At 49.1% G+C, this 57671-nt stretch carries 58 protein-coding genes, 2 tRNA genes and 1 pseudogene (2 of these 61 running past the window's edge); 28 read left to right on the top strand and 33 right to left on the bottom strand.

Annotated elements, in window-relative coordinates:
• The 5 genes from SK38_RS06910 to SK38_RS06890 form a co-directional block, all read left to right on the top strand.
• Nucleotides 1–1491: the 3' portion of a TonB-dependent receptor gene (locus tag SK38_RS06910; RefSeq protein ID WP_048235460.1), read on the top strand. It extends 642 nt beyond the left edge of the window; 1491 of the gene's 2133 nt are visible here — the last part of the coding sequence; its start codon lies off the left edge, out of view; its stop codon occupies nucleotides 1489–1491.
• Between the two features lie 9 nt (nucleotides 1492–1500).
• The gene (locus SK38_RS06905; RefSeq protein ID WP_048235459.1) at nucleotides 1501–2511 is read left to right on the top strand and encodes an ABC transporter substrate-binding protein; all 1011 of its coding nucleotides are present in this window, start codon (nucleotides 1501–1503) and stop codon (nucleotides 2509–2511) included.
• Nucleotides 2512–2668: 157 nt separating this feature from the next.
• Nucleotides 2669–3724 carry an ABC transporter substrate-binding protein gene (locus SK38_RS06900; protein WP_048235458.1) on the top strand — a complete coding sequence of 352 codons (1056 nt, stop codon included), beginning with the start codon at nucleotides 2669–2671 and terminating at the stop codon, nucleotides 3722–3724.
• Nucleotides 3711–4715: a FecCD family ABC transporter permease gene (locus SK38_RS06895; protein ID WP_003832715.1), complete on the top strand. Its 1005-nt coding sequence runs from the start codon at nucleotides 3711–3713 to the stop codon at nucleotides 4713–4715. Before SK38_RS06900 ends, SK38_RS06895 begins: the two co-directional genes overlap by 14 nt.
• Complete coding sequence (locus SK38_RS06890; RefSeq protein WP_048235457.1) at nucleotides 4712–5464, top strand: ABC transporter ATP-binding protein; 753 nt, start codon at nucleotides 4712–4714, stop codon at nucleotides 5462–5464. Before SK38_RS06895 ends, SK38_RS06890 begins: the two co-directional genes overlap by 4 nt.
• Here SK38_RS06890 and SK38_RS06885 read toward each other — a convergent pair.
• The 7 genes from SK38_RS06885 to SK38_RS25325 all read right to left on the bottom strand — a co-directional run bounded on the left by SK38_RS06885 (nucleotide 5451) and on the right by SK38_RS25325 (nucleotide 8592).
• Nucleotides 5451–6173: a substrate-binding domain-containing protein gene (locus tag SK38_RS06885; protein WP_048235456.1), complete on the bottom strand. Its 723-nt coding sequence runs from the start codon at nucleotides 6171–6173 to the stop codon at nucleotides 5451–5453. The genes SK38_RS06890 and SK38_RS06885 overlap by 14 nt on opposite strands.
• A gap of 186 nt (nucleotides 6174–6359) precedes the next feature.
• A tRNA-Val gene (locus SK38_RS06880) sits at nucleotides 6360–6436 on the bottom strand.
• Between the two features lie 4 nt (nucleotides 6437–6440).
• Nucleotides 6441–6517: transfer RNA gene (locus SK38_RS06875), tRNA-Val, on the bottom strand.
• Between the two features lie 199 nt (nucleotides 6518–6716).
• The gene (locus tag SK38_RS06870; RefSeq protein ID WP_008784641.1) at nucleotides 6717–7199 is read right to left on the bottom strand and encodes a glutathione peroxidase; all 483 of its coding nucleotides are present in this window, start codon (nucleotides 7197–7199) and stop codon (nucleotides 6717–6719) included.
• A gap of 168 nt (nucleotides 7200–7367) precedes the next feature.
• A complete protein-coding gene (locus SK38_RS06865; protein WP_048235455.1) occupies nucleotides 7368–7916 on the bottom strand; it encodes a GNAT family N-acetyltransferase in 549 nt (182 codons plus the stop codon).
• A 32-nt stretch (nucleotides 7917–7948) separates the two neighbouring features.
• A complete protein-coding gene (locus SK38_RS23735; protein WP_063941528.1) occupies nucleotides 7949–8281 on the bottom strand; it encodes an EmrE family multidrug efflux SMR transporter in 333 nt (110 codons plus the stop codon).
• Between the two features lie 161 nt (nucleotides 8282–8442).
• Complete coding sequence (locus SK38_RS25325; RefSeq protein WP_213020202.1) at nucleotides 8443–8592, bottom strand: GNAT family N-acetyltransferase; 150 nt, start codon at nucleotides 8590–8592, stop codon at nucleotides 8443–8445.
• Nucleotides 8593–8838: 246 nt separating this feature from the next.
• On the opposite strand from SK38_RS25325, the gene SK38_RS06860 reads away from it, so the two are divergent.
• The 4 genes from SK38_RS06860 (at nucleotide 8839) to SK38_RS06845 (ending at nucleotide 13177) form a co-directional block, all read left to right on the top strand.
• A complete protein-coding gene (locus SK38_RS06860; protein ID WP_032943278.1) occupies nucleotides 8839–9429 on the top strand; it encodes a GNAT family N-acetyltransferase in 591 nt (196 codons plus the stop codon).
• Between the two features lie 310 nt (nucleotides 9430–9739).
• Nucleotides 9740–10012 (top strand): hypothetical protein, encoded by a 273-nt coding sequence (locus tag SK38_RS06855; protein ID WP_048235454.1) that lies wholly within the window; start codon nucleotides 9740–9742, stop codon nucleotides 10010–10012.
• Nucleotides 10013–10016: 4 nt separating this feature from the next.
• Nucleotides 10017–12233 carry a hypothetical protein gene (locus tag SK38_RS06850; protein WP_048235453.1) on the top strand — a complete coding sequence of 739 codons (2217 nt, stop codon included), beginning with the start codon at nucleotides 10017–10019 and terminating at the stop codon, nucleotides 12231–12233.
• Nucleotides 12227–13177 carry a hypothetical protein gene (locus tag SK38_RS06845; protein ID WP_048235452.1) on the top strand — a complete coding sequence of 317 codons (951 nt, stop codon included), beginning with the start codon at nucleotides 12227–12229 and terminating at the stop codon, nucleotides 13175–13177. Before SK38_RS06850 ends, SK38_RS06845 begins: the two co-directional genes overlap by 7 nt.
• A gap of 543 nt (nucleotides 13178–13720) precedes the next feature.
• Here SK38_RS06845 and SK38_RS06840 read toward each other — a convergent pair.
• Nucleotides 13721–14635: a LysR family transcriptional regulator gene (locus tag SK38_RS06840; RefSeq protein WP_048235451.1), complete on the bottom strand. Its 915-nt coding sequence runs from the start codon at nucleotides 14633–14635 to the stop codon at nucleotides 13721–13723.
• A gap of 114 nt (nucleotides 14636–14749) precedes the next feature.
• Between SK38_RS06840 and SK38_RS06835 the strand changes: the two genes are divergently transcribed.
• The 4 genes from SK38_RS06835 (at nucleotide 14750) to SK38_RS06820 (ending at nucleotide 20323) form a co-directional block, all read left to right on the top strand.
• Nucleotides 14750–15892, top strand: coding sequence for a M20 family metallopeptidase (locus SK38_RS06835; RefSeq protein ID WP_048235450.1), 1143 nt, complete (start codon nucleotides 14750–14752; stop codon nucleotides 15890–15892).
• Nucleotides 15893–16006: 114 nt separating this feature from the next.
• Nucleotides 16007–17389 carry a C4-dicarboxylate transporter DcuC gene (dcuC, locus tag SK38_RS06830; RefSeq protein WP_032943282.1) on the top strand — a complete coding sequence of 461 codons (1383 nt, stop codon included), beginning with the start codon at nucleotides 16007–16009 and terminating at the stop codon, nucleotides 17387–17389.
• A gap of 40 nt (nucleotides 17390–17429) precedes the next feature.
• Entirely contained in the window at nucleotides 17430–19124 is a 1695-nt protein-coding gene (locus SK38_RS06825; RefSeq protein WP_048235449.1) for an NAD-dependent malic enzyme, read from the top strand.
• Between the two features lie 155 nt (nucleotides 19125–19279).
• Nucleotides 19280–20323, top strand: a complete 1044-nt coding sequence (locus tag SK38_RS06820) for a ParB/Srx family N-terminal domain-containing protein (RefSeq protein WP_048235448.1) — start codon at nucleotides 19280–19282, stop codon at nucleotides 20321–20323.
• Nucleotides 20324–20432: 109 nt separating this feature from the next.
• On the opposite strand, the gene trpS is transcribed toward SK38_RS06820, so the two are convergent.
• The 4 genes from trpS to SK38_RS06800 all read right to left on the bottom strand — a co-directional run bounded on the left by trpS (nucleotide 20433) and on the right by SK38_RS06800 (nucleotide 25331).
• On the bottom strand, nucleotides 20433–21437 hold the full coding sequence (gene trpS / locus SK38_RS06815; RefSeq protein WP_048235447.1) for a tryptophan--tRNA ligase: 1005 nt from the start codon (nucleotides 21435–21437) through the stop codon (nucleotides 20433–20435).
• Between the two features lie 215 nt (nucleotides 21438–21652).
• A complete protein-coding gene (locus SK38_RS06810) occupies nucleotides 21653–23437 on the bottom strand; it encodes a diguanylate cyclase (protein ID WP_048235446.1) in 1785 nt (594 codons plus the stop codon).
• A 119-nt stretch (nucleotides 23438–23556) separates the two neighbouring features.
• Entirely contained in the window at nucleotides 23557–24666 is a 1110-nt protein-coding gene (locus tag SK38_RS06805; protein ID WP_003832733.1) for an AI-2E family transporter, read from the bottom strand.
• A gap of 299 nt (nucleotides 24667–24965) precedes the next feature.
• Complete coding sequence (locus SK38_RS06800) at nucleotides 24966–25331, bottom strand: VOC family protein (RefSeq protein WP_008784652.1); 366 nt, start codon at nucleotides 25329–25331, stop codon at nucleotides 24966–24968.
• 320 nt (nucleotides 25332–25651) lie between these two features.
• Between SK38_RS06800 and SK38_RS06795 the strand changes: the two genes are divergently transcribed.
• Nucleotides 25652–26611 (top strand): YbgA family protein, encoded by a 960-nt coding sequence (locus tag SK38_RS06795; RefSeq protein ID WP_008784653.1) that lies wholly within the window; start codon nucleotides 25652–25654, stop codon nucleotides 26609–26611.
• 12 nt (nucleotides 26612–26623) lie between these two features.
• On the opposite strand, the gene SK38_RS06790 is transcribed toward SK38_RS06795, so the two are convergent.
• From SK38_RS06790 to SK38_RS06760, 7 genes are all read right to left on the bottom strand, one after another.
• The gene (locus tag SK38_RS06790; protein ID WP_048235445.1) at nucleotides 26624–28552 is read right to left on the bottom strand and encodes a putative bifunctional diguanylate cyclase/phosphodiesterase; all 1929 of its coding nucleotides are present in this window, start codon (nucleotides 28550–28552) and stop codon (nucleotides 26624–26626) included.
• Between the two features lie 17 nt (nucleotides 28553–28569).
• Nucleotides 28570–29064, bottom strand: a complete 495-nt coding sequence (locus SK38_RS06785) for a putative pterin-binding protein (protein WP_003832739.1) — start codon at nucleotides 29062–29064, stop codon at nucleotides 28570–28572.
• Nucleotides 29065–29474: 410 nt separating this feature from the next.
• Nucleotides 29475–30116, bottom strand: a complete 642-nt coding sequence (locus SK38_RS06780) for a helix-turn-helix transcriptional regulator (protein ID WP_048235444.1) — start codon at nucleotides 30114–30116, stop codon at nucleotides 29475–29477.
• Between the two features lie 127 nt (nucleotides 30117–30243).
• On the bottom strand, nucleotides 30244–31212 hold the full coding sequence (locus SK38_RS06775) for a threo-3-hydroxy-L-aspartate ammonia-lyase (RefSeq protein WP_048235443.1): 969 nt from the start codon (nucleotides 31210–31212) through the stop codon (nucleotides 30244–30246).
• A 27-nt stretch (nucleotides 31213–31239) separates the two neighbouring features.
• Nucleotides 31240–31635 carry a RidA family protein gene (locus SK38_RS06770; protein ID WP_003832744.1) on the bottom strand — a complete coding sequence of 132 codons (396 nt, stop codon included), beginning with the start codon at nucleotides 31633–31635 and terminating at the stop codon, nucleotides 31240–31242.
• A 245-nt stretch (nucleotides 31636–31880) separates the two neighbouring features.
• Nucleotides 31881–32189: a monooxygenase gene (locus SK38_RS06765; protein ID WP_048235442.1), complete on the bottom strand. Its 309-nt coding sequence runs from the start codon at nucleotides 32187–32189 to the stop codon at nucleotides 31881–31883.
• 36 nt (nucleotides 32190–32225) lie between these two features.
• Nucleotides 32226–33017, bottom strand: a complete 792-nt coding sequence (locus tag SK38_RS06760) for a PhzF family phenazine biosynthesis protein (protein ID WP_048235441.1) — start codon at nucleotides 33015–33017, stop codon at nucleotides 32226–32228.
• A gap of 129 nt (nucleotides 33018–33146) precedes the next feature.
• On the opposite strand from SK38_RS06760, the gene SK38_RS06755 reads away from it, so the two are divergent.
• Nucleotides 33147–33845 (top strand): RluA family pseudouridine synthase, encoded by a 699-nt coding sequence (locus SK38_RS06755; protein WP_048235440.1) that lies wholly within the window; start codon nucleotides 33147–33149, stop codon nucleotides 33843–33845.
• Nucleotides 33846–33882: 37 nt separating this feature from the next.
• Here the strand turns inward: SK38_RS06755 and mdtK are convergent, their stop codons facing one another.
• Complete coding sequence (gene mdtK, locus SK38_RS06750; RefSeq protein WP_008784661.1) at nucleotides 33883–35256, bottom strand: multidrug efflux MATE transporter MdtK; 1374 nt, start codon at nucleotides 35254–35256, stop codon at nucleotides 33883–33885.
• 217 nt (nucleotides 35257–35473) lie between these two features.
• Here mdtK and SK38_RS06745 point away from each other — a divergent pair, with 217 nt between their 5' ends.
• On the top strand, nucleotides 35474–36121 hold the full coding sequence (locus SK38_RS06745) for a riboflavin synthase (protein WP_003832752.1): 648 nt from the start codon (nucleotides 35474–35476) through the stop codon (nucleotides 36119–36121).
• A 41-nt stretch (nucleotides 36122–36162) separates the two neighbouring features.
• Here the strand turns inward: SK38_RS06745 and cfa are convergent, their stop codons facing one another.
• On the bottom strand, nucleotides 36163–37311 hold the full coding sequence (gene cfa / locus SK38_RS06740; RefSeq protein ID WP_048214272.1) for a cyclopropane fatty acyl phospholipid synthase: 1149 nt from the start codon (nucleotides 37309–37311) through the stop codon (nucleotides 36163–36165).
• 290 nt (nucleotides 37312–37601) lie between these two features.
• Nucleotides 37602–38807: a purine nucleoside transporter PunC gene (gene punC, locus SK38_RS06735; RefSeq protein ID WP_032943314.1), complete on the bottom strand. Its 1206-nt coding sequence runs from the start codon at nucleotides 38805–38807 to the stop codon at nucleotides 37602–37604.
• Between the two features lie 112 nt (nucleotides 38808–38919).
• On the opposite strand from punC, the gene punR reads away from it, so the two are divergent.
• On the top strand, nucleotides 38920–39852 hold the full coding sequence (punR, locus tag SK38_RS06730; RefSeq protein ID WP_032943315.1) for a DNA-binding transcriptional activator PunR: 933 nt from the start codon (nucleotides 38920–38922) through the stop codon (nucleotides 39850–39852).
• Here the strand turns inward: punR and purR are convergent.
• Nucleotides 39849–40874 carry an HTH-type transcriptional repressor PurR gene (gene purR / locus SK38_RS06725; RefSeq protein WP_003832757.1) on the bottom strand — a complete coding sequence of 342 codons (1026 nt, stop codon included), beginning with the start codon at nucleotides 40872–40874 and terminating at the stop codon, nucleotides 39849–39851. The two genes, punR and purR, sit on opposite strands and share 4 nt — an antisense overlap.
• 297 nt (nucleotides 40875–41171) lie before the next feature.
• On the opposite strand from purR, the gene cydH reads away from it, so the two are divergent.
• Nucleotides 41172–41261, top strand: a complete 90-nt coding sequence (cydH, locus tag SK38_RS24910; protein ID WP_003029209.1) for a cytochrome bd-I accessory subunit CydH — start codon at nucleotides 41172–41174, stop codon at nucleotides 41259–41261.
• 174 nt (nucleotides 41262–41435) lie between these two features.
• Nucleotides 41436–42605, top strand: a complete 1170-nt coding sequence (locus SK38_RS06720) for an MFS transporter (protein ID WP_032943316.1) — start codon at nucleotides 41436–41438, stop codon at nucleotides 42603–42605.
• A gap of 39 nt (nucleotides 42606–42644) precedes the next feature.
• Here SK38_RS06720 and sodB read toward each other — a convergent pair whose 3' ends face one another.
• Together sodB and SK38_RS06710 are read right to left on the bottom strand one after the other, a co-directional pair.
• Nucleotides 42645–43226, bottom strand: a complete 582-nt coding sequence (gene sodB / locus SK38_RS06715; RefSeq protein WP_003029205.1) for a superoxide dismutase [Fe] — start codon at nucleotides 43224–43226, stop codon at nucleotides 42645–42647.
• 127 nt (nucleotides 43227–43353) lie between these two features.
• Nucleotides 43354–44184 carry a C40 family peptidase gene (locus SK38_RS06710; protein ID WP_048235439.1) on the bottom strand — a complete coding sequence of 277 codons (831 nt, stop codon included), beginning with the start codon at nucleotides 44182–44184 and terminating at the stop codon, nucleotides 43354–43356.
• Nucleotides 44185–44518: 334 nt separating this feature from the next.
• On the opposite strand from SK38_RS06710, the gene grxD reads away from it, so the two are divergent.
• Nucleotides 44519–44866 carry a monothiol glutaredoxin 4 gene (gene grxD / locus SK38_RS06705; protein ID WP_003832760.1) on the top strand — a complete coding sequence of 116 codons (348 nt, stop codon included), beginning with the start codon at nucleotides 44519–44521 and terminating at the stop codon, nucleotides 44864–44866.
• 53 nt (nucleotides 44867–44919) lie between these two features.
• Here the strand turns inward: grxD and rnt are convergent, their stop codons facing one another.
• The 4 genes from rnt to SK38_RS06685 form a co-directional block, all read right to left on the bottom strand.
• Nucleotides 44920–45567 carry a ribonuclease T gene (gene rnt, locus SK38_RS06700; RefSeq protein WP_003029200.1) on the bottom strand — a complete coding sequence of 216 codons (648 nt, stop codon included), beginning with the start codon at nucleotides 45565–45567 and terminating at the stop codon, nucleotides 44920–44922.
• A 95-nt stretch (nucleotides 45568–45662) separates the two neighbouring features.
• Entirely contained in the window at nucleotides 45663–46070 is a 408-nt protein-coding gene (gene gloA, locus SK38_RS06695; RefSeq protein ID WP_003832762.1) for a lactoylglutathione lyase, read from the bottom strand.
• A 97-nt stretch (nucleotides 46071–46167) separates the two neighbouring features.
• Entirely contained in the window at nucleotides 46168–47265 is a 1098-nt protein-coding gene (locus tag SK38_RS06690; protein WP_032943320.1) for an alkene reductase, read from the bottom strand.
• Nucleotides 47266–47319: 54 nt separating this feature from the next.
• On the bottom strand, nucleotides 47320–47919 hold the full coding sequence (locus tag SK38_RS06685) for a TetR/AcrR family transcriptional regulator (RefSeq protein ID WP_003832766.1): 600 nt from the start codon (nucleotides 47917–47919) through the stop codon (nucleotides 47320–47322).
• A 101-nt stretch (nucleotides 47920–48020) separates the two neighbouring features.
• On the opposite strand from SK38_RS06685, the gene SK38_RS06680 reads away from it, so the two are divergent.
• From SK38_RS06680 to sodC, 3 genes are all read left to right on the top strand, one after another.
• On the top strand, nucleotides 48021–48260 hold the full coding sequence (locus SK38_RS06680; RefSeq protein WP_003832768.1) for a DUF1289 domain-containing protein: 240 nt from the start codon (nucleotides 48021–48023) through the stop codon (nucleotides 48258–48260).
• 49 nt (nucleotides 48261–48309) lie between these two features.
• The gene (locus tag SK38_RS06675; protein ID WP_048214269.1) at nucleotides 48310–49206 is read left to right on the top strand and encodes an aldo/keto reductase; all 897 of its coding nucleotides are present in this window, start codon (nucleotides 48310–48312) and stop codon (nucleotides 49204–49206) included.
• Between the two features lie 81 nt (nucleotides 49207–49287).
• Entirely contained in the window at nucleotides 49288–49812 is a 525-nt protein-coding gene (sodC, locus tag SK38_RS06670; protein WP_048235438.1) for a superoxide dismutase [Cu-Zn] SodC, read from the top strand.
• On the opposite strand, the pseudogene SK38_RS06665 reads toward sodC, so the two are convergent.
• From SK38_RS06665 to SK38_RS06655, 3 genes and pseudogenes are all read right to left on the bottom strand, one after another.
• Nucleotides 49788–51828: pseudogene (locus SK38_RS06665) on the bottom strand (FUSC family protein). The gene sodC and the pseudogene SK38_RS06665 overlap by 25 nt on opposite strands.
• On the bottom strand, nucleotides 51825–52688 hold the full coding sequence (locus tag SK38_RS06660; protein ID WP_032943329.1) for an efflux RND transporter periplasmic adaptor subunit: 864 nt from the start codon (nucleotides 52686–52688) through the stop codon (nucleotides 51825–51827). Before SK38_RS06660 ends, SK38_RS06665 begins: the two are co-directional and overlap by 4 nt.
• A 2-nt stretch (nucleotides 52689–52690) precedes the next feature.
• Nucleotides 52691–52927, bottom strand: coding sequence for a DUF1656 domain-containing protein (locus SK38_RS06655; RefSeq protein ID WP_003029180.1), 237 nt, complete (start codon nucleotides 52925–52927; stop codon nucleotides 52691–52693).
• A gap of 192 nt (nucleotides 52928–53119) precedes the next feature.
• Here SK38_RS06655 and slyA point away from each other — a divergent pair, with 192 nt between their 5' ends.
• Entirely contained in the window at nucleotides 53120–53560 is a 441-nt protein-coding gene (slyA, locus tag SK38_RS06650) for a transcriptional regulator SlyA (protein WP_008784672.1), read from the top strand.
• Nucleotides 53561–53606: 46 nt separating this feature from the next.
• Here the strand turns inward: slyA and slyB are convergent, their stop codons facing one another.
• Complete coding sequence (slyB, locus tag SK38_RS06645; RefSeq protein ID WP_003029175.1) at nucleotides 53607–54074, bottom strand: outer membrane lipoprotein SlyB; 468 nt, start codon at nucleotides 54072–54074, stop codon at nucleotides 53607–53609.
• Nucleotides 54075–54348: 274 nt separating this feature from the next.
• On the opposite strand from slyB, the gene anmK reads away from it, so the two are divergent.
• The 4 genes from anmK to tyrS all read left to right on the top strand — a co-directional run.
• Nucleotides 54349–55470 carry an anhydro-N-acetylmuramic acid kinase gene (anmK, locus tag SK38_RS06640; protein ID WP_032943330.1) on the top strand — a complete coding sequence of 374 codons (1122 nt, stop codon included), beginning with the start codon at nucleotides 54349–54351 and terminating at the stop codon, nucleotides 55468–55470.
• An 87-nt stretch (nucleotides 55471–55557) separates the two neighbouring features.
• Entirely contained in the window at nucleotides 55558–55887 is a 330-nt protein-coding gene (gene mliC, locus SK38_RS06635; protein ID WP_003029170.1) for a C-type lysozyme inhibitor, read from the top strand.
• 59 nt (nucleotides 55888–55946) lie between these two features.
• Nucleotides 55947–56603 (top strand): pyridoxamine 5'-phosphate oxidase, encoded by a 657-nt coding sequence (gene pdxH / locus SK38_RS06630; RefSeq protein ID WP_003029169.1) that lies wholly within the window; start codon nucleotides 55947–55949, stop codon nucleotides 56601–56603.
• 126 nt (nucleotides 56604–56729) lie between these two features.
• Nucleotides 56730–57671 carry the 5' portion of a tyrosine--tRNA ligase gene (tyrS, locus tag SK38_RS06625; protein WP_020996426.1) on the top strand. 333 nt of this gene lie beyond the right edge of the window, so only the first 942 of its 1275 coding nucleotides appear in the window; the start codon lies at nucleotides 56730–56732; its stop codon lies off the right edge, out of view.

The raw sequence follows: 57671 nt of genomic DNA, 5'->3' as shown, positions 1-57671 counted from the left end.
ACCACCGATAGCCATGTCCGTCGACAGTACGCTGGCTTGGGGCTGGACTTTCAACTGACAGATCAAACGGTGCTGGAGAGTAATTTCAGCTATTACCATTATTACGAAAAAGGCATGCCTGGTAGCTTTGCCCTGGCGAAAGGCGTTCACTTTCCCGCGGCATTTGATCCTACGGACAGTAAATATGGTCAATCTTATGCGGGTCATGATGACGAAACGACTACCGTCGATATGCATATTAAGCATGATTTTGACGGCAACTGGATGCTGGATCTGGGGGCGCTGCACCAGGTTGCAGACCGCGAGTCGACGGCCGTGACCAACACCCTGACGGATAACCGGGGCGATTACACCACTACAACCTCTAATTCGGCGGCCAGTCGGTTTACCATCAACAGTTATTTAGCGAACCTGACCGGTAGCATTGATACCGGCTGGCTGACGCAGGATATTGCTACCGGAATGCGTGGATTTGTGTGGAAAAACTATAATCCAAGAAACGGCGGCACTTTCACTCTGGGGCATTCTTCCCTCGATCAACATCCCGACTATCCACGACCACCGTATCCAGATTTTACCGATCGCTATCATTCAGCGACCACCACTCAACATGCATTTTTGCTCAGCGATACGCTGCATTTTTCCCCGCAGTGGAGTTTGCTGCTTTCCGGCAGCGAGAACCTGTTTACCGTCAGTAACTACAACAAAGCTGGACATGAAAGCAGCCATCAGCAGGACAATGGCATGAGCGGTTCTACCAGCCTGATGTATAAACCGGTGGAGAACGTCACGCTGTATACCACCTGGGCGGACAGTTTGCAGCAGGGCGATACCGCGCCCGCCGGGGCGCGCAATGCCGGGCAGGTGTTAGATCCCTACCGTAGCCATCAACTGGAGGTGGGCGCAAAATATGCGCCAGTAAAAGATCTGCTGCTTACCGCTGCGCTTTTTGAAGCCAAACGCCCCTTTGCCTATACCAACGACAATGGCGATTTTGCTCAGGATGGTACGCAGAAAAACCGTGGGCTGGAACTGATGGCTGATGGGCATATCACCCGTAATTTGCGCGTGTTAGGCGGCGGAGCCTGGCTTGATCCAACGCTTCATAATACCGCGGCCAGCAATGCGGATGGTAAGCAAGTTGTTGGTTTGCCGCGCTTCGCCTCGAATATCCTCGCAATCTACACCATCGAACGGGTTCCGGGACTGGATATCGACACGAACGTGCATTACGTCGGACGTCGGGCTACCGATAATGCCAACGACAGCTGGGTCGGGAGTTACACCACGGTGGACATCGGTACGCGTTATGCCACCAGACTGTGGAACACACCAACCACTTTCCGGTTTGATATCACCAATCTCACCGACCGTCACTATTGGACCAATATTGTTCCGGGCGCATTGACTGGTTACACGGGCGCAGGGGCTGCCAGCGCTCAACTTGGCGCACCGCGCCAGGCTCAGTTTTCTGTTCAGGTTGATTTTTAGGGGTTGCTTATGAAAACGTGCCACACATGGCTGCTTTGTGTGTGGCTGGCGTTTCCTGCCCTGGCAACACGCCAGGTTGTGGATGATGCTGGTCACACAGTTACCGTTCCCGCGCATGTTGAACGTATCGCGGATGGCTGGTTTGCCCATCATTCGGTGCTGATGACGCTGGGTGCTGGTCGTAACATTGTTGCGACGGTCAACCATGAGGAAAACCAGCCATGGATGTTCAAAATCAATCCTTCTCTGAGACAAGCCTTACATATACGAGGAACATCATTTAATAGTGAGGATTTGTTGGCCCGGCACGTCGACGTGGTGTTTGTGGCAAAAGGAAAAGGGGATGCTCAAAGCTACAGTCAGGCGGGTATTCCGGCCCTTGAAATGGCATTTACTGACTATGCTTCGATGGAAAAATCGGTCACTACGACCGCAGAGGTTCTGGGTACCGAGCAGGCTCGCGTCCGTGCAACGGCTTACAATCAGTATCTCAACCGTGTACTCGCGGATGTGCAGGCTAAAACTGCGGAGCTGGCGGAAAATCAGCGCCCTCGGGTACTTCATATTCAATCGCTAAATCCGCTTAAAGTCGACGGCAGGAACACGTTGATCGATACCTGGATTACGCTGGCGGGTGGACGGAATGCGGCAGGTGAAGTTGACGGCAACATGAAAGAGGTGTCGCCCGAGAGGGTGCTCTACTGGCAACCGCAGGTCATTATTCTCGGTGCGGGGTGTGGTGATATCGCCAGTTCGCCATACGCAGCGTTGTTCAAAGAACTTAACGCAGTGAAACAGGGTAACGTCTGGCGCAATCCGGCGGGTGTGTTCCCCTGGGATCGCTACGGCACTGAAAGCGCGTTGCAGCTACAGTGGGCTGCATCGAAACTGCATCCGGCATTGTTTAGCGGCCTGGATATGGTCAGCGTAACGCGAGATTTTTATCGCCAGTTCTTCGATTATTCGCTCACTCAGGAGCAGGCGATGCGAGTTTTAAACGCGTTACCCCCACAGGAGTAGCGCTCACGTATAAAGACAGGCGTGATAAGGATTGCACGCCATTTTTACCCCTCTGAAATGTGGGGTTTGGTGCGCTCATGATGAAAATGGTTTGCCAGGCCTCTCGTTATATAATTTAATGCATATCGTTTTTACTCCTCTATTCAGATGGTATCCCATGTTAACTTTCCGCTCTTTTGTGCTGGTTTGCGCCAGCATGTTGTTTGCGTTTTCTGCTCAGGCCGACCGAACGATCACCGATCAGCTTGGTCGACAGGTCACGATTCCTGACCACGTGGACAAAGTGGTCGTGCTGCAACACCAGACGTTGAATATTCTGGTCCAGCTCAATGCCCAGCAGGACATTGTTGGTGTGATGTCGAGCTGGAAAAAGCAGCTCGGGCCTGAATTTGCGCGCTTTATGCCGACGATTACTACATTGCCGACGCCAGGCGATCTCACCAGCGTGAACATCGAAAGCTTGTTGGCGATTCATCCGCAGGTGGTTTTTGTCGCCAACTATGCGCCCGCGGAGATGATCCAGCAGATTCAGAACGCCGGTATTCCGGTCGTGGCTATCTCATTACGCAAGGATGCCACCGGGCAACAGAATAAAATGAACCCGACCATGGCCGATGAAGAGCAGGTCTACAACGAAGGGTTGAAGCAGGGTATTCGCCTGATTGCGGACGTGGTTGGGCGCAAACCGCAGGCCGAAACGTTAATCGACTACGTTTTTACCGCGCGGGCAAAATTCAATGCGCCGGTTGCAAAAATCCCGGATGCGCAAAAAGTCCGTATTTATATGGCTAACCCCGACCTGATGACTTACGGCTCCGGGAAGTACACGGGACTGATGATGCAGCACGCGGGGGGATTAAATGTGGCGGCTGCCAGTGTGAAAGGTGCCCGTCAGGTTGCGCTGGAGCAGGTATTAGCGTGGAACCCGCAGGTGATTTTTGTCCAGGATCGCTATCCGCAGGTGGTAACTGAGATCCAAAACGATCCGAACTGGCAGGGGATTGATGCGGTGAAAAATCATCGCGTCTGGTTGATGCCTGAATATGCCAAAGCCTGGGGCTATCCGATGCCGGAAGCGTTGGCGATCGGTGAACTTTGGATGGCCAAAAAACTGTATCCGGATGCCTATAAAAACGTGGACGTTGATGCGCAGGCCCAGGACTACTATCAACGTTTTTATCGTGTGAACTGGCAGTCTGATGCAGCTAAGTAACCGTATTTTGCCCCAGCAACCGCTCTTAATCGTTGTGGTCCTGTTGCTGGGCGTCAGTTCGCTATGCCTCGGACAGTATCCGCTGTCGTTAAGCGAGGTGTTTTACCACCTGACGCACTATAGCGACGCTGAGGGAATAGGCAGCCAGGTTATCTGGACGGTCAGGCTACCGCGTATTCTGATGGCACTGCTGGCGGGGGGCGCGCTTGGGTTATGCGGCGCGACGCTGCAAGGGGTATTTCATAACCCTCTGGTCGACCCGCATATTATCGGCGTGACGTCGGGGGCGGCCTTTGGTGGAACACTGGCCATCCTGCTCGGACTTTCGCCCTGGCTGATGATGGGATCAACGTTTTTCTTTGGTCTGACAGCGTTGATCCTGGTGTATGCCATTGCTGCGTTACAGGGGCTGGAGAATACGCTGGTATTGATCCTGTCGGGTATCATTTTGAGCGGTTTTTTTGCCGCGCTGGTGAGCCTGATCCAGTATCAGGCTGATACCGAAGAGACGTTACCTAATATTGTGTTCTGGCTACTGGGCAGCTTCGCGACGGCCAACTGGCATAAAGTGCTGCTGTTGGCGGTCCCGGTCGGTATCGCCGCGACGGTTTTGTACCAGCTACGCTGGCGGATAAACCTGTTATCGCTCAATGACAAAGATGCCAGAGCACTGGGTGTGGCGGTGGTTCCTCTGCGACGCAGCGTTTTGGTGTGCTGCGCATTTTTGGTCGCTGCTCAGGTGGCGGTCAGCGGCAGTATTGCCTGGGTTGGATTAGTGATTCCGCATCTGGCGCGTTTGCTGGTGGGGGTTGATCATCGTCGTTTACTACCGTGCGCCTTCTGGTTGGGGGGCGGATTTATGATTGTGGTGGACGATATTGCTCGCACCCTGATGCACGCGGAGATACCGTTGGGGATTATTACCGCATTGTTCGGCGCGCCGTTGTTTGCTTTCTTACTCATTCGTACCAGTCGTCGGGAGAAATCATGATACCTGCCGCACTGCGTGTACATCAGCTTACTTATGGGTATCGCGCGCCACTATTTGAGCCGCTAACGTTCTGTTGCCAGAAAGGTGAGATCTGGGCCGTGCTGGGACGCAACGGCCTGGGTAAAAGTACACTGCTCGATACGCTAACCGGCACGCTGCCTGCTTTAGGCGGGAATATTGAAAATAACGGTGGGATAGGGATTGTGGCACAGCATAGCCATCTGCCGTTTCCGTACACGGTCAGCGACGTGGTGCTGATGGGGCGAGCACAGCACGTGAAGTTGTTTGCGCAACCCAGTCCGCAGGATCAAAAAAGAGCAATGCAGGCGCTAGAGCAGTTGAATATCGCGCATCTCGCCTCCAGCTCATTTGGCTCTCTTTCCGGCGGGCAGCAACAGTTGGTGATGATTGCCCGGGCTTTGGTGACGGAGTGTCAAACGCTGTTACTGGATGAACCGTGTTCCGCGCTGGATCTCGCCAATCAGCAGGTGGTGCTGCAGCTCATCAGCGATCTGGCCCATCAACAGGGATGCAGTATTCTCTTTTCGACTCACGATCCGCTTCATGCGTTACAGGTTGCTTCCCATACTTTGCTGCTACTCCCTGAAGGAAAATGGCGGGCAGGGCCCACGAACAGTATTGTGACGGAGGAGAATTTATTCCTGGCCTATGGCTTAACGCTGAGAAAACTCAACGTGGAGAACTACCAGACGCCGTTTATCGCACCGTTGTTTTCTATTCGTCGTTAAGCGGTATGAATCCTGCGGCGCTAAGAAATTCCTGCCCGCCGCGGGAGAGTATGAAATCAACCAGCGCCATGACTTCATTGGATGCATCAAGCACCGCCAGTTGGTATTCGCAGCGAATATTGTGCTCATCGGGAATAGCCACGTAATGTACGTCGGGCATCGCGCGCAGCGCGTGTGCGTAATGCGCGTAACCGATAAACAGATCGGCCAGTCCCTGGCGCAAGATCCAGGCGCTCGCCAGTTCCCCTTGTGGGATTTTTACCGTATCACGACCACCCACCAGCGGGATTGCGCGCGTCCGAAGCTGCTGCCCGAGCCCTGGTTCCAGTACATCCATATTGTCGAAAAATGCCCAGGTATAGTCTCCGGAAGGGTCGCAGCCGGGCGTTGATGTACCAGGTCGCAGCGTTGGGTCGCGGAGTAAATCCAGCCAGACACCGGTTCGGTTGCTGACAAGGCTCAGTTTGTTCCAGCAAAAAGTGTGCGTAGAGACGGCTATATTACGTGCTAACAGGTTTTGCGGATGTTCCCGGTTGGCCGAGGCAAAGAGCGCACACGGTTCTCCCGCTTCAATACGCTCACGCAATAAACCGGCCGGACCATATTCAACATTAACGTCTATTCCACTCATGCGCGTGAACTGGCTTATCAGTGGCGTAAATGCAGGGCGCAAACTGCCTGCGGCTAACAGGAATATGGAAGAGGGCATGGTATCCGATCTCTGGCGAATGACATTATGCGAAGAAGGTGAATGATACGCGTTGAGCATGGAATTTAGAATGATTTAGCGCAGTGCTATTGAATCATCAAAGGAAATGATAAAACTGACGGATACAAACTGAAGATAAAAAAATAGTTTTGAAGTGAAATAGCACCAAATCAAAGGGATATGATTTGGTGCGTCCGAGTGGACTCGAACCACCGACCCCCACCATGTCAAGGTGGTGCTCTAACCAACTGAGCTACGGACGCAAAATGGTGCGTTCAATTGGACTCGAACCAACGACCCCCACCATGTCAAGGTGGTGCTCTAACCAACTGAGCTATGAACGCAACGTTGTAGGTGACAACGGGGACGAATATTAGCGGCACAGACCGAATGAGGCAAGAGGGAAATAGCATTTTTCTTCCTGATCTCACGCGATTGCAGAGTAATTAAGCAAGTTGATTATATTTTGTTGATTTTGCAGCGTGTTTTTTATTCAGACAGCGAACTGGGGCATACCAGGGACGGTTTGAATTACAGAGGCGCTCAGACTTTAAGCAATGTAAGGATGGTGGTTTCTATTTTCTCTGGGGTAGTGAAGGGGGCAAATCGCTTAAGCGGCTTGCCGTCACGCCCGATCAGGAACTTAGTAAAATTCCACTTGATCCGCCCACCCAGCACGCCGGGTAATTCGTCTTTCAGGTAACGAAATACCGGGTGCGTAGCGGCACCGTTGACTTCCACTTTCTCAAACATCGGGAAGCTCACACCGTAGTTGATGTGACAGGTTTGCGCGATTTCGTCGGCTCCACCGGGCTCCTGGTTACCGAACTGGTTGCAGGGAAAACCAAGCACCACCAGACCCTGCGCGGCGTACTTCTTGTAGAGCGCTTCGAGGCCTGCATATTGTGGAGTGAAACCACAATGGCTGGCGGTATTAACCACCAGAACCAGTTTGCCAGCGTAGTCAGTCATACAGATGGGCTGGCCATGCAAACTGGTGGCAGTCAGTTGATGAAAGGGGGCCATGCCAGAATCCTCAAATAAGATAGCATTACTCATGTTGCCCGCGAGTGACAGGCTTCGCTGCGTATCTATTTATTATGATCGCAACTGCAGGATTAATAAACTTGCCATTGGTGCAGGGCAAAAATAGAAATTCTCTGCGGTTCGGTTATGGACATTCCATAATTTATTTTAACCAACCTGACGAGCGTTCCATTCGTCGCGCGTGATTTCCCAAAGTTCAGAATCCAGCAAACCGCTGACATACTCTTTCTTTTCCGTCTTGATAAGCCGCATGCCGCTACTGTCTGAAATACGTTTGGAACGGATATTAAGAGAGGCTTTCGGCGCACGCAATACCGTCTTATTTAACGTATTAAACCAGTAATCCGTAGCGACATTACTGGCCTCACGCATAAAACCTTGCCCCTGATATTCCGGAGCTAACCAAAATCCACGGTTATTATCCTCAACGTCATAAAGGCAAATTAAACCTATGAGAGCGTCAGGGGCCTCACGGAGTCTGATAGTCCAGATCCACGCAATCCCTTTTTCCATATCAGGCAGGGCAACGTTATTGACGTAATTCTCCGCACCGTTATCAGGATAGGGCCAGGGTACTGAGGAGACCATATAGCGAACTATCTCCCAGCGGGGATAAAGCACCTGAATCTGCGAGGCATCTTCGGCTTCTAATGGTTTTAACAGCAAGTGTTCCGTATGGAGTATTGGTATTTTCATATGCACTTTCCTACTCGGGCAAGATAAGAGGATCAATGTGGGGAGGATTTTGAAAAAATATTAATAACCAGAACCCCAGCACAAATAAGAAGCATACCTGCGATCGCCGGAAAATCTAGCTTTTGCCCACTTACCAACCAGCCCAAAAGACTGATTAATACGATTCCAGCACCTGACCAAATTGCGTATGCAATACCCGTTGGAATGGTCGACAGAGTTTGGGAGAGAAGATAAAAGGCTGTGCAGTAGCACACAATAGTTGCTACAGATGGCCATAGGCGTGTGAATCCGTCAGAGAACTTCATCAGGGTTGTACCTATGACTTCAGCTACGATGGCCCCGGCAAGGAAAATGTATGAATTCAAAATCTGACCCCATATGACAATTTAAAGCAAATATCGTATCACAAAGGGGTGGGTGAGTTTGAACACAGGAGTTATCCGCCCAAGACCTCGAAGCTGCCGTACTGAACTCATAGCGATTAGATTTCCGTTGGTGAGTTCTCCTGCCAAGAGCAAAAGAAAACTCAGGCTGATAATGCGATGGACATATCCATACAACGCAGATCTGTTTGGGCAAGTCTTGATGGGGATGTCGTTTCCTTGATAAACATAAAACCATGCTTTTCGTAGAAAGTTTGTGCGTTTGGTGTTGAGGTCAAGGTTAACTGTTTCAGCCCTCTTTTAATCGCCTCATTACATTTATAGATTTATCATGAAACGGTTTCGTTTCAACATCGTTGTTTAACAAAAGAGGGAAGTCCATTACTGGCACGGAGTGGACAAGTTACCAACATGAGCAGTGAGCAGATAATCGACTCTTGATGAGTCGATTATTCAATGCAAACGGGGCATAGTAATTCATTCAGTACAGGATTATGCAGCTCAATCCATCGACACAAAATAATTGTGAGGTTACAAATATGACGCCTACATTGCAAGGATCTCTTGTCACGCTCCGTCCTCTGCTTGAGACAGATGCTCAGCTATTGATTGATGCGGCAGCGGATGGGGAACTCTGGTCCCTGCCATTTACGGTGGTTCCGTCTGCTGACACCGCAGATTCGTACATTCAGAAAGCCCTCAAGGGGCAGATCGAAGGCACAGTCATGCCGTTTGCTGTAACGCTTTCGTCAGATCAACGTGTCATTGGGTCAACACGTTTCTGGAAGATTGATAGAGAAAACCGAAAGCTCGAAATTGGTCACACCTGGTATTCACAAAGCTGGCAAAAAACAGCTGCAAATACCGAGAGTAAACTGTTATTGCTGCGGTACGCCTTTGAGCAACTGAAGTGTGTTCGCGTTCAGTTTACGACTGATGTATTGAATGAGCGCTCGCAGGCTGCCATTCTCCGTATTGGTGCGATCCAGGAAAGCATCATCAGAAATGAACGAATTATGCCTGATGGTCGAAAACGTACTTCCATACGGTACAGCATAATTGATGATGAGTGGCCGCAGGTTCGGACCAACCTTGAGCACCGCCTTTCCAGTTACAGGAAAGAGAAATAACTCGAGGTTTTGCGGACAGAAGGTCTGCTGTGAGCGAGGAGCGGACGTCCATTCTTGACTTATTTCTACATAGTTTCCTTGGGTAATGTCAAGGGGGCTTTGCATTGATCGTTTCCGTAAAGAACTATAATGCTAACCCCACACAAGTGTGTTTAAGCCAGTTTTATTCTGCCACCCAAAGTGACATGATCAAATGCTGCAATCGATGCAACTGGTGACCAGTCTAGGGACAATTTTGCATAGTTTGACAATAATCCTTGTCTCTATTATATAAATTAAGAAGGTGTTTTTTTAATCAAGAGGACAAAACATGGCTCATCCAACTCCCAGAAAAGGTTCCATCATTAAAATTCGTGGTGTACTTGATATTGCTAACCGAAATCCTCAATGGGCTTTAGATTTAGAAAAGAACCCAGTGAAAACCATACGTGACTCTGGGTTAGATCTATCAAAAAATGAAATTGAGGCAATTGTTGATATAATCAAAAACACATCAAATTCGTTCTATGCTACACCTGAGCAAGGTGCTGATGATAAATTTCCTGAGTTACGTTCAATATGGCAAAGCATAAAAAGGAATTAGTAATATGCCCCAATATAAAAGCTCGCCATTTAATAATGATTTTAATTACGCTAGATTAATTGGTTTTGATTTTATAAAGGATATCAACGGTACTTTTTGGTTGGTTGAGGTGAATGATACTCCATCATATCTTTTGGGCTCAAAAAAACTCATGGATGGGCATAACTCACAAAAACTAGCATATCCCTATGAATATGCGGTAGATAAAATTTCGTCAGTGCTTGCTGGTACAAAAAATGATGGTGTGGCTGTTATTCTACGCCCACAAAATAATCATGTTGATGAAGAAGAATTTCATTGTGATTCTGATTATATAATGAAAAAAGTTAAATTATTAGGAAGGGAATGTATCGTTGCTTCTCCTAGTGATTTGGATCCATTTGATGGACTTATGTTGCGCGATGGAAGAAAAATAGCATCAGTTTATAGACGAACTCACATTCGTGCTGATTGTGCCCCAAGCCTTAGCACTATAAACCCAGCGGTATCTGGTTATATATGCAAAGATAAATTGGCAACTCATAAATTATTTTCCGATGCGGTTTTTATAAAGCCAATAAATACATCCTTAACACCAAATTTTGATGAATTGCATTTAAAAACAGAGTACTTAATTAGAAAGCCTAGATTTGGTTCTGCGAGCAATAATGTTTTTAGGTTTGCAAGGGACCAGATAGATAGGAATTCTACGGATGATGGGAATGTTTGGCAACCATGGATAGAACCTGATATTGTCTATATGAATGGCAAGGGTTATTATTATGATATTAGAGTTATTTCCTTCGATGGTGAAATCGTAGGTGCGTATGCACGATGTGCAGTAGCGCCGGTTGGTGGGATTGCGAAAAACACGGCTTTGGAGTGGTTGACAACAACAGGAAGAAAATTACCTTTATGTTTAAATTATCAGCCCGACTCCAATTTCATCATTGGTTTAACTGAAGATGAATTATCACTAATAAAAAATAGCATAATAAATTTTTCGGATTTATTGGAAGATAAAATAACCAGTTATTCAATCGAGTCAATAAATAATTTTTTTTGTATATCGCCTGAAGAACGCGCGCATCCAATTTTATATATTTCCGAATCCGAACACCTGAATCAAGTTACACTTTCAAATGAAACCATTAAAGCTGTAGAGGCACTAAATCCTAACCCATTAATTTATAATGTTAATTCAATAGCAGGTGATTGGGACGAATTAGCCTCAATATCCGGATGGGATTTAATGCCACAATTGTTTGTTGGGAGTGAGTATTTTGTCGGCAGTAGGGTCATAAAAGAAGCTGTACAATCTGGTGAAGTTCACCGTGCATTGATGAATAAACACAAGCCATTTTTTATCACAGAGGATATCGGAAAGTTTATATTATTGCCTGATAAAGAACATGGAGGTGATGTATGGGCTATCAGTTCTACTCCAGCAGGAGAAGTGCAAGTATCTGCTGCTGCTGATGGTACAATTCGGATCGTAAATAACCATCAAGTTACTCTTTATAAAATCAGTACAAGTTGGATTAACTCTATATCTATAAGTCCTAATGGGCAGCATGTTGCAGTTGGAACTAGCAAAGCGGAGGTTTTTTACTTCTCTCTCAGACAAGGGGGCATCAACAATATAAAAAAACTTATGGGTCATCCAAGATGGGTTAATGGTGTAATAGCCTTTGATAACCAACGGGTTATATCGGCCTCATCTGATGGGACTATTTCATTATGGACTAATGGTGAGTTTGAATTCTCCAAGTTTCGAAGTTGTTTCGGTGGTCACATTTTAGGTATGCATAGATGTAGTTCTGTTGATTTTGTTTTAATATGGTCTTCTGATGGTTTAATATCATTAATAGATAGTAAAAATTTACACACCTTACGTGAATGGCGACCAAATACAAAATATTATGTTACTTGCGCATGTGAAGCTCTAATTCAGAATGAATTGGGTTTTTATGCCATTGACATAAAGGGTAATCTATACTCATCAACTGTCTCACATGCAGTGCTTAATATTAATGAAAGGGTATGGGGAATGACTTCAAATAATTTCTCGCAAGAGATTTTATTAGTTACTATAAATGGTTCCATTATTAGATGGAGAGGAGGTGATGAAATATCTATAGTGAAAAACTTTGACAAGGACTCACCAACAGCCTGTTACCATATTACTCATCGTAATAAATTATTAGTTGGGTTTTCTAGTGGGAAAATTGAGTTATGCTAGAGAGAGAGTTTCTTAAGAGACAAAATGCACTTAGAAATAAACTTATTGATTTTGATTCCGAGAGGATTCTTATTTCAAAAATTGAAGGTTCAATCCAAGCAAACGATGAATATACTAAAATCAATTGTAATGGTTATGGAAGGCTAAGAGTATTCAGTAAGCTTGGGCTTCATTTTAATAACATTGAATCCAAAAAAGTTTCAGAATTAAAATGTTTGTTAAATGATGAAATATGTAGAACTCAAGTATTTCAATTAGCTGGTTGCGATTTCGGATGCTGGTATTGTTTTGTCGACTCATCTTTGCTCAGAGCCGATCCCAATAAATCTATCTGGATGTCAGCGAAAGATATTCTCGATTTAGCATTATTAGAACCTATTAAACCTTCAGTTATTGACTTATCTGGAGGGCAACCTGAACTTGTACCTGAGTGGTGTTATTGGGTTATGAGAGAAATCGAAAATAGAGGGCTTTTAGGTGAATTAACTGTGTGGACTGATGATAATCTAAGTTGTGATTTTTTTTGGTCTAAACTAAATGCTGAGCAACGCGCTTACATTTCTAAATTCCCAGGGCATTACAGAACAGTATGTATTAAAGGGTTTGATGAGAAAAGTTTTTCATTTAATTCTGGAGCCCCACATATATGTTTTGAAAAGCAATTATTGATTCTTGAAAAGCTCATTCGTGAAAATATAAGTCTAGAGATATATATCACTATGTTAGATGTACCTAGACCTATTGTTGAGGCGACTGACGCCATTGACAATCTAATTGATAGGCTCATTAGAATCTCCCCTAATCTTCCCTTTCGCGTAATCCCACTCAGAATCAGCTCGTTTGGCAATTTATTTACAAGAGCCACCCCAAATCGGCTTCAATCACTTGGTTTACAAATAGAAAGATTTAGTCTGTGGATGGAAAGGTTGGAAAAGAAAATGTAATTCTTTCTTATTAAAGTTGACGGGTAACGTATTTAACACATAAATCCAGACACTGTTCGCAATTCCTTAAACAGCCTCCATAATGATGGTTTGTTGACGTGGTTTATTCTAATCACTCACCACTGTAAACCCATCTACTTCTTTTATGGTGAGTTTCAGAATTGATGTGAACAACGTCTGCTCTTGGCACTGAGCAGTCGTATGAGGAGGTACTGTTTTTCACGTGAAATTTGAATAGTTGAAGGCCATAAGTACGGATGATGAGAGGCTTGAATAACCTGTGTGGTTTTGGAGTGGTTTTACCCCACTTGAGGCGTGATTTTGGGGGCATCTTTAGGAGCAGGGACATAAAAAGGGACACATTAATAGCTGCTATAACCCGCTATTAACTGTCCCAGTAATTGTTTATCGTAATGATTTATATGTTTTTTTTTTGAGTTTTGAAATGATTGTATTTTGTTAATTTTGCAGAATGCTATTTACTCAGGCTGTGCGTCGGGCGAGTCACACCTGATTGTTAAACTGCGTGATGTTTTTACATTTCTACGTGCTGGAGTCACTTAAATAATTACACAGCAACTTCCATAAGTAATGAGCAGCCGGTGTAAAACGATGATCGGAGCTACGCAATACATGCCACTGACACTCTCTGGCAATATGATGATCAATCGGTATTGCCGTCAATTCCCCAGGATAAGAATTTGCATTAGCGGTTTGTTCTGTCATAAAAGCAATCCCCAGTCCCGCACGGCACAGGGCTATTGCGCTGGTAAACAAATTACAGCAGTAGGATGGCCTGAACATAATCGCTTCATCGCGAAACATCGCAGTGAGATATCGCTGAAGCCCAAAATTGTCATGCATAGCAATCAGGCGATGCCGGGAAAGTTCCTGAAGCGTTACTTTCTTTAAACCAGAAATAACATGATCCTTCCTGACAATGGCACAAATGGCTCCCCGGTTATAGCTATATCGTTTAAGTGCCGGTTGCCCAACGGGACCAAATCCCACGGCCATATCCACTTCACCTCTTGCAATGAGTTCCATCGACGTTTCCATGTTGCCAGAAGTGATATCTACAAACACATTCGGGTAGATTTGGGCAAAATCGCTCACGACGTGGGTAATGATTTCCTGGACCATCCCTTGTCCAACGCGCAGCGTAACTGTCCCTCCACGCATATAGCGCATATCGCTGAGTTGCCGCTCAAGTTCATTGCGTTTTTGTTGAGTAATGGCGTAGTCATCAGCCAGTAATCTTCCCGCCTCGGTGAGGACAACGTTACGTCCTCTTTTCTCCAATAATGGCAGCTGTATTGTTCTTTCCAGAAGAGAGATTTGGCGACTGACAACCGAAGGGTTAAAGCCAAGGATGTCGGCGGCTCTGCGGATCCCACCGTACAATCCGACCATATATAAATAACGGATCGCTTTTTCTGGATAGGTGCTCAATGTCATGTTTTTGCCATTATTGTTGACCTGAAAGCAACAATAATAGCATAGGAGCCTGATTCTTTTTCAACCGGGATTCATCACATACTAATGCTAAATACCTATGCGGAGAGTGTGGCAATGAAGAGCGTTGTTAATTACTTACAGAAACATACTGACCTTATCATGGAAGATATCAGCGATTTGGTACTGGCTGAGTCTCCTTCAACTGATAAAGCTGCTGTTGACCACTGTGGTGACGTTTTAAAAGCTATTTTCGAAAAGCGTCTGGGTATACAGGCTGAAACTGAAAAACAGACACATTACGGTAACCAGTTAAAATTTGTTCTGGGAAAAGAGGGCCCGCAAACCACAATTTTGGGGCATTTTGATACGGTCTGGGATAAAGGGGTACTCTCACTTCGCGAAGAAGAGGGGAAATGGTATGGCCCGGGGATCCTCGATATGAAAGCCGGGATGATTCAGTCTATCTGGGCGGTTCGTGCGTTAAAAGAGAGCGGGCAGCTAGGCGGTAAGCGCATTGTTTTCCTGTGCAATAGTGATGAAGAACTCGGAAGTCCAAGTTCGAAGGAATGGATTATCCGTAATGCTACAGGATCTGAGCAAGTATTGGTTGTTGAACCGGCGACAACTCATGGTGATTTAAAAATTGCCCGTAAAGGCACTGGCCGCTACCGCATTGCTATCACAGGTCTTGCTGCGCATGCAGGCAATAATCCTGGTGAGGGGGTTAGTGCTATTGAGGAAATGGCTTTTCAGATCCTCAAATTGCGAGAGTTGAATGATCCTGAGCGCGGTACCACCGTTAACGTTGGTATTGTACGGGGTGGCAGTCGGGTTAATGTCGTCGCGGATTATGCCGAATTAGAAATTGATACCAGAGTGGAAAATCAGTCAGAAGCTGCACGGATCCATGATGCTATCACCCGTTTGACACCTCATTTGCAGGGTAGCCAACTCAGGATTGAAGGAGGGCAAACTCGCCCACCGATGGAACGTTCTTCAGCTTCCGAACAGCTATTTGAAAAAGCGCAAAAGATTGCGGAAATACTGGGCATTACGATTACCGCGAAATCGGCTGGAGGTGGTAGTGATGGCAACTTCACCGCGGCGTTAGGTATTCCTACATTAGATGGCCTTGGTGCGACAGGAGCCGGTATCCATGCGCTCCATGAGCATATATTACCCGAAAATATCGTTACCAGAACCGCACTGGTTGCTGGAATGATGCTTAACGATATTAATTCTGATGATGGAGCATAATTTTAGCTAAATACATCATACACACTCAACGACATTATTGTTTGTTATCCTCATGTAACCACTGTGGCTATATGGATTATTAATATCTTGACGAATAAATAACAGGACATATCCATGAGTGCTTTTATTATTGCGATAGTTATTACTGTTGTTGCGGCTTGGTTAATTATTAAGAATTACCAGCCGCAAACTATTTTGCTGTTAGCGGGGCTTTCCTTGTTAACAATTACAGCCATTTTCTACCCTGAAAAAAGTATCTTATATGGAAATGCAAAATCCACAGGGTCTGTCTGGATTGATATATTTGCTTTTGTAAAAGGTTCATTATCAACGCAGGTAGCAGGGATCGGTTTGATTATTATGGCGGCCGGTGGTTTCGCCAGCTATATGGATCATATTAAAGCTTCAAAGGCCATGGTTGATGTCTGCATTCGGCCGCTGGAGGCTTTAAAAGCACCTTACCTGATCCTTGCCATCGGCTACATTTTTGCGCAATTGCTCCATGTTGCCATCTCCAGTGCTGCGGGCCTTGCAATGTTATTATTGGTGACATTTTTCCCGGTCTTGGTTCGGCTTGGGGTAAGTAAGGCTGCTGCTGCGGCCATGATTGGCATGTGTGCCTTTATGGATCTTGGGCCGGCCGTTGGCACCGCGAACTTAGCTGCTGAATATGCTGGCATGGAAACAGCACTGTATTTTGCTCATTATCAGATGCCGGTAGCTGCGGCGGTGATGGTTGTCGTTTCTATATTAATCTATTTTACGGCGAAATATTTTGACAAAAAAGATGGACATGTTGTTGCGTCACAACGTGCTGTGCCTCCCGAGATTGCTGAAAAAGATGACGCGTCAGCACCTAAGTTCTACGGGTTATTGCCCATTTTTCCTGTCGTTCTGGTATTGGTGTTCAGTCCGTTGGTTGTTGATACCATTAAAGTCGATGTCGTGACTGCAATGGTTATCGGAACTATTGTCGCCTTTATTTTTGAGCTATGTGTAAAACGAAACTTTAAAGAGTGCTGCAAGGGAGTACAAGTCTTCTTTAAAGGTATGGGGAGTATGTTTACCAGTATCGTTTCATTACTGGTATGCGCCGAAATTTTCGCACAGGGATTACAAAAAATTGGTGCAGTGGATTATTTACTCGATGCGACACATAACGCTGGCTTTGGTTTCACCAGCATGACGATTGTAATGGCATGTTTGGTCGGGGTAACGGCTGTACTGACAGGATCGGGGGTTGCAGCCTTCTTTTCATTTGCCGGTATGGCGCAGTCTATTGCAACAAAGTTTGGTATGAACGCCGTACATATGCTTCTGCCGATGCAACTGATGGCTGGGATGGGGCGCGCAATGTCGCCTGTAGCCGGTATTATTATTGCCGTCAGTAAATCGGGTGAGTGTTCCCCATTTATGATCGTGCGCAGAACGGTCATTCCGGCACTTGGTGGAATCATAACTATGCTAATCGCTAATACGCTAATTTCCAGTATGTAATAGTAACTGAATACGGAAGATTTTTATCTGGATGAACACTATGTTAAATGAAAATGTAGATAATTTACTCTATATTCCTTACTCAGGTTCTGTCCTACTCGAATCTCCTCTTCTTAATAAAGGAAGTGCTTTTAGCAAAGAGGAACGAGTGATATTCAATCTGGAAGGATTGCTACCCAATGCAGTTGAAACAATTGAGGAGCAATCCCATCGAGCATATCGCCAGTTTAGCGATTTTAAGTCTGCTATCGCACAGCATATCTACCTTAGGAACATTCAGGACACTAACGAAACGCTATTCTATTATCTGGTAAATAAACATTTAGCAGAAATGCTCCCTATTATTTATACACCTGTTGTTGGCCATGCATGTGAACATTTTTCTGATATTTACCGTAGGGCCAGAGGGTTATTTATCGCATGGCCGGATCGCCATAAAATTGATGATATATTGCATAATGCCACGAAACAGCATATTCGTGTCATCGTCGTCACCGATGGTGAACGGATCCTGGGACTTGGGGATCAAGGTATTGGCGGTATGGGGATTCCAATCGGAAAACTGTCTTTGTATACCGTCTGCGGTGGTATAAATCCGGCAAATACATTACCCATTCTGCTGGATGTTGGAACCAATAATTCTCAACTGCTAAATGATCCTCTTTATATGGGATGGCGTCACCCAAGAATTACCGGGGAGGAATATTTTGAGTTTGTGGATATGTTCATAAACGCGGTTAAACGTCGATGGCCTGAGGTCCTACTGCAATTCGAGGATTTTGCTCAGCAAACGGCACTTCCTCTTCTGGAGCGATACAGAGATGAGATGTGCTGTTTTAATGACGACATCCAGGGAACTGCTGCCGTCGCGCTAGGATGTTTAATGGCGGCAAGCTCAGTCTCTGGTCGTTCATTATGCGAGCAAACAGTTGTATTTCTGGGGGCCGGATCGGCTGGTTGCGGTATTGCGGAGCATATTATTCAGCAGATGATCGCTGAAGGCTTGTCTGAAGTGGAAGCTCGCGCCAGAATTTTTATGGTGGATCGGTTCGGATTGTTGACTGATGACCAGGCAAACCTTCCACCTTTTCAGCGACAACTGTCACAGCCTCGAACGATCGTCGAAAGCTGGGGTGTGGAAAGCGAAAAAATGACGCTGATGGATGTTGTTTGTCACGCACATCCTACGGTGTTGATAGGTGTTACCGGCCAACCAGGCTTGTTTAGCGAAGCTATTATTAGGGAAATGTACAAGTACTGTAAGCTCCCAATAATCATGCCGTTATCCAACCCAACTTCGCGGGTCGAGGCGAGGCCGGAAGATATTATTGAATGGACAGAGGGAAACGCCATTGTTGCAACGGGAAGTCCATTTAATCCCGTAATATACAAAGGAAAGGAGTATCCCATTGCACAATGTAATAATGTTTACATCTTCCCTGGTATTGGTCTAGGGTGTCTGGCAAGCCGCGCCACACGAATTACAGAAAATATGTTAATAACGGCAAGCCGAACGTTAGCCTCTTTTTCGCCAATGAAAAGCAATAAAGATTCTCCATTATTACCGGATATAAATAATATTCAGGAGGTAACAAAGGCCATTGCCTTTAGTGTTGGTATTGCAGCGCAACGCGATGGCGTAGCCATTCGTATACCGGAGGAATCATTACGAGGCAAAATTGACGAGATTTTTTGGCATCCGCAGTATCGTCAATACAGACGGACCTCATACTGACGCTAATCAACCCCCTCTCTGGAGGGGGATTGACGCCACTCATCGATAGGGAGGTTGGATTTTGACACAATGCATCTTATTCTCAACGCAAGACACCCTTGCTGACCGATGGCGAAGCTCATGGGATATTAACCCGTTACTCAGGGAAGGCGGCAATGACAGATTATTGGTGGAAAGACCTGGTTGATCGTAATAACCAGTGGCAAGGGTTGGAACTGATCTTCAAAGAAAATCAAAAAACTGAGCCAGCGATGGAAATGCTCAGTGGCCATTTTGGGCGTATGGCATTGCAGCTCGCCGGAGAGCCGTTATTCTGGGCCTCAATGCTTGAAGATCATTCCGGCGTTTGGCTGGTTTTTAATGCAGATCATCCACGGAGCCAGGAGATGTTACCTGCGGTAACTTCTGAAGATATTGAACGGATAAAAGCCAAAGGCGAGCAGATGTGGATCGGCGAATGGTGCCGGTATTTTGTTCGTCAGTTAATGAATGCGCCAATACCATTACTCTCACCGCAGCGTTGGTTGATAAGACCGATGTTACCGATTCAATGTTCATCGCGCTATTCCAGTCCCCAACCCATTGCGTTAGAAAACTGGCGTTTCTCAGCGCCAGAAAGCACTGAAAATATTAACTGCCAGTGGACGCTGTACGGTGAAGATTTCCCAGATCTGACGCAGCCGGAAAACGTCAGATTGGTTGACTGGTGGTGGGGCGGTTATTTGCTGCGGGGGCGTTATGCCATTCAACCCAATACGGGGAGATTAAAATGGTGGCGTAAAAAATGCCGAGAGGGGACGTTGCCGCCGATACTGGTCTGGTATATCGCCGGATTAGGATCTTATGTGATCCTTGATGGGCATTATCGATTACAGGCGGCGATCGAAGAGCAGATCCCCCCTTTATTTCTGGTGTTGAGCGAGCTTAATGAAACGGAATATCCTGCCGATGCTGCCCATCAGGCGCGTATCGTTCAGTCGCTGGAAAAGCAGCTGGCTAACAACCCCAATTACAGTTTCAATGCGGTAAATCAGACGCTGATTAGTCTCTATGACAGACGATATCTTTACGCGTCAACGCATAGCCGCGCTACTCTCGGTGAGGGAACCCAATGGGCTACGGAGGTGGAACGTTATCTGCAAAAACATCATCTTGATGCGTATCGGGACAAGATTTTTCAGCGGGTTAAAGGAGATTGATTTTTACCCTAAATTTTTTCGATAAAACGCGAGCCAGCTTCTGATAACTCCCGGCGGTGGCATTCAGACGGGAGTCATCGTTACTTATCGCTCCTGTTGCAACTCGATATCAGAACACCGGCAAACCCAGTCCTTGCTTCACTTCTCTTAATGTCTGCTGCGTAATCTCGTGCGCCTGCTCGCTTCCTTTTTTGAGCATCGCCATCAGCATGCCTTTATCCTGAATGTAGGTTGCACGCCGCTCGCGCATTGGCGCGATGAGTTCTTGCAAGCACACTTCCAGCTCGTTTTTGCATGTCCGGTCACCCCGTCCACCCCGTTGGTAATGCGCTTTCATTTCCGCCACTTTTGCTTTATCCGGATGAAAAGCATCGAGGTAAGTGAATACCATATTGCCGTCTATTTGCCCTGGGTCGGACACTTTCAGATGATTAGGGTCGGTGTACATTGCGCTGACCGCGCGGTGAATGGTTTCTTCGCTGGCTGACAGGAGCAATGTGTTACCAAGCGATTTTGACATTTTGGCATTTCCGTCGATCCCTGGAAGGCGGCTGGTTTCACTCAGCAGCGCTTTGCAGTGCGATAAGACGGGGGCCGGTAACAGGCTATTCATCTTATGTACTATCTCATTAGTCTGTTCAATCATTGGCAACTGATCGTCGCCGACGGGAACGACTTCGGCTTTGAAGGCCGTAATATCTGCCGCCTGACTGATGGGATAAACCAGAAAACCAACCGGTAACGAGCGGGCGAACCCTTTCTGCGCAATTTCATTTTTGACCGTAGGATTACGCTCCACGCGAGCCACGGTGACGATGTTCATATAAAGCGCGGTTAACTCTGCGAGAGCAGGCAGTGCAGATTGCAGACAGATGGTGGTAAGTGACGGGTCTATTCCTGCGGCAAGATAGTCGGCAAGTACTTCGGGAATATTGTTGCGGATCTTTTGCGGTGTGCTGCCGTTATCGGTTAACCCTTGTAGGTCAGCCACCAATATAAACTGCTGATAATCGTGTTGCAGCGTGGCGCGCTGGCGCAATGACCCCACATAATGGCCAAGATGCAGCGGGCCGGTGGGACGATCGCCAGTGAGGATGATGGTTTTATTGTTCATGTAAGACTCCTTAGTCATAAAACCGAAAGGGGTCTCTAAATGCAAATAACCGCCTTTCGGCGGTTATTTAAAATGAGGAAAACACATTCTGACCGCCTTTAAGAAGGCAGCCACCACAGGTTGTGATTAAAACCGTTGATATCGTGTTTTGTGTTCATCCAATTAACATACCACCTGGCCTAGAGGTAAAGCAATGCCCGAAGTGATGGCTCATATCAGCTCGCTTCCAGCATGCCAAAGCTCACAATGCGCGAACGACCTAACTCTTTCGCGCGGTACAGTGCGACATCTGCGGCGCGTAACAGGTTGTCGCTCTGGGCATGCTGCGGGTAACTGGCGACACCTATAGAGACATCCACGTGTCCAATATCGGAAACGCCAAAGCGCAGCGACAGTTCGCGTACGCCGTTGTAGATTTCCGTAGCAAAGCGGTTAGCGGCCTGTTCATCCGTATTGGCCAGCAGTACCAGAAACTCTTCACCGCCGTAGCGGAAGGCCATGCCGCTGTCGTGGACAACGCGCTGAATAGTCGCAGCGATACTTTTAATCACGCTATCGCCAGCCTCATGGCCAAAGCGGTCATTAATACTTTTAAAATGATCGATATCGATCATCAGGCAACTGATTGGTTCTTTGTTACGCACTGCCTGGCTCACCTGGGTACGCAGTGTATCTTCAAGATGATGACGGTTGCGCAGTCCGGTTAGCGGGTCATAGAGCGCTTTCTCCAGCAGGGCGTCACGCAGACGCTGGTTGGCTAATGCGAGGCCGAGTGCTTCTGCCATCAGCTCCAGATATGCACGGGAGGGGGCGGAATCATCGCTAAGGTTCTGGAATGAGAGCAGACCGATGGCTTCGCCCTGGGCAATCAGCGGAACACACAGGGTGTGGTGCTGGCATGACTCTGGCAGATGGTAGCAGGCGATATCGGGTTCACCTTGTACCGGAGGATGACTCTGGCCGCGGCGCACAGCCCAGCATTCGTCCGGGTGGAACGCATCCGCTTTACCCTGCGGAGAAAGCCATTGTGCAACGCAGCGCATTTGCCAGGGTTCCTGATCCAGTATGTAAAGCCGCCCGGCAATACCTGGAGCAATATTCGGTGCAAACAGCTCTGCCACATTGATGACATCGGCAAAACTCTCGCAGCCTTGCAGACGCTGCGTCATACGCGCCAGCAGATCACGGATTGCCCAGTCGGCATCTCGTTCTTTCTCAAGTCTCTGACGCGCCAGACCGTTCTCGCGAAATATCCGGATCGCCTGCGCCATATCACCTATTTCATCTATCTGGTTAAAGCTGGGCGTCTCAACGGCATAATCCTGCGATGCGAGACGGTTTACGACATCGCTCAAACGCACGACGGGGCGCAGGACGCGACGCTTTAAAATGAAACCGAGAACGAATAAAAACAGCAGCGCTGTCAGACCGACCATCACTTCAGAGGCTGTCCGCAGCATGCGGGATGACTGGGTTGCATCTTCAATTGTATTGCGTACGCGGTTATCGAGCAGTTGGCGGAAATGCTCTATCCGGTCCTGGGCGCGTTCCAGTTCCTGTTCATAGCTTTTCCCATAGAGCAGGGCAATAGCCTGCGACTCTTCTGCGCGCGCGACGCTGGCAAGCGCCGCAGCTTGCTCGTCCTGCAGGGCATCAACAATCTGTAGCCCTTCGTGCAATAGCGCCAGCTCTTCATCCGTTGCCCCAAGGTCTTTGAGCTTTGACAGCCGATGCTCAACAGCTTTCAGCGTCGCTTCTTTCTGACGGTAGGCGTTAAGCACCTCAGGATCTTTTGCAATAACATAGTCGCGCGCCAGGTCGGACAGCGACCAGGCATCGAGTTCGACTTCTTCGGTAAGTTGATCGAACTGATAACGCTGTTCTACCACCTGGCGTTCTGTGTTATCGGCGCTGGATGCCATCAGCATGACAACGCCTGAAGCGATGGTCAGGCATACCGTCGCGCTATAGGCCCAGTTGGTGATTGTGGCAATTCGCACTGATTAGTTCCTTCTGCGACGATTAATGAATACGCATGATTGCAATTATAGGAAACGCATGATTTTGAGTGAAAATAAAAAAGGCGGTCCAGAAACCGCCTTCTGTTATCGTCCTGCAATCATAAATCTGGAGGATTTTTTCCTTCTTCCATAAAGGCTTCGTCGATTCCTTCCACGTTACCTTCATGGTCACGCCCGGAAAACAGGTTCCAGCAGGTTATGAATAGTGCAGCAATCAGGGGGCCAATCACAAAGCCGTTAATGCCGTAGATCTCCATGCCGCCGAGAGTGGTAATCAAAATCAGATAGTCCGGCATTTTGGTGTCTTTACCTACCAGCAGCGGGCGCAGGATATTGTCCACCAGCCCAACGATAATCACGAAGAAGCCAACGATAAACAGCCCTTGCCATAGCTGGTGGGTGGCGAACAGGAATATTGCTGCAGGGACCCAGACGATCGCTGAGCCCACGGCAGGCACGAGGGAGAGAAACGCCATCAACGCCCCCCACAGAACGCTGCCGTCGATATCCACAATTGCAAACGCGATGCCGCCAAGAATACCCTGAACCAAAGCGACGACCGCCGTGCCCTTGACGGTTGCCCGCGTCACGCCGACGAATTTGGCAAACAGGTGCTGTTTGGCAAAATCAGAAAGGGGTAATGAGTCCAGAATCTGGCGCACCAGATACGGTCCATCCTTCAGTAAGAAGAACAGCAGATACAGCATGATGCCAAAACTGATAGCAAAGCCGAATGTCCCTTTCCCAATCAGAAATGCACTGCCAGCAAGGTACTGCCCGCCTTGCAGCACGACATCGGACAGTTTTTTCTGGATCTGCGCGACATCATCCAGATTGTGTTCTGCCAGAAATCCTCTGGCCCAATCAGGAAGGTACGAAAGAATAGAAGTGACGACTTCCGGGAACTGCGTGTCATTCTGTTGCAGTTTGGTGTACACCACGTTCAGTTCAATGGCCAGCGATGACAGGATTACCATCAGCGGGATAAAGACAATCAGACAGATAATGACGATGGTAATCAACGATGCCAGCCCGTTGCGTTCGCCAAGCGCGCTACGCAGTCTGTTTTTTACCGGGTTAAAGATAGTCGTTAATATCGCGGCCCACAAAATGGCGGAAAAGTAGGGGGACAATACATCGAAGAACGCCCAGGTCACGAGGGCAAGTATGAAAATGAAGAAGCCTTTAGTCAGTCCGTTAAATCGCATTAGTGAACCCTGTAATGAGAAGCAGTCCCGACTATAGAACCGTTCAGGGGATTTACCAACTTTAGCTGCAGATATTTAGAATAAAGATGTTGCACTAAGGCTACATTCTTATTGTCCTTGCTTCACTGGCGGGAGAGCTATCCTCGCCTCAGTTCAAACTTAATCTTAGACATATACGAATTCCTTCTTTTCAACGATACTCTTATGCTATGAGTTCAAATAAGCAGCGTTATTACAGCTCTTCAGGCAGATTCAAAATCAACATCGAATAATTTTTCGATATCCAAACTGCACCTTAATCAGTCCGGCGCATGGCAGACAGCCTCAATATTATGGCCATCAGGTGCAATGACAAATGCGGCATAGTAGTTTTCGCTATAGGAACGTAAGCCAGGTGCTCCGTTATCCTGGGCTCCCGTGCGCAAAGCTGCATTGTAAAATTCATCAACTTGCTGCCGGGTTTTTGCGACAAACGCCAGATGCAGAGGAGCCGGCTTGTCATTCGTGTGGAACAGACAAAGTGAAACATTCTCGGAGCCCATTTCAACACCGTAGCTTGGTGTGCCTTCATCGATGAGTTCTACGCCAAGCGGCTGAAGCGCGTTGAGAAAGAAAATTTTACTTTTTTCGTAATCACTTACACCGATTTTCACATGATCGAAAATTCTTTATTCCTCATGAAGATATGAACAAATAAAGAGTATATAAAGAGATTGAAGTCGAATTCACGTAAGAACCTGTCAATGTGATGAACATCAATTTAGAGATCTATATATCTACAGTACCTGCCTTTGCTGTTTTAATTGGATTCTTTGATTGCCTGGTTTGTATCCCGCCTAAATATTCATTAGGAATGGCACGATTATGGGGGATACTTACACTTGCATCTATCAGTTCAACTCACAGCAGATAACTTACGCTATGATTTAATAGTGAAACCGTCATTTTTTCCCGAAAAGGGTCGTCAATTAACGAGAGGGTCGCTATGAACACTCAGCCTGTCATCGGGATTAGTGGATGTTTAACTGGTTCAGCCGTGCGATTCGACGGTGGGCATAAACGGATGGGGTTTGTGATGGACGACCTGGCTCAGTGGGTGACTTTCAAACCTGTCTGCCCAGAGATGTCCATCGGTTTGCCTGTACCACGTCCCGCGTTGCGTCTGGTTCAAACCGCCCAAGGGAATGTCCGCATCTGTTTTAGCCATGCGCCTGGTGAGGATGTAACCGATAAAATGTCCGATTTCACCAACTCATATCTTCAGGGACTTGGTGGCCTCTCGGGTTTTATCGTCTGTGCTAAATCACCGAGTTGCGGTATGGAAAGAGTGAGACTGTATGACGAGAAGGGAAATCGTGGGCGAAAAGAAGGGACTGGTCTGTTTACTGGCGCGTTAATGGAAACCTACCCGTGGTTGCCAGTCGAAGAAGATGGCCGCTTGCACGATCCAGTGCTGAGGGAGAACTTTGTCGAACGCGTGTTCGCATTGCATGAGCTTAACAGGCTGCGGGCCAATGGTCTTACTCGCCATGGCTTACTCAACTTTCACAGTCGCTATAAGCTCCAGCTTCTGGCTCATCACCAGGCCGGTTACCGGGAAATCGGCCCATTCGTTGCCTCGCTTCACCAGTGGGATGATTTGGACGCTTTTTTCGTTGTCTATCGTGAAAAGCTCATGACGATCCTCAAAAAGCCCGCCTCACGAAAAAATCACACCAACGTACTGATGCATATCCAGGGCTACTTCCGCGAACGGTTGAACTCCCGCCAGCGCGGAGAGTTACGTGACGTTATCCTCAACTATAGCGGTGGGCTGCTGCCAATATTGGCGCCTCTGACGCTACTCAAGCACTATCTGGCTGAATACCCAGACAGCTATCTGCTTACCCAGAACTATTTTGATCCTTATCCGAATGATTTAGCGCTACGGTTGATGATCAAATAGTCTGAGAGCGATTCAACCGTTTCTGATTTTCTCATCGATACAAGGCTGAGGTTTACCAAACAGATATCCTTGGGCGAAATCGCAGCCCAGCGCCTGAAGGCTTTTTAGTTGTTCCTGCGTTTCAACACCTTCAGCAACAGCCTTCATATTGAGGGATTTCGCCATGCCGGTGATCAGTTTGATGATATTAAGCGCATCTTCCTGTGTGGATATTGAATGGACAAACGACTTGTCTATTTTAATTTTATCGAAGGCAAGCCTGCTCAGGCGCGAAAGGGAAGAATATCCGGTGCCAAAATCATCGATGGAGATTTTTACACCCATGGCTCTGAGTTTATTAAGTGTATTCATCGGCGTCGTACTCTCAGTGAAGAGAGAGGATTCTGTTACTTCCAGTTCAAGACGATCGGCTGGGAGTCCAGTTTCTTTCAGAATAGACAGTACGATACCGACAAAGGCTTTGCTGCTTAGCTGGACAGGAGAGACATTCACTGAAATTTTAGCCGGAACCGCCCAACAAGCCGCTTCCCGGCAGGCAATTTCAAGCACAGCTTTCCCCATCTCATTAATCATTCCGGTTTTTTCAGCAACAGGAATAAAGTTATCCGGCGACAGGAGGCCCTTTAGAGGATGGAGCCAACGAATTAGGGCTTCATAGCTATAAATTTCCTGGCTGAAGGAGTCAACAATGGGCTGATAATAAACCACGAATTCTTTGTTCACTATTGCCAATGCCATATCATGCTCAAGCGTTCTGCTTTCTTGTAGCTTTTCTAACATTCGTTGTCGGAAGACTTTTATCTTACCAGAGCCTTCACCTTTGGCTTCATAAAGGGCCAGATCGGCAAATTTATAAAGATAGTCGGAACGACGTTCAGTGTCTGAGATAACAATGCCAACACAGGTGGTTATGTTGATAATCGTGTTATAAATAGTGTAGGGCTGGCTGATAAATTCACATATTTTCTGGGCGCGCGAAACGGCGTGGCTTTCTGTCAGGCCACTTGAGAGAAACGCAAATTCATCTCCACCCAGGCGATACAGCGTATCCGAAGTAAGACTCATCGAAACCAGTCGGTCAGATATCTGGCGTAGCAACATATCACCGGCATCATGACCATACGTATCATTTACTTCTTTGAATCGATCTAAATCAAACAACATCACAGTCACAGAATCGTGATTTTTTTCTGCTCTCTCAATTGTTTTATTTAAATCGCTCCAGAATAGCTGACGGTTATTCATCTCGGTAAGAGAGTCATGGTAGACGTCATATTCCAGTTTAGCATTCTGAATTTGCAGTTTTTCTTTAGATTTCTGCAGTTCTTCGGCAAGACTCTTGACCTGCAGGTGCGCCCGCAGAATATTTCTGTTTTGATAGAAAATGAGCACGCCCAGAATCGCACTCAGTATTATCAGCAGCACAGAGGTTGCAGAATAAATATAGTACAGCGTCTGAATTTTTTGGTTGGCGTTATTGATCGAGTTAACATCTTTGTTTAACGCACCAGATGAAAGACGACCCAGTGGCGCATCCAGAGTATGCATTTTTTTCAGATAAGCCTGGAGTGCTGAACGGTTCATTTTTTCTAGATTAACATCCAGAAAACTAAGGGTATTTTCAAGTTTTACCGCCAGTTCACGGTGGGCTATATTGCTTTCGATGTAGCGCCCCAGGTCACCTTCTTTTATCAAATCACTCTGGCTAAGCATAATGTCGAGGCGCATGCGTACATCATCGAGATTCATCGTATCATCGATAGTGTAAAGACCAAGCAACGATTCAAATCGGTAATATTGTGATACCAGCTGAGCAGCAGACCAGGAATCGGTGTAGTGAGTCAGTTTCTGTAACTCTTGTTGCCGTTCATGCACGAGGAAAGAGATATACCCGGTAGATATAAAAAGAAAAAAGATGATGCCAGCCAGTATTCTGTTCATGATGTTCCTCTGAACGCTTACTCAATATCCATACTACTGACCTGCCATGCAGACCTTGAATAATAAATCTGATTATTCAATTCTGGCATGCTGTCATAGGGGTACACAATGAATAACGGGCCTTTGTCACGGATGCGCATATATTTTCCGTTGATTTTTAACGCAAGGATAGCATTGTATTTTTTGAAATCACTAAGAGGGATAACAGTGGTGTAGTCATTGAGTGCAGTGACCTTAACAACAGAGCCGTTCGCCCCGACATAATCCATGAGCTTTTGTAGCGGAATACCCGTAAAGGTAGTGCGCCCATTATACCAGGGGGAGGTGGTCTGGAAACTGACCATGCCCAGCTTCTCAAGGCTGGCGGTATCAAAAACGGCTTTCCCGTCTGCATTTGTATTTTCAATATTACCCGACAGCGTTAAAAGCACTTTACCGGTGGGCCTGGAAAGTTCACCTGCCCATAGCTGGGTGGAGAGTACAAAGCTTACCAACATGACCATTAATCGCATTCTTACCTCACCAATCAGCCGGATGTTAAAGAATTATAATTTAGATATCACGCTATTTATATATATTGCATGGGTATTATTGGTGTAATAACTTCAATAGCTTTTTAACTCTTTTAAATCAGTGAGTTAGTTGTTACCTGTTCTGCTGTGGTGCATTAAAATGCTAGTGTGTTATTTGAGTAAAGCTAAATTTCACTATGTATGTACAAAAATAAATCATCTATTTACTCAGTGCCAATAAATGCGCACGAAAATAAAGGTTAATTTTTTTCACTGCAGCTGGATTTGGTTGTTTACTGGTGGGTAACTATATCGGGCACGAAGCCGCCTTTAGTGGAGCGGGAGCGCTTCGTGTCGGTAATCAAGGACAGAAATTCTCTACGTGGCAAGTGTGGTCTATCTGAATCCGTTTATTCACCCGCCTGAGCTGACTGGCGGGCATACAGATAGGCGGTGGCCCTCGATACGCCCAGATGCTGTGCAACCGTATCCATAGATTTGCGTACGTTCAGCAAACCGTCCTGGCGTAATTGTTGAATCAGCAGCTTACGGTCTTGAGGTTTAAGGGCTCGGGCCGTCGTCGCGCGTTTAGCGGCAAAGTCATCAATACGCTGGCGGATGACTTCATTACTGCCGGGATCGATATGTTCCTTAATGGGGGAATTTTCAGTTTCAGTAAAACGCGCAAGAGCACTCTGCATACCACGGAACAGCGTCATATCGACATTCAGGCAAAGTGCCGCTACGTATTTGCCGTCTTCGTCCTTGATGCCAATCGATGTACTTTTCACCGGGCGGCCATCGGCAAACTGATTACTGTAGTTCGCAATGATGCTGGGAAAGTCAGGTGATGCGATTCTCGCCAGGCCAAGCTCGGTTGCTGGCTGGCCGGGTTGACGTCCGGAAAGATTATTATGGATGGACAAAATGGCATGATCAGGATTTTTGAGGTCATGAACCACCACTTCGCAAAACGGAGAGAAGGTCTCACTCAATCCCCTGGCGATAGTATCAATTTGGCTGAGAAGCGAGTTATTGTCGGTTTTTGGCATGCCAGTCTCCTGCGGTGATGTCTGTTGCCATGATTGCGAGCAGTTTACAGTGACCTGGGAACGTTTTTCCAGACGGGAGTGTACAGACAGTAAAAGTAGGGTATCTGCATGGCAGATACCCTGTTTATCATCCGGCCAGAAATTCACTGTAGCGACAGATATCCACGTTTCCGCCGCTGATGATAATGCCGATTTTCTTGCCGCGAAGCTCAGCTTTACGCGCTCTGGCGGCAGCAAAACCCAGACACCCGGTTGGCTCTACGACGATTTTCATGCGTTCAGCGATAAATTTCATTGAGGCAACTAACTCAGCGTCTGAAACAGTCAGAATATCGTTCACATTTTGCTGGATAATCTGAAATGTATAGTTCCCGAGATGTTGAGTCTGAGCACCGTCAGCAATGGTTTTGGGCGTATCGATATGAACTATTTTTCCACTTCGGAACGACTGTTGACCATCGTTACCCGCCTCAGGTTCGACACCATAGATGATGCAGTCAGGAGACAGATGTCTGGCCGCCAGGGCGGATCCTGAGAGCAGGCCGCCACCGCCCAGACACACGAAAAGAGCGTCTAACTGACCCACTTCTTCAATTAGCTCTTTTGTGGCGGTGCCCTGGCCTGCTATCACGTGCGGATGGTCGTAAGGGGGGATTAGCGTTAACCCCTGTTTCTCTGCCAGGTCCCGACCAATTTTTTCACGATCCTCAGTATAGCGATCGTAAGTTACCACTTTTCCGCCATAGCCTTTCGTCGCCGCAACTTTGGCCGCCGGGGCATCATGCGGCATGATAATTGTTGCTGGAATGCCTAACAACTTTGCCGACAAGGCAATGGCCTGTGCATGGTTGCCGGAAGAAAATGTCACGACGCCCGCAGCGCGTTGTTGTGGCGTGAACTGGCGTAGCGCATTCATAGCGCCGCGAAATTTGAAGGCGCCCATTCTCTGGAAGTTTTCGCACTTAAAGAAGACTTCCGCGCCAAATTCTTCGTTAACCGTTCGGGAGGTCATCACCGGCGTTTTGTTAGCATAATCTGCGATGCGCTCTGCCGCAGCGGCAACATCGTTATAATCAGGCAGTGTCATTTCAGTCATTGTTGTTCACCTGTATGTTGTTAAACGTCACGCTTGCGGGGCCAACGCAATAGCTTCAACTTCCAGCGCAAAACCATAATGAAGTTCCGCAACACCTGCTACTGCACGGGATGGACGGAAATCGCCGATCCACTCTCCATAGATTTTGTTAAACGTCGGCCACTGGTTCATATCCGTCACATAGACGCGAACAGACACCAGATGCTGACGTGATGCCCCAGCACCAGCCAGACAAGCATCAATATTCTTGAGTACCAGCCGGGTTTGATCTTCAAAAGAGGCATCCGCTTTTTTCTCGCCGTCGAAAGTGACCGGCAATTGCCCGGAAATGAAGACGAATCCGCCAGCCGTTGTACTGTGCGAGTAATGACCTGCTGGCGGGAAGCTTCCAGCAGATGAGTTCAGTGTAATGTCCGCGGTCATATGAGAATCTCCAGTCGCCGTTTGTGATTCATTTTGTATAAAATAATACTGTTTGTATTATTTTATACTCCTTCATAGTGCGTTCGGCCAGCGATAGTTTTCGCTAACGCTGATTTTGTGAACTACTGCAAACGTGGCCCAGGCTAAATCACTGTCCTGGAGCGGTGACGGGGATATCGCTGTTGAAAGGGGAAAGCAGGGGGAAATGAAGAAACGCCCCGGGAGGGGGCGTCTAAGCCAAAAGTTTAGCTGATATGACCGTGGTTAATTTTACTTAGCGGTTCATTGATATCGAAGATTTTGAACGTTACTTCCTCCACACCCAGGTGCTTCAGGCGTGCGGTATGCTTTTTGATATAGGCCTGAGCGGTGTCTGCGTCCTGGAACAGGTAGATGCCTCCCGCTTCGTGATTTGCTTCGTTCTCGGTCCAGATTTTCCAGATGAACCCCGGCTCCTGGTTGATTGATTCGGCCAGTTCAACGAGCTGATTCGACATCTCAGCCCCAAACGGACCATGAAAATCAAAGTGTATCTGCACGAGTTTGTTCGACATAAATCCTCCATGGATTGGTTATTTTGGGTAAGGCTGCTAGCGCAACAGCACTTTACCGGTCAGATAAGTTATCGCCTGCCCACTGATATATACACGCGTTCCTGCTAACTGACAGCGTAAATCCCCGCCGCGTTCAGAGACCTGGCGTGCCAGCATCTGTGTTTTATTCAGTTTTCCAGCCCAGTAAGGGATCAGCATGCTATGTGCCGAGCCTGTGACCGGGTCTTCCGCGACGGCTTCGCCCGGGCAGAAGAAACGGCTGACAAAATCGTATTCCCCGTCACCCGGCGCGGTGATGCATACCATTTTCCCCAGCGGAATCATGGCGTGGATGTTTGGGCGCACAGCCTCAACCTGCTGTTGATTTTCCAGCACCACCATGTAATCGCGTGCCACACGCACCTCTTTGTATTCGGTGATGCCTAATGTTTCCAGCAGTAAAGCGGGCGGCACGGCAGATTCGCTTTGCCAGGCTGGAAAATCAAGCGTCAGCCATTCACCGCAGCGCGTGACCGTCAGCGGTCCCACAAAGCGGGTAGCAAATTGGATTTTGGTATCCGGGTAATCCAGATGTTCAAAGATGACATGCGCGGCGGCAAGCGTGGCATGCCCACACAGATTAATTTCACCTTGAGTGGTAAACCAACGCAGCTCAAAGCCATTCTCATTGGCGACAAAAAAAGCAGTTTCTGACTGGTTATGCTGCTGTGCCATCTTTAATAATGTTTCATCAGGCAACCAGTCCGTGAGCGGACAGACTGCTGCGGCATTACCGCCAAATGTCGTGGTGGTAAAGGCATCCACCATGTAAAAATCGATTTGTTGCACAGAGTAACCCTCTCATCGCACTCAGGATAAATCACACTCTATCATGCCAGCCATTGGGTCAATGCTCAGATTCGCCACTGTGGTGAAAATTCGTTATCATCCGTTCCCACACCTCATTCTGGCCGCCTGATGTCTACGATCTTCGATACCTTTATTGCCCCGCCTTGCCATGACGAGATAGAGACCCTCTATCAGGACGAGCATCTGGTGCTCATCAATAAACCCAGCGGGTTGCTTAGCCTGTCGGGCAAAAATCCGCAGAATCTCGATTCGGTACATCACCGGCTGGTACAGATTTACCCTGGCTGCATGCTGGTACATCGGCTTGATTTCGGCACCTCTGGGCTGATGGTGGTCGCTCGTAACAAGGCTATCAACGCCGCGCTTTGCCAGCAGTTCAGCCAGCGGACGATCACTAAGGTGTACAGTGCGCTGTTATGCGGGCATCTGGAAAACGACGAAGGGGTTATCGACGCCGCAATTGCCAAAGACCCGGCGCTGTTTCCATTGATGTCGATTTGTGCTCTCAACGGCAAACCCGCGCGCTCGCGCTATCAGGTTGTCGAGCGTTTTTATCATCGTCAGGAAGAGGGGACGTTGCTCCCCTTGACGCGGGTACAACTGACCCCTGAAACCGGGCGCACCCATCAACTACGGATCCATTGTCAGCAGTTGGGACATCCTATTTTGGGGTGCGATCTGTACGGTGGACGTCTGCTGCCGGGGACTGAACAAACGCCACGGCTGATGCTGCATGCCAGTGAACTGCATTTCAGGCATCCCATTAGTGAAGCGTGGATGAACGCCAAAAACGCCAGCCCGTTTTGAGGCGAAAAAAAGCCGCCTGGTGGCGGCTTTTATGAGGTTATCGCGCAGCGCGTTGTAAAATAACCGCTGACGGTTGGCGTTGTAGAAACCGCATCCGCAGCATCATCAGTATCGCCGCAGAGGTCAGGCCGATAATAAAGCCCATCCAGAATCCCGCCGGTCCCATCCGGTCAACTACCAGATCGGTAAGCGCCAGAATATAACCGCTCGGCAGGCCCAGCACCCAGTATGCCGTAAAGGTAATAAAGAAAATGGAACGCGTATCTTTATAACCACGCAGGATCCCGCTGCCAATAACCTGGATAGAGTCCGAAATTTGATACACAGCGGCCAGTAACATGAGCTGAGCCGCCAGGGCGACAACTTCCGGGTTATTGTTATAGAGCAGGGCAATATGCTCGCGGAATGTCACGGTGAAAATCGCTGTTACGACCGCCATGCACACACCAACACCCAGACCCGTTCTGGCTGCGGTTTGCGCATCCAGCGTGGAACCCTGGCCCAGACGATAACCGACACGAATGGTGACGGCGGCAGCCAGAGACATTGGCAGGACGAACATTAACGAGCTGAAGTTCAGTGCGATTTGGTGTCCGGCTACGTCGACAATCCCCAATGGAGAAACCAGCAGCGCGACCACCGCAAACAACGTCACTTCGAAAAATAACGCCAGCGCGATAGGTAAACCCAGCTGTACCAGACGCTTCATTACTGCGGTGTCAGGTTTCTGGAAACCACGCTCATTACGGATATCGCGCATTGAACGCGCACGTTTGATGTAAGAGAGCATGGCGATAAACATCACCCAGTAAACCGCTGCTGTTGCCACACCACAACCCACGCCACCCAGTTCCGGCATGCCTAAATGCCCATAGATGAAAACATAGTTAACCGGAATGTTCACCAGCAGGCCGAGAAATCCCATCACCATCGCCGGTTTAGTCTTGGCTAATCCTTCGCACTGGTTACGGGCTACCTGGAAGAACAGATAACCCGGCGCGCCCCACAGCAGGGCACGCAGGTAGCCAACGGCTTTATCCGCCAGTGCCGGGTCGATGTTATGCATGGAGCGAATAATGTACCCCGCATTCCATAGCACAACCATAATCAGCACGGAGACGCTGCCCGCCAGCCAGAATCCCTGACGTATTTGATGGGCGATACGGTCACGGCGTCCGGAACCATTGAGTTGCGCAATTACCGGCGTTAACGCCAGCAGTAGTCCGTGACCAAACAGAATGGCCGGTAGCCAGATGGACGTACCAATGGCGACTGCCGCCATATCCGTCGCGCTGTATCCGCCCGCCATGACGGTATCAACGAATCCCATTGCGGTTTGAGCGATTTGCGCAAGAATCACCGGAATTGCCAGAGCTAATAACTGACGCGCTTCACTTACATACTTTTGCACGTGTACACCACTATATTGTTGTTATTTGAGAGACTAAAAAAGCCGCCTTATATGGCAGCAAGGAGAAAAAGCAGGGGAAATTTCAGTCTATTGTAGCGAGGAATACGTAATTCTCCAGTGAAAAAACAGGCGCTGGTGGCGCATTGCTGGCAACCTGAATTTCCACCTGCTATTGTGCTGTGCAGAGATGTCTTAATTGAGTTCAGGAGTAGGAAGTATGTTTACGGGTATTGTGCAGGGCACCGCAAAATTGGTGTCCATTGATGAAAAACCAAATTTTCGTACGCATGTTGTGGAGTTGCCTGAATATATGCTGGATGCGCTGGAGACCGGTGCATCGGTTGCCCACAATGGGTGCTGCCTGACGGTCACCGAAATTAACGGTAACCAGATAAGCTTCGACCTGATGAAAGAAACGCTGCGTATCACCAACCTGGGCGATCTGAAGGTTGGAGATTTGGTTAACGTTGAACGTGCGGCAAAATTCAGTGATGAGATTGGCGGACATTTAATGTCGGGCCATATTATGACCACTGCCGAAGTGTCGAAAATTCTGACCTCGGAGAATAACCGTCAGGTGTGGTTTAAAGTCCAGGATCCGTCGCTGATGAAATATATCCTGTACAAAGGATTTATTGGTATTGACGGTATCAGTCTGACGGTCGGTGAAGTGACGCCGACGCGTTTCTGTGTACATTTGATCCCGGAAACGCTGGAGCGTACGACGCTTGGCAAGAAAAAGCTGGGCGCACGGGTTAATATCGAAATCGATCCCCAAACGCAGGCGGTGGTTGATACCGTTGAGCGTGTCCTGGCGGCGCGTGAAAGCGCCATCAGCAACATAACGGGCGAAGCGGGAGCCTAAGCCTGAGAGTAAAGCCCCCGTTGCTACGGGGGCGAAAACGATTAGCGGGGAACGCGCAGACCGTGTTCAACACCGCGGGAAAAGACCACCTGCCATAGCTGAATATCTCGAGCACGAAACGCCCCGGCGCAGGCGTTCAGATAATAGCTGAACATCCGCTTGAAACGTTCGGTGTAGTTATCGGCGATTTCAGGCCAGGAGCTCATGAAACGCTCGTGCCATGCCATCAGCGTCGTGTCGTAATCCGCGCCAAAATTATGCCAGTCCTCCATCACAAAATGTGGTTCGCTGGCGTTGGCAATCTGGCGAACTGACGGCAAACACCCGTTTGGGAAGATATACTTATTGATCCACGGATCAACGTTATTGTCGGTCTTTTTGGAGCCGATGCTATGCAGTAAAAAGAGACCATCCGGTTTTAAATTACGATCGACCACCTCAAAATAGGTGGCGTAGTTCTTCGGTCCAACATGTTCAAACATGCCGACGGAGACAATGCGGTCGAATTTGTCGTTCAGGTCGCGATAATCCTGCAGCAAAATGGTGACATCCAGCCCAGCGCAACGTTCCTGTGCCATTTTCTGCTGTTCTGCTGAAATGGTCACACCCACCACGCTCACGCCATATTGCGATGCCATAAACTGGGATAAACCACCCCAGCCACAGCCAATATCAAGCACCCGCATTCCTGGCTTCAGTTGCAATTTTTCAGCAATCATTTTGAGCTTCGCCTGCTGGGCAGATTCCAGAGTGTTGGCATCTTTCCAGTAGGCGCAGGAATACTGCATATAGGGGTCAAGCATGCGGGTAAAGAGATCGTTGCCCAAATCGTAATGTTCTTTGCCGACCATCCACGCACGTTTTTTGGTCTGTAAATTGAACAGGCGAGCCGTTGCGATACGTAGCGTATCTTTAAAGTGGCGGGGGAGTTGGTTTTCAAGACCGGCGCGCAAGACTTTACTAAAAAACATGTCCAGCCGGTCGCATTCCCACCAGCCATCCATATAACTTTCACCCAACCCTAACGATCCTTCCTGCAATACGCGTTTGAAAAAATCGGGGTTCTTTACTCGAATATCAGCCGGTGCAGGGCCATTAATGGCAATGCCTGCACGGCTCAATAATTCATTGGTAATGCGGTACCAGTCATCATCCGGTACGCTGACGTCTTCTATACATGATGAACTCATAGCTTCTCCATCACTGGTCGGTGATCAGAACCTTAAAACAGCGTAGACGCTTTTTTGGGCTTTGTGAGAAATCTCACGGAATTAATCCGCGAATCTATAATCCGACGTAGAACAGAGGAAGGGAGAAACCCTTACCGAAAAGGCCATCCGTGGTAATACGGGAACGTTCTTGTCCCCGTTAACGCATTAAAATTATCGTTTTTTTAACAACTGAAAATCAGTATATGCCTGAATTTTTGACGATTCAATCGATAATTGTTAGCGGGCTAACTAAATGCCCGCAACCATTATTAGTGCGACTCTCCGTGGGCAACTTGCGCACGATCGTCTGTTTGCGGGGCGTCAGTTTTCTGCGATTGCATTTTGTAACCCACAGCAGCCAGCAATACTGTTGTCAGCATAACGCTGGTGGTGGTGAGCAGCGGGGTGGCAATCAACCAGGAAACGACAAGGCTTGCCAGGAAGCATAAACCCAGTTGCAGCGTATTCTGCAATGCGGCTGCGCGTCCCGTGGCCTGTGGGAAAGGGCGTAATGCCTGCGCGACAACGATAGGGTAGATCGCGCCGTTCGCAATCGCCATAACGCAGAATGGGATCAGGATTTCAGCCAATGCAACATGATGAATAAAGCCGGTCGCCCAGGTGCCTACAACGCTGAAGGCATACAGAATGAGTAACCAGGGCAGCAGCTGACGACCCTGCCATTTTTGCAGCGCTGCACGACAGCCGTAACCACCAATTAAGAAGGCGATAGTTTGCGGAACATAGCTCAGACCAATTACCGCTGGGCTATAACCCATTTCGCTGAGGATGAACGGGGAACCCGTCAGCCATGCGAAAAAGCTCGCGGAACAGGCGGCATAAATCAGCACGTTTCCACGGTAAGTTTTCGAGCGCAGCAAGGTGGCGAAAGTCAGTTTATCCTGGCTGTCATCGCGCGCTTTAGCCGTTGGCTTTAGACGCAGAGCCGGAAGCATCAGAATCAGAGTAATGGCAAACAGAGTTGCAAAAATGGCCTGCCAGGAAAAATGTACCAGGATCCAACTGCCTAAAAGCGGGGCGAGTGCAGGAGATAACCCGACCAGCGGCATAATAGTGGCAAAGATGCGGTTTACTTTTTGTGAAGGATAATAATCGGTAACCAGCGCTTGCCAGATAACCGATGCCGCACAGACGCCAACGGCCTGAACAAATCGCAGTACCAGCAGACCAGTGGCGTTTTCAACCCATAGCATGCCCAGACTGCCCAGTGCGAAGATAGATAAACCCAGCAGCAAAATAGGCTTGCGACCATAGTGGTCAGAAAGCGGCCCCCACAGCAGTTGCGCGACGGCAAACCCCGCTAAGAACAAGCTCAGGCTGGCGCTGACGGCAGATGCAGGTGTTTGCAGATCGGACTGAATAGCAGCAAAGGCGGGTAGATACATATCCGTTGCCAGAAAACCGAGCACGCTAAGACCTGCCAGCCAGACTAAAAACCCTTTCCCAGGTTGCATCATCATTTCTCTTTTTTAGCAGTAGAACAATGCCGCTGAGTGTAGTGAGTGTAATTCTCGCTGTGAAACGCTAATATTTGCTTACTGATTTCAAATTTTTTGCAGGCAGAATATGTGGTCGGAATATTCACTTGAAGTGGTTGATGCGGTTGCGCGTAACGGCAGTTTTAGTTCGGCCGCGCAGGAGCTGCACCGTGTACCTTCGGCGGTAAGCTACACCGTGCGCCAGCTGGAAGAGTGGCTGGCGGTGCCACTTTTTGAGCGACGCCATCGGGATGTGGAATTAACGCCTGCCGGGGCATGGTTTTTAAAAGAAGGCCGCTCTGTTATCAAAAAAATGCAGATCACGCGCCAGCAATGTCAGCAAATTGCCAACGGCTGGCGCGGACAGCTGGCGATCGCCGTCGATAACATTGTCCGCCCGGATCGTACCCGACAGATGATCGTGGATTTCTACCGTCACTTTGATGATGTGGAGTTGTTAGTTTTTCAGGAAGTGTTTAACGGCGTGTGGGACGCACTGTCTGATGGGCGTGTGGAGCTGGCCATCGGGGCCACACAGGCCATTCCGGTCGGGGGGCGCTATACCTTCCGCGATATGGGAATGCTGAGCTGGAGCTGCGTGGTAGCCAGCCATCATCCACTAGCGTCAATGCCTGGACCGTTAAGTGATGACACGTTGCGCAACTGGCCGTCACTGGTGCGCGAAGATACCTCCCGAACATTGCCGAAGCGTATTACCTGGCTGCTGGACAACCAAAAGCGCATCGTCGTGCCGGACTGGGAATCTTCTGCGACCTGTTTGTCCGCGGGATTGTGCGTGGGCATGGTACCGACGCATTTTGCCAAGCCGTGGATCGATAGTGGTAAATGGGTTGCGTTGCAACTGGAGAACCCCTTTCCTGATGCCGCATGTTGTCTGACATGGCAGCAGAACGATACGTCACCGGCATTGAGTTGGCTGCTGGACTATTTAGGGGATAGTGAAACGTTGAACAAGGAATGGCTGCGGGAGCCAGATGAGACTCCCGCACAACAGGCTTAACGGCGGTAATCGCGGAACGGACCGTCGGCAACGGAGCGACGCTCAACCAGGCGCGGATGCACCTCGATAGACTGTGACTCTTCACGTTTATTCACGATACGGTCTAACAGCATGTTGAAGGCCGTTTCACCCAGTGAATCCTTCGGCTGGTGAATGGTCGTCAAGGCCGGCGTGAAGAAGCGGGCGTTGCGCACGTTGTCGTAGCCGATGAGTGAGACATCCTGCGGTACGCGCAGCCCCATTTCGTCAGCGGCGCACAGCGCACCCATTGCCATAATATCGCCACCGCAGAAGACAGCGGTCGGACGATGTGACTGCGACAGAATTTGCTGCATGGCACGATAGCCGGATTCAGGCTCAAAATCGCCCTGGACAATCCAGTTTTCAGGCACTTTAATCAGCGCTTCTTCCATCGCTTTCATAAAGCCAGCCAGACGCCCAGCCCCGGTGTTACGTTCCATTGGGCCAGGGATCACGCCAATCTCACGATGACCGCGTTCTACCAGATACCGACCCGCCATGTAACCGCCTTCGAAGGCGTTATCAATGACCGTATCAGTAAAGTCGGCTTTTGCTTCGCCCCAGTCCATGACGACCATCGGGATATGGCGATACTCTTCGAGCATCGAAAGCAGCGACTCCGGATACTCAGAACACATCACCAGCAGACCATCAACGCGCTTTTGCGCCATCATCGACAGATAAGCCTGCTGTTTTTCGAGACTGTTCCATGCGTTACCCAGGATCAGGGTATAGCCTTTCTGGAAACAGTTTTTCTCAACGGCTTCGATAATTTCGGCGAAATAGGCCGCTTCGCTGCTGGTCGCCAGCAAGCCGATAGACTTGGTGTGATTTACCTTCAGGCTGCGGGCAACTGCGCTCGGAGAATAGTGCAGTTCTTTGATTGCTGCCCAGACAGCATTACGTGTTTCTTCCGCGACAAAGCGCGTCTTGTTAATTACGTGTGATACGGTTGTAGTGGAAACGTTTGCTCGCTTCGCTACATCTTTAATTGTTGCCATTACATCTCACTCCAGACCATATCCTAAGCTCCTGAGAATACTCCAGGTAAACGTTTGCCTTTACACACCCTTATCGCAACGTAAGGGTTGCGGCACGCCGGGAAAACGACACGGAACGTCAGGAAGGGGTCAATGGCCGGTACGCTAATCAAGTAAGCGTGGAATTTTGTCTGATCTTAACGAAAAGGGGAAGAGTTAAAAGCAGTTATCAATATAAATCGTGAGAGATTTTTGCTTTCAAGTGTGTAAAAATGCGCAATATCACTTTTTGTGTGGGAATAAAAAGGAGAAAACTTGATGAGCACCGATCTGAAATTTTCGTTAGTGACTACCATTATTGTTCTGGGATTGATCGTCGCGGGTGGTCTGACCGCAGCGCTGCATTGATTTCCCCGAGGGAGTTAGCTCTCCCTCATCCCTTCGACTCGTTTTTCCCCTCTATTGTTTGCGAATAAGCAAAAGTCTTTTGCAGTTTTGTTAACTTTATTAATTTTGCGATCAATGTCATGCTTTTGACTCTTATTTATGTCGTGCCGCGGCTCGACGATACGGAGTCGAAATATGAAAATCAATTACCCTTTACTGGCGCTGGCAATCGGGGCGTTTGGTATTGGCACCACCGAGTTTTCGCCAATGGGGTTGTTGCCCGTCATTGCCAAAGGTGTGGACGTCTCGATTCCGGCGGCTGGCATGCTGATCAGCGCTTATGCGGTAGGTGTGATGGTAGGTGCACCGCTGATGACATTGCTGCTGTCTCATCGTGCGCGACGTAATGCTTTGATATTCCTGATGGCGATTTTCACGCTGGGTAATGTGCTTTCGGCTATCTCACCGGATTACACCACGCTGATGCTATCGCGTATTTTGACCAGTCTTAACCATGGGGCCTTTTTTGGTCTCGGTTCTGTGGTTGCAGCCAGTGTGGTACCCAAACATAAGCAGGCCAGCGCTGTGGCAACGATGTTTATGGGGTTAACCATCGCCAATATTGGCGGCGTTCCGGCGGCGACCTGGCTTGGTGAAACCATCGGCTGGCGCATGTCGTTTATGGCCACTGCGGGGCTGGGTGTCATTGCGATGGTCAGCCTGTTCTTCTCATTACCCAAGGGTGGAGCAGGAGAGCGCCCGGATGTCCGTAGCGAACTGTCGGTACTTATGCGCCCACAGGTGCTGTCGGCGTTACTGACTACCGTACTGGGTGCTGGGGCGATGTTCACGCTTTATACCTACATCTCGCCGGTTCTGCATACTATCACTCATGCTACACCGGCATTTGTTACCGGGATGCTGGTGTTGATAGGCGTTGGCTTCTCGATCGGTAACTATTTTGGCGGCAAACTGGCTGACCGTTCAGTCAACGGTACGCTGAAAGGCTTTTTACTGCTGCTGATGGTTATTATGCTGGCCATTCCTTTCCTTGCGCGTAATGAGCTGGGAGCGGCGGTCAGTATGGTGGTCTGGGGCGCGGCGACGTTTGCGGTCGTTCCACCGTTGCAGATGCGTGTGATGCGCGTTGCCAGCGAAGCACCTGGATTATCATCGTCAGTCAATATTGGCGCGTTTAACCTGGGGAATGCGTTAGGTGCGGCAGCCGGTGGGGCGGTGATATCTGGCGGCCTGGGCTACAGTTTTGTACCGGTGATGGGGGCGATTGTGGCGGGTCTTGCGCTGCTGCTGGTGTTCATTTCCGCAAGAAGACAGCCTGAAGAGGCTTTCACTACCGCGAATTAATGCAAAAACGCAGAAGGAAGTCCTTCTGCGTTATCTTTTTTATGCTGCGAAGTTCTTCGCAACAAATTCCCAGTTCACCAGTGCCCAGAAATGTTCCAGGTAGCCAGGACGGGCATTGCGATAATCGATGTAGTAGGCGTGTTCCCATACGTCAACGGTCATCAGCGGCGTCGCGTCGGTAGTCAGCGGAGTACCTGCGTTGGAGGTGGAGACGATAGCCAGTTTGCCATCCGTTCCTTTTACCAGCCAAGTCCAGCCAGAACCGAAGTTTTTGATAGCGGCATCGGTGAACTGCGCTTTGAAATCTGCAAAGCTGCCAAAGGAGGCGGCAATTGCATCAGCCAGTTTACCGGTCGGTTCACCACCTGCGTTTGGTGCCAGGCAGTTCCAGTAGAACGTGTGGTTCCATACTTGTGCTGCGTTATTGAATACACCGCCTTCAGAGCTACGAACGATCTCTTCCAGTGATTTGCCTTCAAACGCCGTGCCTTTAATCAGATTGTTCAGATTGGTCACGTAGGTTTGATGGTGTTTGCCATAGTGATATTCCAGCGTTTCGGCAGAAATGTGCGGTGCCAGAGCATCTTTGGCATACGGTAATGCAGGTAATTCAAACGACATTGCTTCTCTCCTTATTATTTATATTGAGTACACACAATAGCCTCATTGTGAGTAAGGATAGGGTAGCAAATTGAAAGGTTATGCAAAAGAAGAACTTACCCTACAGCATGTTCTGTAGGGTAAGTTTTTAGCGAATTGTTTTTGGCGTCATTACCCGACGAGCGCCCACATAGTGGCGCTGCCAGTAATCTTCGCTCAGAGAGGTGATTTGAATTTCCTGCCCGCTGCGCGGTGACTGAATAAACTTACCGTTGCCGACGTAGACGCCGACGTGATCGGCTGTTCCGCGACCCTGGGTACGAAAGAATACCAGATCACCATTTTTCAGCTCGCCACGTTCAATTGGTGCGGCATCACGCAGATGGTACATTTCATTCGCGGTACGCGGAATGCGGAACTTCACCAGATCTTTATAGGCGTAATAAACCAGACCGCTGCAGTCAAACCCGGTTCTTGGCGAGGAGCCGCCCCAACGATAAGGTTTGCCGATTTGGTTCATCAAGGTGGACATAGCGGTTTTAGTCGCTTTCTGCACTTTCACTTTATGTGCATCAGCAAGCGTAGTCGGTGCAGTGGTTTTCACCTTCACGCAGCGTGGTTTATGACCTTTGCGCGGTGTGCATTTTTCCGTCCAGGTAACGGCTGCGGTTTGTGCTGCGGCAGTTTTACCACGGCGATTTGCAGTTTTAGTCGACTTTGCCGGAGTGGCTGTGCGTTTTTTAGAAGAGGAAGCGGTTTTGGTGCTGGTTTTGCTGGTGGTCTTTGTCGCCGTTTTCTTGCTGGTCTTTGTTGTTTTTTGGCTGGTTGTTGCGCTTTTCTTTTTATCTACCGTCTTGAGTGGGTCAGTACTGGTAGGTGTCGTCCTGGCCTGCTTGGAAGCATGAGCCATAGGCGTAAAGGGCAGTGTAGTAAAAAGTAAAGCACAGAGCGTGATCGAGATTCGGTTTATCCGCGCCACTGAGCAGTCCTCTGGTAAGGCAGGTCTATCGTGCCTGCGTGTGATTTTCAAAACTTGACGATTCTAATCTATAGAAAGAGGGAAAGTTAATAGCTTTTTTAGTTTAAAACTGCGTTTCGTAACCGACCGCAAAAAAAAACAGCAAATAGAGATAGAATTGGTGAACAGATAATCAAATCCACATGTTTGAAGGGGATAAGTGAGATTGTGAATGCAACTTTTAGCGTCAGGGGATAAAATAATAACGCGTAATGAAAATGTTATTTTCCGTTGCCTGTCTGACCCGTTACAATGTCAGACTACTGCCGTAAAAGAAGTTTAAGGAAGCAAGATAATGAGCACCACTATCGAAAAAATCCAGCGCCAGATCGCTGAAAACCCGATTCTCCTGTACATGAAAGGTTCCCCTAAACTGCCAAGCTGCGGTTTCTCCGCACAGGCTGTGCAGGCGCTGTCAGCCTGTGGTGAACGCTTTGCTTATGTTGATATTCTGCAGAACCCGGATATTCGCGCCGAACTGCCGAAATACGCAAACTGGCCAACTTTCCCACAGCTGTGGGTTGATGGTGAGCTGGTTGGCGGTTGTGACATTCTGATCGAAATGTACCAGCGCGGTGAGTTGCAGCAGCTGATTAAAGAAACAGCAGCGAAATACAAAACCGAAGAGCCGGACGCTGAGTAATACCAGCAGAAGTAAAAAAGCGACCTGAAATGGTCGCTTTTTTTATGTCGCCGTTACGCTTCTTCAGGCACGGGAAGAGGCCAACCGCCGAGACGTTTCCAGCGGTTAACGATTTCGCAAAACAGCACGGCCGTACGTTCGGTGTCATACAGCGCCGAGTGCGCCTGATTCCCGTCAAACTCCATTCCCGCCGCCAGGCACGCTTTTGACAACACAGTCTGCCCCAGAGACAGACCGCTTAATGCCGCCGTATCAAAGGTTACAAATGGGTGGAACGGATTACGTTTGAGCGAGGCGCGTTCTGCTGCAGCCATCATGAAACTGTGGTCGAACGTAGCGTTATGCGCCACCATGATCGCCCGATTGCAGCCGCTGTCTTTAATGCCTTTACGCACCATTTTGAAGATGGCATGCAGAGCATCATATTCGCTGACCGCACCGCGTAGCGGATTGTTAGGGTCAATACCGTTAAAGGCGAGCGCTTCCGGTTGCAAATTGGCACCTTCAAACGGCTCTACGTGGAAATGTAACGTCGTGTCCGGCATCAACCAGCCTTGTTCATCCATTTTCAGTGTGATGGCGGCAATCTCAAGCAGCGCATCGGTTTTGGCATTGAACCCTGCGGTTTCGACATCAATGACGACAGGATAAAAACCACGAAAACGGTCACACAGACCGGAAAGTTGAGCGTTATCGGACATCTGGGTCTCTTAATACGGGAAAATTGCAGCGCGTATTATGGCAAAATGATGAGTATAAAACTATGGGCACAGACGATCTGCGCCCGAGGGGGAGATTAATCGCCCAGGCCGCGCCCGGCGTCTTTCTCTTCGATCAGCTCAATTTTGTAGCCGTCCGGATCTTCAACGAACGCAATCACTGTGGTGCCGCCTTTTACTGGACCTGCTTCACGCGTTACGTTACCGCCATTCTGGCGAATACGTTCACAGGCTTCAGCCGCGTTGTCTACGCTCAGGGCGATATGGCCATAGGCAGTACCCAGATCATACTTGTCGACACCCCAGTTATAGGTCAGTTCGATTACTGCTTCACTGGTTTCAGGACCGTAGCCGACAAAAGCCAGAGAGTACTTGTATTCAGGGTTTTCGCTGGTACGCAGCAGCTTCATGCCCAGCACGTTGGTATAAAACTCGATGGAACGCTGCAGGTCACCCACGCGCAGCATGGTATGGAGTAAACGCATCTTTTTCCCCTTCGAAAATGGCTAATACATTCAAAATGTTGTTTTAGTATAGCGGCGTTGTTACGCCGCTATCAATGGCAGAACGGAGATTGTGACGTTAGAGGGTAGGATAGTCGGTGTAACCTTCCGCGCCGCCGCCGTAGAAACTCTCGGCACGTTGCGGATTCAGTTCTGCTTTTCGTTGCAGACGCGCCACCAGATCCGGGTTAGCAATATAGGCGCGACCAAAAGCAACGGCGTCGATCAGACCTTTCTCGATCAGCGCTTCTGCTTTTTCTGGGGTGTAAGCTCCAGCACCAATGATAGGGCCGTGGAAGCGCGCGCGAACTTTTTCGCGGAACGCATCGGAATACGGCTCGCCACCGGCCCAGTCCGGCTCAGACATGTGCAGGTAAGCGATTCCGCGCTTGCCCAATTGTTCAATCAGATACAGCGCATCGGCTTCTTCGTTTGGACCATTGTCTACGTTCTGGAAAGTGCCAATCGGGGAGACGCGAATACCAATGCGATCGGCACCCCATTCTTTAATTCCGGCATCAACCACTTCCAGTACCAGACGCGCACGATTTTCGACGCTGCCACCGTATTGATCAGTACGCTGGTTAGACGTTGGCGACAGGAACTGGTGCAGCAGGTAGCCGTGGGCAGAGTGCAGTTCAACCATATCGAAACCCGCTTCGCGCGCATTGGCTATCGCCTGACGGAAGTCATTAACGATGCCCGGAATCTCTTCGGTTTCCAGCGCACGCGGCATTGAGGTATCGGCACGCGTTGCCAGGCCGTTTTCATCGCGCAGCGAGGTGCGGGTTCCAGCGCTAATCGCGGAAGGTGCAACTGGAGCTTGACCGTTTGGCTGCAGACTGGCGTGAGAGATGCGTCCAGTGTGCCACAACTGGACAGCAATATGACCTTGCTCAGCGTGTACGGCAGCAGTGATTTTCTTCCATGCGGCAATTTGCGCTTCGCTGTGTAGGCCGGGTGCTCCGGCATAGCCTTTCGCCTGTGCGGAAATCTGCGTCGCTTCGCTGATGATAAGACCCGCGCTGGCGCGTTGACGGTAATACTCGGCCATCAGCGGAGTAGGGATGTCGCCAGGCTCAATACTGCGCAGACGCGTCAGTGGCGCCATAAATACGCGGTTTGCTGCCGTAATGGCACCCACTTTCAGTGGGGAAAACAGTTTTTCAGATGACATGTAGCACTCCTGAATAGACCGGTCGTCTAGTAATGAAGAAAATAAAAACGCCTGTTAAACGGCAGGCGTTGTGATGATGTTTTTAACGTGCGCCAGCGCATTTTCCAGCGGAGTGGCGCTACGAGAAATCTTGGCCTGCAGGTTGGCGCCAAGCCACAGCGCATACAGTACCTGCGCCTGCTGTAACGGCTCGCCAACAAAAGACAGACAATGGCTGGCCTGACCTTTCTCCAGCGCCTGCGCTAACAGCACAATAATGTGCCGCGCGCCTTTATCCATCGCAGTGCGCATATCTTCTGACAGATCGCACACTTCGGCAGATAGTTTTACAGTTAAACAGCCGCTAATAATGCCGTGCTGGCTAAACTGGTTCAGGGTTTCCTGATAGTAGGCCAGAATGCGGTCGCGGTAGTTTCCCGCTCCCGTATCAAAGTGCGTAGCCAGTCGCCGATGATAGGCCGCATAGTGGCGTTCCAGCATCGCGACACCGAACGCTTCTTTAGAGCGAAAGTAATGATAAAACGAACCTTTGGGTACTTCAGCGGTTTTCAGTAGTTCGCTTAAACCCATGCCGGTGAAGCCGCGCTGCATACACAGCAGTTCGCCAGTCGCCAGCAGATGTTCGCGTGTATCGTGTTCAGTGATTTTGTTCATGGGAAGGAGTGTAATAGACCAGTCGGTCTAATGCAATAGCGCTTGCGAGAAATTCAGTTAACGTCTTCAATAGGTATATCAATCTTATTAAAGGAGGGGATGTGGCCGAACAGCTGGAGTTTTTCCCCGTCCAGAGCCCATGCCGTGGAATATGTCAGTCTGACGAACGCGGCTTTTGCCGTGGCTGTTTTCGCAGTCGGGATGAGCGTTTTAACTGGCAAAAGATGAGCGATACCCAAAAGCAGGAAGTGCTGCGGCTTTGTCGTCAGCGCCTGATGCGTAAATTACGTGCAAACAAAGCCAACCCTTCGGAAGAACCGCAACAACCTTCACTCTTTTAAAAGCGTAATTGCGTATACTCGAGGCACATTCACTTAAAAGGAAGCTGCTATGGTTCAGCGTATTACTATTGCGCCGCAAGGCCCGGAATTTTCTCGCTTTGTGATGGGGTACTGGCGCCTGATGGACTGGAATATGTCCGCGCGCCAGCTAGTCAGCTTTATTGAAGAGCATCTGGATCTTGGCGTGACCACCGTCGATCACGCCGATATTTACGGTGGATACCAGTGTGAAGCGGCGTTTGGTGAGGCAATGAAACTGGCTCCGCATTTGCGTGAAAAAATGCAGATTGTGACCAAATGCGGGATCGCGACGACGGCACGCGCGGAAAATGCGCTGGGCCACTACATCACCGACAGTGCACATATTATTGCCAGTGCAGAAGAGTCGCTGAAGCTGCTGGCGACCGATCATATTGATCTGCTGCTGATCCACCGTCCCGATCCACTAATGGATGCTGACGACGTCGCCGACGCTTTTAAAAAATTGCACCATAGTGGCAAAGTGCGTCACTTTGGCGTCTCCAACTTCACCCCGGCACAGTTCTCATTGCTGCAATCGCGTCTGCCGTTTACTCTGGCGACCAACCAGGTAGAAATTTCACCAGTACATCAGCCGCTCCTGTTGGATGGTACTTTAGATCAACTGCAACAGCTGCGCATTCGCCCGATGGCCTGGTCCTGTCTCGGCGGTGGTCGCCTGTTTAATGATGATGCTTTCCAGCCTTTACGTAATGAGCTTGCCGTGATCGCAGAAGAGTTGAATGCGCAGTCTATTGAACAGGTGGTATACGCCTGGATTTTACGTCTGCCGTCTCAGCCGCTGCCGATTATTGGCTCAGGAAAAATAGAGCGTGTACGTGCTGCCATTGAGTCTGAGTCGCTGAACATGTCTCGCCAGCAATGGTTCCGCATTCGTAAAGCGGCGCTGGGTTACGACGTACCCTAATCGCGTTTTTGGCGCATCTCCGTTCAAATTTGTGTCACTGGTTTACACTTAACAATCAGACACCTTTTGGACGGAGGTCTTATGAAGCGTTTGAGTTTGGCCATTATCACTCTCCTTGTCTGTGCAGGTGCGCAGGCTGCCAGTGAAGAAAAAGTGACGATGAATCTGGTCACATCGCAAGGCGTCGGCCAGGCGATTGGTACGGTCACTATTGCTGAAACCGCAAAGGGGCTGAAGTTTACGCCCGATCTGAAAGCGTTGCCGCCAGGTGAACATGGCTTCCATGTGCATATGAACGGCAGTTGCCAACCCGCGATTAAAGAAGGGAAAGCCTCAGCCGCAGAATCGGCTGGTGGCCATTACGATCCGCATCAAACCGGTAAACATGAAGGCCCGGAAGGCGCAGGTCATATGGGCGACCTGCCGCTATTGGTGGTGAATAACGACGGTAACGCCACAACGCCGGTCGTTGCACCGCGGCTGAAAACGATCGATGAAGTCAAAGGCAAAGCGCTGATGATCCATGTGGGCGGCGATAATATGTCCGATCAACCGAAACCGCTTGGCGGTGGCGGAGCGCGCTATGCCTGTGGTGTTATCAAATAATCAACGACTGAGAGTGCCCGGCGGCGGCGCCTGTTCGAGTTGTGAAAGCGAGCAGTGTAGCCGCCAGACCAGTGCCGACAGTTCCTGCGCAGCGGGTTGATGATGGTGGGCAAGCGTATCGCAGATGCGCTGTAGCTCATTCAGCGTGGCATTCAGTGGTCGTTGCTGGACGCCACGTTCGCTCATTACATCGCGCAGCAGCGAGATACACACGTCCCTGACGCGAGCCAGCGGATCGGAACGCGCCTCCCAGGTGCGCAGTTGCCACACCACGTGCGAGCAGTTCAGTAAAACGACCCCCCAACGTAATAACCAGCGTCGCGCCAGCGCATCCTGACTGTTGCTGAGCTGGCTGACGTGATGATAGGTCAGCGATTCAAATTCGTTTTCACTCAGTGATGGATGTCGGCTGAGCTGATCGACAAAATCCCGGCGCAGGGCGCGAATATGGCGGCGACTTTTCCGTGCATCCGATCCGGGGCGCAGAATGGCGAAGGCCAGCCATGACAGCGCCACACCGGTGATTTTCGCCATATTGTCATTCAGGAAATCAGCAAAATCATATACCGGCGGATTGGTCACCGCGATAAACGAACCCATAAATACAATCAGCTGCCCCCAAAGACCTGCCAGGGCAGGCATTTGTAGCTTCAACAGTTGCATGGTGGCGAGTAGCGGGAAGAGAAAGAGAATAAACTGCCAGAGGTCGGAAATTTGCACCATCAGGCCAAACTTAACCACAAAGCTAAATAGCGACAGTAGAACCAGCGTACGCATCAGCAAAGAAAGCGACTTGAACGGTGTGGCAACGGCGGAATACAGCACACTGCTGATCGCAGCGAGCGTGAGTGCGCCAGAGCCTGATTCCCATTGTGCACCAATGCTCCATGCGCCGATAAGCATCAAAGTGCAGAACGTACGCAACCCGCTCCAGATAGCTTCCGCATTATCGGTATGACGGGCAAGTCCCGGCGTGCGGGCGATATTAATACGCTCGGCGGTAACACCATTTTCCAGTAAATGCAGATAATGGCTGCTGCGCAGGTAGAGCCGACAAAAATAACGCAGTCGTTGCCAGAAGGCGACGTGTCGATAGTCGCGGGCATCGACGGGCCGCAGTGGGGCAATAATACGTGCGACGGTGTAGCTATTCGCATTGGATTTTATTAGTTCGCTGAGCAACTGCTCGATGATTTCCCGGGTGTTGGACGGGGGATTAGGCCAGTTCAGCAGCATCCTGCGCAGACTGGAAATCACGCTGGTCATCCGTAACTGCTGGTGCAACAGCGAATTGAGCAAAGCATTCTGGCGACGAAAGCGGTAATGACTCCAGAAAGCCTGAATACGCAGCAGGTTCATGGTCAGAATCTGCCCGATAACACCTTCATGGGCTGTGCGAATGGCATCCGTGGTTTCTGGTTGCCAGAGTAGGCTGGCATGTTCCAGTAAACGTGAATGCATGTTTTTCAATGCAGTCAGTAACGTGGTGCCATCGGAGGTGCTGGGCAGGATCATCATCATCACGCCGCCACACAGGATACCGACGATGACTTCACACACGCGTGCCTGCGCGATATCCCATAACTGCGTAATTTCCACGGTATTGACCATGGGAAACGCAATGATCGCCGCCGTATAACCCGCCAGTTGAAAGGCGTAGGCAACGTTATTGGTGAAGTGCGCGCATGCCCAGGTACAAAATCCGATCCACACTGACATGCTCAGCAAAAACAGCCACGGCTCATTGAGAGTATGACCGGCAATAATCAGTGCGGCGGTGGCTCCCAGTAGGCTACCCGCCACGCGACCCAGACTTTTGCTGATAACCCCGCCAACGGTGGGAAAACTAACCACCGCCGCAGAGGTCATCGCCCAGTAGGGCTCATCCAGATTCAGATAATAAGCAAAAGTTAACGCCAGGCACATCGCAATGGTGTTACGCAGCGCATAACGCCACTGTGCCGCCGTGGCTTTAAACCACGGCAAATTGCCTGGTGTCAGGCGGGGCAGTTTCATTTACGCTGGCCGATGGATACGCTGCAGGTTGTACCTGACACCAGCGTGACCTCCCGCGGCAGGGCGTCGAATTCGATGCGTACCGGGACACGCTGCGCCAGACGCACCCACGGCACGTTGGGTTTGATGTCGGGAATCAGGCCGGAATCACTTTCCACACTTTGATCGTAGATGGCACGGCCAATACTGGAAACGTGACCCTGTAACTTTACATTGCCGCTGTAGAGTGTAATCGTCGCAGGTGCGCCTTCTCGAATATGGCGCAATTTGGTTTCTTCAAAATACCCCATCACATAAAAAGAGTGACTGTCGACAAGGGCAAACAGGGGCTTACCGGTTGAAGCGTAGTCTCCGCTACGGGTTGAAAGATTGGTGACCCAACCCGCTACGGGGGCTTTGACCACCGTTTGCGTCAGCTGCCACTGGGCCTGGCGCAAACTGGCCTCAGCCGCTTCAACGCTTGCCTGCATGGCTTTCACGTTGAGATTTGCGGTATCCAGATCCTCGGCTGAGATGTAATTTTGCGATAAATGACGGCGGCGGTTGGCTTCGTTATTGGCTTTCGCCAGGTCAGACTGCGCTTTTGCCAGTTGTGCTTGCGCATTCAGTTCAGCAATGTGAAATGGCGTCTTGTCGATAATAAAAAGGACATCGCCTTTATTCACAAACTGGTTATCTTTTATATAGAGTTCGCTAATGCTGCCTGACACCTGCGGCGTGATGCTGACCTGCTCAGCACGTACTTTGCCATCACGTGTCCAGGGCGATTGCATATAGTAATTCCACATCCACCATCCGGCGAAAACTGCGATTGCAGCGACTATAATAGTTGAGAAGTATTTAATGGTTTTAAGCGACATAATCACCACGCTATCAGCATAACAAAGGCCAGACATACGCAAAGCGTAAAGAGTGACAGATCCATTAGCAGGGGATGCCAGATTTCGCCGGAGTAAATCCAGTCGCGCAGCAGGCGATGAACAACCAGCCAGAGAATAAATCCTGCTACAATCGCCTTGAAAACAGGAGGGAAGTAGACAGATGCGCCGATCATTAAATCTTGTAGGGGCAATCCTGTTGCATTAAACATAAACTTCACGGGCAAAATCCTTGACGGAAGAGAGCATTGCTATAGGTTTAGCAAAAAAGAGACAATGAGTCTCCGTAACGCATAATGTCTGAAAAAATGTCAGCCGGTAAGCAAATTTGGCAATACATTTGTTTTGGGAATACAAATGCTGCACACTATTCTAAAATCAGCACAATAACTTAGCAAGCTAATTATAAGGAGATGAAATTGGAATCGCCATTAGGTTCTGATCTGGCACGGTTGGTGCGCATTTGGCGTGCTCTGATTGACCATCGCCTGAAACCTCTGGAGTTGACGCAGACGCATTGGGTTACGCTGCACAACATTCATCAGTTGCCGCCGGATCAATCGCAGATTCAGCTGGCTAAAGCGATTGGCATCGAGCAGCCTTCGCTGGTACGTACGCTAGACCAGTTGGAAGAAAAGGGACTCATTTCACGACAGACTTGCGCCAGCGATCGTCGAGCTAAGAGAATTAAACTGACAGAGAAGGCTGAGCCGCTGATCGCTGATATGGAAGCGGTGATCAACAAAACACGTGGAGAAATTCTGGAAGGGATTTCAGCTGAGGAAATTGATCTGCTGATTAAGCTGGTTGCCAAACTCGAACACAATATTATTGAACTGCAGTCACAAGGTTGAAACGATAAGTTACGTGTGGCCAGAGCCTGACCACACGTGAATTCGATTAGCGTGGAGACACGGTAACCTGGCTGCCGTTGTTGGCCATAACAACGCGCTGGCCGGCTGAAAACTTGGTCGCACCCTGTTTCTGAACCACCATGATGGTATTACCATCATCCTTACGGATTTCCAGTTCTACACCCTGGGTTTTATTCATCGCACCTTGTACGCCTTGACCCGCTACGCCACCGGCAACTGCACCTGCAGCCGTCGCTAATGAACGACCAGTACCGCCGCCGACGGTGTTACCAAGGAACCCGCCGAGTACCGCACCACCAATAGCACCAATCACGTTTGCGTCATCGCCACCCTGGATTTGCACCGGACGAACATGAACAATCGTACCGTAGGTAACGTTCTGAACTTGTTTCGCTTCGGATGCGGTATATACGTCGCCTGAAAGGCTGTCATTGTTAACGCAACCCGCTAAAGATACGCCCATTAATGAAACAATCAGCACACGTTTAATCATTTACAAATCTCCTTTGTCACCACGAAACGCTAATAAAGCACCCTTCATGGCTAAATTATATGGCATTTGTGAGCCTAAGGTCACATGTTCTACTGGAACAATATGAAAATCTTAACCGAAATCGGATCAACCGAGTATAAACGAATCATTCATGTAATTGATGTAATTAAACGATCATTGTAATGATTAGCCACCAAAAATCATTAAGGAAGCATGGCATTAGTCGACACTTTATGGTTGAGTGTCAAGGCTAATTTGCTTAAAAGGATGACCTATGAAATCGGGCCGTTTTATCGGTGTAATGTCTGGAACCAGCCTTGATGGCGTCGATGTTGTGCTGGCGACAATAGATGAAACGATGGTTGCGCAGCAGGCGAGTCTGACCTGGCCCATCCCCATTCATGTTAAACAAGCGATTCTGGATATCTGCCAGGGGCAGCAGCTTACACTTTCTCAGTTTGGTCAGTTAGATGCACAGCTCGGTTATCTATTTGCTGAGGCGGTGAATGCGCTGTTGGCGCAAGAAAAATTGAAACCGCAGGATATCATTGCGATTGGTTGCCACGGGCAAACCGTGTGGCATGAACCGAACGGTGCTGCGCCACACACGCTGCAAATTGGTGATAACAACCAGATTGTCGCGCGTACCGGGATAACCGTAGTCGGCGATTTTCGTCGACGTGATATCGCCCTCGGCGGGCAGGGTGCACCGCTCGTTCCTGCGTTTCATCAGGCACTGCTGGCACATCCAACGGAACGGCGAATGGTGTTAAACATCGGCGGGATTGCCAATCTGTCTCTGCTTATTCCGCAACAACCCGTTCGCGGATACGACACCGGGCCGGGCAATATGCTGATGGATGCATGGATCTGGCGGCAATGTGGCCAGCCCTACGACAAAGATGCGCAGTGGGCCATTTCAGGAACGGTGATCCTGCCGTTGCTGCAGAATATGCTTAACGACCCTTATTTTTCCGCGCCTGCGCCGAAAAGCACCGGTCGTGAGTATTTTAATTACGGCTGGATAGAGCGTCATCTGGCGCAGTTTCCGGGAATTAGCCCACGAGATGTGCAGGCGACGCTTGCCGAACTGACGGCAGTAACCATTTCAGAGCAGGTCTTGTTAAGCGGCGGCTGTGATCGACTCATGGTATGTGGTGGTGGCAGTCGTAATCCACTGCTGATGATGCGTCTGGCGGCATTATTACCGGGTACAGAGGTTACCTCTACTGATGAAGCCGGGATCAGCGGTGATGATATGGAAGCGTTAGCCTTTGCCTGGCTTGCGTGGCGAACGCTGGCCGGATTACCGGGAAATTTACCTTCTGTGACGGGGGCGTCAGAGCCGAGTGTTTTAGGGGCAATTTATCCTGCCAATCCACGAACTCAGAGTTAACTGAAATTATTCAGCGCGGTGTGCCGGTAAACTAAGGATATTAGGGAGGGTGCCATTACCCTCCAGGACTAGGAAAGTCTTCAGGATATGGCTATGAAAAAACTGTTGTTAGTGTGTCTGCCCGTACTGCTTAGCGGTTGTAGTGTGTACAACCAATTTGTCGAGCGTATGCAAACGGATACGCTTGAATACCGCTGCGACGAAAAACCGCTGACCGTGAAGCTGAACAATACCCGCCAGACGGCAAGCTTTGTTTATGATAATCAGCTATTGAACCTCAAACAGGGCGTGTCGGCATCAGGTGCTCGTTATACCGATGGTATCTACGTATTTTGGTCTAAAGGCGACGAGGCAACGGTCTATAAACGAGACAGAATTGTGCTAAATAACTGTCAGTTACAGAACCCGAAGCGTTGAGATTTTCACCTGGGCGGCGCACAATAGCGTCACCCACTGACAATCCGTAGCCCAACATCATGTCTGATAACGACGAATTGCAGCAAATCGCGCATCTGCGCCGTGAATACACGAAAGGCGGTCTTCGCCGCCGCGATCTTCCCGCCGAACCCCTTGCGCTGTTTGAGCGCTGGCTGGGGCAAGCCTGTGATGCCAAACTGGCCGATCCCACCGCAATGGTCGTTGCGACCGTCGATGAAAATGGTCAGCCGTATCAGCGCATCGTGTTACTCAAACATTATGATGACAAAGGGCTGGTGTTCTATACCAACCTTGGTAGCCGTAAGGCGCATCAGATCGAGAAAAATCCACGCATCAGCCTTTTATTTCCCTGGCATACGCTGGAACGGCAGGTGATGGTGATCGGCAAGGCAGAGCGTCTTTCCACACTCGAAGTGGTTAAATACTTCCACAGTCGCCCGCGCGACAGTCAGATTGGCGCCTGGGTCTCAAAACAATCCAGTCGAATCTCCGCGCGCGGTATTCTCGAAAGCAAATTCCTCGAACTGAAGCAGAAGTTTCAGCAAGGGGAAGTTCCTCTGCCCAGTTTCTGGGGCGGCTTTCGCGTGAGTATTGAACAAATGGAGTTCTGGCAGGGCGGTGAAAACCGTCTGCACGATCGTTTTTTATACCAACGCGAAGATAACGCGTGGAAAATTGATCGTCTGGCCCCCTAAAGATGCAAATTTCTTGTTTTAAGCGCTGGTGCTGATCAATCCGGCGCTTTATTCTATGTTTCTTTCGCATCAGGCGAAAAGTCGTGTACCGGCAAAGGTGCAGTCGTTTTATACATGGAGATTTTGATGGCAAGCAGTAACTTGATTAAACAATTGCAAGAGCGGGGGCTGGTGGCCCAGGTGACGGACGAGGAAGCGTTAGCAGAGCGACTGGCGCAAGGCCCGATCGCGCTCTATTGCGGCTTCGATCCTACCGCTGACAGCTTGCATTTGGGGCATCTGGTTCCATTGTTATGCCTGAAACGCTTCCAGCAGGCAGGCCATAAGCCTGTTGCACTGGTAGGTGGCGCAACCGGTCTGATTGGTGACCCGAGCTTTAAAGCCGCCGAGCGTAAACTGAATACCGAAGACACCGTGCAGGAGTGGGTGGATAAAATCCGCAAACAGGTTGCACCGTTCCTCGATTTCGACTGTGGCGACAACTCGGCGATTGCTGCGAACAACTACGACTGGTTTGGCGGTATGAACGTACTGACTTTCCTGCGTGATATCGGCAAACACTTCTCCGTTAACCAGATGATCAACAAAGAAGCGGTTAAGCAGCGTCTGAACCGTGACGATCAGGGGATCTCCTTTACCGAGTTTTCTTACAACCTGCTGCAGGGTTATGACTTTGCCTGCCTGAACAAACTGCACGGCGTGGCACTGCAGATTGGTGGTTCTGACCAGTGGGGTAACATTACTTCGGGTATCGATTTAACCCGTCGTTTGCACCAGAATCAGGTGTTTGGTCTGACCGTTCCGCTGATCACTAAAGCTGATGGCACCAAATTCGGTAAGACGGAAGGCGGCGCAGTGTGGCTGGATCCGAAGAAAACCAGTCCGTACAAATTCTACCAGTTCTGGATCAACACCGCCGATGCGGACGTTTATCGCTTCCTGAAATTCTTCACTTTCATGGACATTGAAGAAATCAATGCGCTGGAAGAAGAAGATAAAAACAGCGGTAAAGCGCCGCGTGCCCAGTATGTTCTGGCCGAACAGGTTACGCGTCTGGTTCACGGTGAA

It is taken from the genome of Citrobacter sp. MGH110, assembly GCF_001037515.1.
Taxonomy (GTDB): Bacteria; Pseudomonadota; Gammaproteobacteria; order Enterobacterales; family Enterobacteriaceae; genus Citrobacter; species Citrobacter portucalensis.
This window is presented reverse-complemented; position numbering and strand designations above follow the sequence as displayed.

Coding starts and splice junctions, on each gene's coding strand:
- dcuC (WP_032943282.1), top strand. CDS start 16,007: ATGAGTGCTTTTATTATTGCGATAGTTATTACTGTTGTTGCGGCTTGG.
- SK38_RS06785 (WP_003832739.1), bottom strand. CDS start 29,064: ATGCGATTAATGGTCATGTTGGTAAGCTTTGTACTCTCCACCCAGCTA.
- sodB (WP_003029205.1), bottom strand. CDS start 43,226: ATGTCGTTTGAATTACCTGCATTACCGTATGCCAAAGATGCTCTGGCA.
- SK38_RS06900 (WP_048235458.1), top strand. CDS start 2,669: ATGTTAACTTTCCGCTCTTTTGTGCTGGTTTGCGCCAGCATGTTGTTT.
- purR (WP_003832757.1), bottom strand. CDS start 40,874: ATGGCAACAATTAAAGATGTAGCGAAGCGAGCAAACGTTTCCACTACA.
- SK38_RS06755 (WP_048235440.1), top strand. CDS start 33,147: ATGTCTACGATCTTCGATACCTTTATTGCCCCGCCTTGCCATGACGAG.
- SK38_RS06820 (WP_048235448.1), top strand. CDS start 19,280: ATGACAGATTATTGGTGGAAAGACCTGGTTGATCGTAATAACCAGTGG.
- trpS (WP_048235447.1), bottom strand. CDS start 21,437: ATGAACAATAAAACCATCATCCTCACTGGCGATCGTCCCACCGGCCCG.
- pdxH (WP_003029169.1), top strand. CDS start 55,947: ATGTCTGATAACGACGAATTGCAGCAAATCGCGCATCTGCGCCGTGAA.
- punC (WP_032943314.1), bottom strand. CDS start 38,807: ATGCAACCTGGGAAAGGGTTTTTAGTCTGGCTGGCAGGTCTTAGCGTG.
- sodC (WP_048235438.1), top strand. CDS start 49,288: ATGAAGCGTTTGAGTTTGGCCATTATCACTCTCCTTGTCTGTGCAGGT.
- SK38_RS06870 (WP_008784641.1), bottom strand. CDS start 7,199: ATGGCCCCCTTTCATCAACTGACTGCCACCAGTTTGCATGGCCAGCCC.
- anmK (WP_032943330.1), top strand. CDS start 54,349: ATGAAATCGGGCCGTTTTATCGGTGTAATGTCTGGAACCAGCCTTGAT.
- SK38_RS06885 (WP_048235456.1), bottom strand. CDS start 6,173: ATGCCCTCTTCCATATTCCTGTTAGCCGCAGGCAGTTTGCGCCCTGCA.
- SK38_RS06895 (WP_003832715.1), top strand. CDS start 3,711: ATGCAGCTAAGTAACCGTATTTTGCCCCAGCAACCGCTCTTAATCGTT.
- SK38_RS06850 (WP_048235453.1), top strand. CDS start 10,017: ATGCCCCAATATAAAAGCTCGCCATTTAATAATGATTTTAATTACGCT.
- SK38_RS06905 (WP_048235459.1), top strand. CDS start 1,501: ATGAAAACGTGCCACACATGGCTGCTTTGTGTGTGGCTGGCGTTTCCT.
- SK38_RS06780 (WP_048235444.1), bottom strand. CDS start 30,116: ATGCCAAAAACCGACAATAACTCGCTTCTCAGCCAAATTGATACTATC.
- SK38_RS06775 (WP_048235443.1), bottom strand. CDS start 31,212: ATGACTGAAATGACACTGCCTGATTATAACGATGTTGCCGCTGCGGCA.
- SK38_RS06845 (WP_048235452.1), top strand. CDS start 12,227: ATGCTAGAGAGAGAGTTTCTTAAGAGACAAAATGCACTTAGAAATAAA.
- gloA (WP_003832762.1), bottom strand. CDS start 46,070: ATGCGTTTACTCCATACCATGCTGCGCGTGGGTGACCTGCAGCGTTCC.
- SK38_RS06805 (WP_003832733.1), bottom strand. CDS start 24,666: ATGCGATTTAACGGACTGACTAAAGGCTTCTTCATTTTCATACTTGCC.
- SK38_RS06690 (WP_032943320.1), bottom strand. CDS start 47,265: ATGTCATCTGAAAAACTGTTTTCCCCACTGAAAGTGGGTGCCATTACG.
- slyA (WP_008784672.1), top strand. CDS start 53,120: ATGAAATTGGAATCGCCATTAGGTTCTGATCTGGCACGGTTGGTGCGC.
- SK38_RS06825 (WP_048235449.1), top strand. CDS start 17,430: ATGTTAAATGAAAATGTAGATAATTTACTCTATATTCCTTACTCAGGT.
- SK38_RS06890 (WP_048235457.1), top strand. CDS start 4,712: ATGATACCTGCCGCACTGCGTGTACATCAGCTTACTTATGGGTATCGC.
- punR (WP_032943315.1), top strand. CDS start 38,920: ATGTGGTCGGAATATTCACTTGAAGTGGTTGATGCGGTTGCGCGTAAC.
- cfa (WP_048214272.1), bottom strand. CDS start 37,311: ATGAGTTCATCATGTATAGAAGACGTCAGCGTACCGGATGATGACTGG.
- SK38_RS06765 (WP_048235442.1), bottom strand. CDS start 32,189: ATGTCGAACAAACTCGTGCAGATACACTTTGATTTTCATGGTCCGTTT.
- SK38_RS06660 (WP_032943329.1), bottom strand. CDS start 52,688: ATGTCGCTTAAAACCATTAAATACTTCTCAACTATTATAGTCGCTGCA.
- rnt (WP_003029200.1), bottom strand. CDS start 45,567: ATGTCCGATAACGCTCAACTTTCCGGTCTGTGTGACCGTTTTCGTGGT.
- cydH (WP_003029209.1), top strand. CDS start 41,172: ATGAGCACCGATCTGAAATTTTCGTTAGTGACTACCATTATTGTTCTG.
- grxD (WP_003832760.1), top strand. CDS start 44,519: ATGAGCACCACTATCGAAAAAATCCAGCGCCAGATCGCTGAAAACCCG.
- SK38_RS06855 (WP_048235454.1), top strand. CDS start 9,740: ATGGCTCATCCAACTCCCAGAAAAGGTTCCATCATTAAAATTCGTGGT.
- SK38_RS06865 (WP_048235455.1), bottom strand. CDS start 7,916: ATGAAAATACCAATACTCCATACGGAACACTTGCTGTTAAAACCATTA.
- SK38_RS06720 (WP_032943316.1), top strand. CDS start 41,436: ATGAAAATCAATTACCCTTTACTGGCGCTGGCAATCGGGGCGTTTGGT.
- mliC (WP_003029170.1), top strand. CDS start 55,558: ATGGCTATGAAAAAACTGTTGTTAGTGTGTCTGCCCGTACTGCTTAGC.
- SK38_RS06770 (WP_003832744.1), bottom strand. CDS start 31,635: ATGACCGCGGACATTACACTGAACTCATCTGCTGGAAGCTTCCCGCCA.
- SK38_RS06685 (WP_003832766.1), bottom strand. CDS start 47,919: ATGAACAAAATCACTGAACACGATACACGCGAACATCTGCTGGCGACT.
- SK38_RS06860 (WP_032943278.1), top strand. CDS start 8,839: ATGACGCCTACATTGCAAGGATCTCTTGTCACGCTCCGTCCTCTGCTT.
- SK38_RS06840 (WP_048235451.1), bottom strand. CDS start 14,635: ATGACATTGAGCACCTATCCAGAAAAAGCGATCCGTTATTTATATATG.
- SK38_RS06790 (WP_048235445.1), bottom strand. CDS start 28,552: ATGAACAGAATACTGGCTGGCATCATCTTTTTTCTTTTTATATCTACC.
- SK38_RS06745 (WP_003832752.1), top strand. CDS start 35,474: ATGTTTACGGGTATTGTGCAGGGCACCGCAAAATTGGTGTCCATTGAT.
- SK38_RS06795 (WP_008784653.1), top strand. CDS start 25,652: ATGAACACTCAGCCTGTCATCGGGATTAGTGGATGTTTAACTGGTTCA.
- slyB (WP_003029175.1), bottom strand. CDS start 54,074: ATGATTAAACGTGTGCTGATTGTTTCATTAATGGGCGTATCTTTAGCG.
- SK38_RS06675 (WP_048214269.1), top strand. CDS start 48,310: ATGGTTCAGCGTATTACTATTGCGCCGCAAGGCCCGGAATTTTCTCGC.
- SK38_RS06835 (WP_048235450.1), top strand. CDS start 14,750: ATGAAGAGCGTTGTTAATTACTTACAGAAACATACTGACCTTATCATG.